This is a genomic window from Bdellovibrio sp. (assembly GCF_036384735.1).
GTDB lineage: Bacteria > Bdellovibrionota > Bdellovibrionia > Bdellovibrionales > Bdellovibrionaceae > Bdellovibrio.
In genome coordinates this window covers 57412-114549 of the sequence record NZ_DASVLT010000048.1, presented here as the reverse complement: position 1 = coordinate 114549, position 57138 = coordinate 57412, and the positions used below count along the sequence as shown (strand labels likewise).

At 44.7% G+C, this 57138-nt stretch carries 56 protein-coding genes and 1 tRNA gene (2 of these 57 cut by a window edge); 27 read left to right on the top strand and 30 right to left on the bottom strand.

The annotated features are described in order from the left end of the window. From VF412_RS14435 to VF412_RS14425, 3 genes are all read left to right on the top strand, one after another. Window positions 1–375 carry the final stretch of an NAD(P)H-hydrate dehydratase gene (locus VF412_RS14435; protein ID WP_331339957.1) on the top strand. The gene continues 474 nt to the left of window position 1, outside the view, so only the last 375 of its 849 coding nucleotides appear in the window; its start codon lies beyond the left edge, outside the window; its stop codon occupies window positions 373–375. Between the two features lie 98 nt (window positions 376–473). Continuing rightward, complete coding sequence (locus VF412_RS14430) at window positions 474–1427, top strand: hypothetical protein (RefSeq protein ID WP_331339956.1); 954 nt, start codon at window positions 474–476, stop codon at window positions 1425–1427. 123 nt (window positions 1428–1550) lie between these two features. Further along, window positions 1551–2333, top strand: a complete 783-nt coding sequence (locus tag VF412_RS14425; protein WP_331339955.1) for a sulfite exporter TauE/SafE family protein — start codon at window positions 1551–1553, stop codon at window positions 2331–2333. A 546-nt stretch (window positions 2334–2879) separates the two neighbouring features. On the opposite strand, the gene VF412_RS14420 is transcribed toward VF412_RS14425, so the two are convergent. Both VF412_RS14420 and trhA read right to left on the bottom strand, forming a co-directional pair. Next, window positions 2880–3476 carry a CoA pyrophosphatase gene (locus tag VF412_RS14420; RefSeq protein WP_331339954.1) on the bottom strand — a complete coding sequence of 199 codons (597 nt, stop codon included), beginning with the start codon at window positions 3474–3476 and terminating at the stop codon, window positions 2880–2882. An 89-nt stretch (window positions 3477–3565) separates the two neighbouring features. After that, on the bottom strand, window positions 3566–4183 hold the full coding sequence (gene trhA, locus VF412_RS14415; RefSeq protein ID WP_349259013.1) for a PAQR family membrane homeostasis protein TrhA: 618 nt from the start codon (window positions 4181–4183) through the stop codon (window positions 3566–3568). A 202-nt stretch (window positions 4184–4385) separates the two neighbouring features. Here trhA and VF412_RS14410 point away from each other — a divergent pair, with 202 nt between their 5' ends. Beyond that, window positions 4386–5603: a TCR/Tet family MFS transporter gene (locus VF412_RS14410; RefSeq protein ID WP_331339952.1), complete on the top strand. Its 1218-nt coding sequence runs from the start codon at window positions 4386–4388 to the stop codon at window positions 5601–5603. On the opposite strand, the gene VF412_RS14405 is transcribed toward VF412_RS14410, so the two are convergent. Further along, entirely contained in the window at window positions 5600–6613 is a 1014-nt protein-coding gene (locus VF412_RS14405; RefSeq protein WP_331339951.1) for a hypothetical protein, read from the bottom strand. The genes VF412_RS14410 and VF412_RS14405 overlap by 4 nt on opposite strands. A 114-nt stretch (window positions 6614–6727) precedes the next feature. On the opposite strand from VF412_RS14405, the gene VF412_RS14400 reads away from it, so the two are divergent. Then, window positions 6728–6985, top strand: coding sequence for a hypothetical protein (locus VF412_RS14400; RefSeq protein WP_331339950.1), 258 nt, complete (start codon window positions 6728–6730; stop codon window positions 6983–6985). A 1-nt stretch (window position 6986) separates the two neighbouring features. On the opposite strand, the gene VF412_RS14395 is transcribed toward VF412_RS14400, so the two are convergent. The 4 genes from VF412_RS14395 to VF412_RS14380 form a co-directional block, all read right to left on the bottom strand. Beyond that, complete coding sequence (locus tag VF412_RS14395) at window positions 6987–7979, bottom strand: alpha/beta hydrolase (protein ID WP_331339949.1); 993 nt, start codon at window positions 7977–7979, stop codon at window positions 6987–6989. Between the two features lie 62 nt (window positions 7980–8041). Then, window positions 8042–9475 carry a GTPase HflX gene (gene hflX, locus VF412_RS14390; protein WP_349259012.1) on the bottom strand — a complete coding sequence of 478 codons (1434 nt, stop codon included), beginning with the start codon at window positions 9473–9475 and terminating at the stop codon, window positions 8042–8044. A 5-nt stretch (window positions 9476–9480) separates the two neighbouring features. Continuing rightward, window positions 9481–10791: a DEAD/DEAH box helicase gene (locus tag VF412_RS14385; protein WP_331339947.1), complete on the bottom strand. Its 1311-nt coding sequence runs from the start codon at window positions 10789–10791 to the stop codon at window positions 9481–9483. Window positions 10792–10892: 101 nt separating this feature from the next. Beyond that, a complete protein-coding gene (locus VF412_RS14380; protein WP_331339946.1) occupies window positions 10893–11441 on the bottom strand; it encodes a TIGR00730 family Rossman fold protein in 549 nt (182 codons plus the stop codon). 139 nt (window positions 11442–11580) lie between these two features. On the opposite strand from VF412_RS14380, the gene VF412_RS14375 reads away from it, so the two are divergent. From VF412_RS14375 to VF412_RS14350, 6 genes are all read left to right on the top strand, one after another. After that, window positions 11581–12102 (top strand): hypothetical protein, encoded by a 522-nt coding sequence (locus VF412_RS14375; protein WP_331339945.1) that lies wholly within the window; start codon window positions 11581–11583, stop codon window positions 12100–12102. A gap of 73 nt (window positions 12103–12175) precedes the next feature. Next, the gene (locus VF412_RS14370) at window positions 12176–13309 is read left to right on the top strand and encodes a CapA family protein (protein WP_331339944.1); all 1134 of its coding nucleotides are present in this window, start codon (window positions 12176–12178) and stop codon (window positions 13307–13309) included. Between the two features lie 159 nt (window positions 13310–13468). Continuing rightward, entirely contained in the window at window positions 13469–14686 is a 1218-nt protein-coding gene (locus VF412_RS14365) for a hypothetical protein (protein WP_331339943.1), read from the top strand. An 8-nt stretch (window positions 14687–14694) separates the two neighbouring features. Then, complete coding sequence (locus VF412_RS14360; RefSeq protein ID WP_331339942.1) at window positions 14695–17271, top strand: hypothetical protein; 2577 nt, start codon at window positions 14695–14697, stop codon at window positions 17269–17271. A gap of 21 nt (window positions 17272–17292) precedes the next feature. After that, a complete protein-coding gene (locus tag VF412_RS14355) occupies window positions 17293–17949 on the top strand; it encodes a methyltransferase (RefSeq protein ID WP_331339941.1) in 657 nt (218 codons plus the stop codon). 112 nt (window positions 17950–18061) lie between these two features. Continuing rightward, the gene (locus VF412_RS14350; protein ID WP_331339940.1) at window positions 18062–18964 is read left to right on the top strand and encodes a cytochrome b562; all 903 of its coding nucleotides are present in this window, start codon (window positions 18062–18064) and stop codon (window positions 18962–18964) included. Window positions 18965–19026: 62 nt separating this feature from the next. On the opposite strand, the gene VF412_RS14345 is transcribed toward VF412_RS14350, so the two are convergent. From VF412_RS14345 to VF412_RS14335, 3 genes are all read right to left on the bottom strand, one after another. Continuing rightward, a complete protein-coding gene (locus VF412_RS14345) occupies window positions 19027–20829 on the bottom strand; it encodes a M3 family oligoendopeptidase (protein ID WP_331339939.1) in 1803 nt (600 codons plus the stop codon). Between the two features lie 55 nt (window positions 20830–20884). Next, window positions 20885–21604, bottom strand: a complete 720-nt coding sequence (locus VF412_RS14340; RefSeq protein ID WP_331339938.1) for a CHAD domain-containing protein — start codon at window positions 21602–21604, stop codon at window positions 20885–20887. Window positions 21605–21665: 61 nt separating this feature from the next. After that, entirely contained in the window at window positions 21666–21950 is a 285-nt protein-coding gene (locus VF412_RS14335; protein ID WP_331339937.1) for a hypothetical protein, read from the bottom strand. Window positions 21951–22154: 204 nt separating this feature from the next. Here VF412_RS14335 and VF412_RS14330 point away from each other — a divergent pair, with 204 nt between their 5' ends. Further along, window positions 22155–23156 carry an LLM class flavin-dependent oxidoreductase gene (locus tag VF412_RS14330; protein WP_331339936.1) on the top strand — a complete coding sequence of 334 codons (1002 nt, stop codon included), beginning with the start codon at window positions 22155–22157 and terminating at the stop codon, window positions 23154–23156. Here the strand turns inward: VF412_RS14330 and VF412_RS14325 are convergent. Further along, on the bottom strand, window positions 23153–23599 hold the full coding sequence (locus tag VF412_RS14325; protein ID WP_331339935.1) for a hypothetical protein: 447 nt from the start codon (window positions 23597–23599) through the stop codon (window positions 23153–23155). The genes VF412_RS14330 and VF412_RS14325 overlap by 4 nt on opposite strands. An 88-nt stretch (window positions 23600–23687) precedes the next feature. Then, entirely contained in the window at window positions 23688–24410 is a 723-nt protein-coding gene (locus tag VF412_RS14320; RefSeq protein WP_331339934.1) for a hypothetical protein, read from the bottom strand. A 154-nt stretch (window positions 24411–24564) separates the two neighbouring features. On the opposite strand from VF412_RS14320, the gene VF412_RS14315 reads away from it, so the two are divergent. The 4 genes from VF412_RS14315 (at window position 24565) to VF412_RS14300 (ending at window position 28786) form a co-directional block, all read left to right on the top strand. Then, entirely contained in the window at window positions 24565–26295 is a 1731-nt protein-coding gene (locus tag VF412_RS14315; RefSeq protein WP_331339933.1) for a DEAD/DEAH box helicase, read from the top strand. Between the two features lie 70 nt (window positions 26296–26365). After that, on the top strand, window positions 26366–26878 hold the full coding sequence (locus VF412_RS14310; protein WP_331339932.1) for a paraquat-inducible protein A: 513 nt from the start codon (window positions 26366–26368) through the stop codon (window positions 26876–26878). Next, complete coding sequence (locus tag VF412_RS14305; protein ID WP_331339931.1) at window positions 26868–27728, top strand: MlaD family protein; 861 nt, start codon at window positions 26868–26870, stop codon at window positions 27726–27728. The genes VF412_RS14310 and VF412_RS14305 overlap by 11 nt, the downstream gene beginning before the upstream one ends. Next, entirely contained in the window at window positions 27725–28786 is a 1062-nt protein-coding gene (locus VF412_RS14300) for a linear amide C-N hydrolase (RefSeq protein ID WP_331339930.1), read from the top strand. The genes VF412_RS14305 and VF412_RS14300 overlap by 4 nt, the downstream gene beginning before the upstream one ends. On the opposite strand, the gene VF412_RS14295 is transcribed toward VF412_RS14300, so the two are convergent. After that, window positions 28783–29592, bottom strand: a complete 810-nt coding sequence (locus VF412_RS14295; protein ID WP_331339929.1) for a TIGR02147 family protein — start codon at window positions 29590–29592, stop codon at window positions 28783–28785. The two genes, VF412_RS14300 and VF412_RS14295, sit on opposite strands and share 4 nt — an antisense overlap. Window positions 29593–29719: 127 nt before the next feature. Between VF412_RS14295 and VF412_RS14290 the strand changes: the two genes are divergently transcribed. Then, the gene (locus VF412_RS14290) at window positions 29720–30760 is read left to right on the top strand and encodes a hypothetical protein (protein ID WP_331339928.1); all 1041 of its coding nucleotides are present in this window, start codon (window positions 29720–29722) and stop codon (window positions 30758–30760) included. A gap of 59 nt (window positions 30761–30819) precedes the next feature. Next, window positions 30820–31479 (top strand): hypothetical protein, encoded by a 660-nt coding sequence (locus VF412_RS14285; protein ID WP_331339927.1) that lies wholly within the window; start codon window positions 30820–30822, stop codon window positions 31477–31479. Window positions 31480–31717: 238 nt separating this feature from the next. On the opposite strand, the gene VF412_RS14280 is transcribed toward VF412_RS14285, so the two are convergent. From VF412_RS14280 to gcvT, 3 genes are all read right to left on the bottom strand, one after another. Beyond that, a tRNA-Leu gene (locus tag VF412_RS14280) sits at window positions 31718–31800 on the bottom strand. 58 nt (window positions 31801–31858) lie between these two features. Further along, window positions 31859–32248 carry a glycine cleavage system protein GcvH gene (gene gcvH, locus VF412_RS14275; protein WP_331339926.1) on the bottom strand — a complete coding sequence of 130 codons (390 nt, stop codon included), beginning with the start codon at window positions 32246–32248 and terminating at the stop codon, window positions 31859–31861. A gap of 10 nt (window positions 32249–32258) precedes the next feature. Then, window positions 32259–33341, bottom strand: coding sequence for a glycine cleavage system aminomethyltransferase GcvT (gene gcvT, locus VF412_RS14270; protein WP_331339925.1), 1083 nt, complete (start codon window positions 33339–33341; stop codon window positions 32259–32261). Window positions 33342–33461: 120 nt separating this feature from the next. On the opposite strand from gcvT, the gene VF412_RS14265 reads away from it, so the two are divergent. From VF412_RS14265 to VF412_RS14245, 5 genes are all read left to right on the top strand, one after another. Continuing rightward, entirely contained in the window at window positions 33462–33974 is a 513-nt protein-coding gene (locus VF412_RS14265; protein WP_331339924.1) for an SAM-dependent methyltransferase, read from the top strand. A gap of 104 nt (window positions 33975–34078) precedes the next feature. Further along, window positions 34079–34561: a DUF4423 domain-containing protein gene (locus VF412_RS14260; protein WP_331339923.1), complete on the top strand. Its 483-nt coding sequence runs from the start codon at window positions 34079–34081 to the stop codon at window positions 34559–34561. A gap of 199 nt (window positions 34562–34760) precedes the next feature. Then, window positions 34761–35672 carry a DUF6662 family protein gene (locus VF412_RS14255; protein WP_331339922.1) on the top strand — a complete coding sequence of 304 codons (912 nt, stop codon included), beginning with the start codon at window positions 34761–34763 and terminating at the stop codon, window positions 35670–35672. 183 nt (window positions 35673–35855) lie between these two features. Beyond that, complete coding sequence (locus VF412_RS14250; RefSeq protein WP_331339921.1) at window positions 35856–38612, top strand: hypothetical protein; 2757 nt, start codon at window positions 35856–35858, stop codon at window positions 38610–38612. Between the two features lie 137 nt (window positions 38613–38749). Further along, window positions 38750–39133: a hypothetical protein gene (locus tag VF412_RS14245; protein ID WP_331339920.1), complete on the top strand. Its 384-nt coding sequence runs from the start codon at window positions 38750–38752 to the stop codon at window positions 39131–39133. Here VF412_RS14245 and VF412_RS14240 read toward each other — a convergent pair. The 8 genes from VF412_RS14240 to VF412_RS14205 form a co-directional block, all read right to left on the bottom strand. Continuing rightward, on the bottom strand, window positions 39120–39884 hold the full coding sequence (locus VF412_RS14240; protein WP_331339919.1) for a hypothetical protein: 765 nt from the start codon (window positions 39882–39884) through the stop codon (window positions 39120–39122). The two genes, VF412_RS14245 and VF412_RS14240, sit on opposite strands and share 14 nt — an antisense overlap. After that, window positions 39871–40527 (bottom strand): hypothetical protein, encoded by a 657-nt coding sequence (locus tag VF412_RS14235; protein WP_331339918.1) that lies wholly within the window; start codon window positions 40525–40527, stop codon window positions 39871–39873. Before VF412_RS14235 ends, VF412_RS14240 begins: the two co-directional genes overlap by 14 nt. Continuing rightward, entirely contained in the window at window positions 40524–41366 is an 843-nt protein-coding gene (locus tag VF412_RS14230; RefSeq protein ID WP_331339917.1) for a hypothetical protein, read from the bottom strand. Before VF412_RS14230 ends, VF412_RS14235 begins: the two co-directional genes overlap by 4 nt. A 2-nt stretch (window positions 41367–41368) precedes the next feature. Then, entirely contained in the window at window positions 41369–41764 is a 396-nt protein-coding gene (locus VF412_RS14225; protein WP_331339916.1) for a hypothetical protein, read from the bottom strand. A 9-nt stretch (window positions 41765–41773) separates the two neighbouring features. Next, window positions 41774–42055, bottom strand: a complete 282-nt coding sequence (locus VF412_RS14220; protein ID WP_331339915.1) for a hypothetical protein — start codon at window positions 42053–42055, stop codon at window positions 41774–41776. Between the two features lie 110 nt (window positions 42056–42165). Next, window positions 42166–42624, bottom strand: coding sequence for a DUF2846 domain-containing protein (locus tag VF412_RS14215; RefSeq protein WP_331339914.1), 459 nt, complete (start codon window positions 42622–42624; stop codon window positions 42166–42168). A 64-nt stretch (window positions 42625–42688) separates the two neighbouring features. After that, on the bottom strand, window positions 42689–43705 hold the full coding sequence (locus VF412_RS14210; RefSeq protein ID WP_331339913.1) for a small ribosomal subunit Rsm22 family protein: 1017 nt from the start codon (window positions 43703–43705) through the stop codon (window positions 42689–42691). Window positions 43706–43728: 23 nt separating this feature from the next. After that, window positions 43729–44718, bottom strand: coding sequence for a glycosyltransferase family 9 protein (locus tag VF412_RS14205; RefSeq protein ID WP_331339912.1), 990 nt, complete (start codon window positions 44716–44718; stop codon window positions 43729–43731). 121 nt (window positions 44719–44839) lie between these two features. Here VF412_RS14205 and VF412_RS14200 point away from each other — a divergent pair, with 121 nt between their 5' ends. Beyond that, the gene (locus VF412_RS14200) at window positions 44840–44968 is read left to right on the top strand and encodes a hypothetical protein (RefSeq protein WP_331339911.1); all 129 of its coding nucleotides are present in this window, start codon (window positions 44840–44842) and stop codon (window positions 44966–44968) included. Window positions 44969–45135: 167 nt separating this feature from the next. On the opposite strand, the gene gcvP is transcribed toward VF412_RS14200, so the two are convergent. The 6 genes from gcvP to VF412_RS14170 form a co-directional block, all read right to left on the bottom strand. Further along, window positions 45136–48006: an aminomethyl-transferring glycine dehydrogenase gene (gcvP, locus tag VF412_RS14195; RefSeq protein ID WP_331339910.1), complete on the bottom strand. Its 2871-nt coding sequence runs from the start codon at window positions 48004–48006 to the stop codon at window positions 45136–45138. A gap of 388 nt (window positions 48007–48394) precedes the next feature. After that, window positions 48395–49063: a hypothetical protein gene (locus VF412_RS14190; protein ID WP_331339909.1), complete on the bottom strand. Its 669-nt coding sequence runs from the start codon at window positions 49061–49063 to the stop codon at window positions 48395–48397. A gap of 100 nt (window positions 49064–49163) precedes the next feature. Next, window positions 49164–49631 carry an actin-binding protein gene (locus tag VF412_RS14185; protein WP_331339908.1) on the bottom strand — a complete coding sequence of 156 codons (468 nt, stop codon included), beginning with the start codon at window positions 49629–49631 and terminating at the stop codon, window positions 49164–49166. A gap of 64 nt (window positions 49632–49695) precedes the next feature. Further along, window positions 49696–50019, bottom strand: coding sequence for a DUF4286 family protein (locus VF412_RS14180; RefSeq protein WP_331339907.1), 324 nt, complete (start codon window positions 50017–50019; stop codon window positions 49696–49698). 10 nt (window positions 50020–50029) lie between these two features. Then, complete coding sequence (locus VF412_RS14175) at window positions 50030–51367, bottom strand: TldD/PmbA family protein (RefSeq protein ID WP_331339906.1); 1338 nt, start codon at window positions 51365–51367, stop codon at window positions 50030–50032. Between the two features lie 2 nt (window positions 51368–51369). Next, the gene (locus VF412_RS14170; RefSeq protein ID WP_331339905.1) at window positions 51370–52803 is read right to left on the bottom strand and encodes a TldD/PmbA family protein; all 1434 of its coding nucleotides are present in this window, start codon (window positions 52801–52803) and stop codon (window positions 51370–51372) included. 217 nt (window positions 52804–53020) lie between these two features. Between VF412_RS14170 and VF412_RS14165 the strand changes: the two genes are divergently transcribed. The 3 genes from VF412_RS14165 to VF412_RS14155 all read left to right on the top strand — a co-directional run. After that, the gene (locus VF412_RS14165; protein ID WP_331339904.1) at window positions 53021–53257 is read left to right on the top strand and encodes a hypothetical protein; all 237 of its coding nucleotides are present in this window, start codon (window positions 53021–53023) and stop codon (window positions 53255–53257) included. Between the two features lie 8 nt (window positions 53258–53265). After that, window positions 53266–54480 carry an EF-P lysine aminoacylase EpmA gene (epmA, locus tag VF412_RS14160; RefSeq protein WP_331339903.1) on the top strand — a complete coding sequence of 405 codons (1215 nt, stop codon included), beginning with the start codon at window positions 53266–53268 and terminating at the stop codon, window positions 54478–54480. 222 nt (window positions 54481–54702) lie between these two features. Continuing rightward, window positions 54703–57138 carry the 5' portion of a tail fiber domain-containing protein gene (locus VF412_RS14155; protein WP_331339902.1) on the top strand. Its footprint extends 2361 nt past the window's final position, so the window shows 2436 of its 4797 coding nt (coding positions 1–2436); it begins with the start codon at window positions 54703–54705; the stop codon falls past the right edge of the window.

Here is a 57138-nt window from a genome sequence, read left to right as displayed (position 1 = left end):
CGCTGTTTAAATATGGATTCTTCGGAAATTGAAAGTGATCGTCACCAGGCCGTTTTGCGTGGGCAAGAGCTTGCGGGGTGTATCGTATTATTGAAGGGTCATGGGACTTTGGTTCGAAACTCAAGGAAGACTTATCGAATTATGTCTGGAAACTCGGCACTGGCGAAGTCCGGAACTGGTGACGTTTTGGCTGGGATGATTACGGCTTTAAGAGCTCAAAATCTGACACCAACTAGAGCGGCTTTATTAGGTGCCTATTTACATGGCGCCTGTGCGAATTTATGGGTAGCTCGCGGAAAAGATGAGCTTTCCATGATGGCTTCTGACGTTATAGAGCTTCTGCCCGAGGTGGTGCACAAGGTTCGTACAATTTAGACAGAAGAGTATTTTTTTCAGCACTGCGGTACTAATGAAAACCTGACTTTCTTTTCCTGGTCTCAGCGGTTAAAAACTTGCGAACTCAGGAGAAATCAATGAAAAAAGGCCTCGTTTTTTGTGCCATTCTAGGTTTGTCTGCCCACGCGGTAGCTCAAACGTCTACAACGACACTTTCAGCTCCTTCTGTTGAGGCCTCTGGGGCAACAACTGGGACGTCAACAACAAGCGTGAACAGTGTCATAGGTAATAAACAATTCGAAGAAGACAAAAACATCACTGATGCGAGTTTAAAAGCGAATGGCGGCTCATTGTCTCGTTATTCTCTGAAATTCAACTTGAGCTTCAGTGGTCCTCCTGTGGGTGATTTGAGCAATAAGATGCAACCAAATCCAGATGGTTCTATCGGGACTTACGAAACTGCTATCGGTGGTTCGATCAGTGCTCGCTACCGTTTAGACTCAATTTCTGCGGTGAACTTGGGTACAGGCGTCAGTGCTTTGACTCCGGTCCAAGGTGTGAAACGCTACGACGTTAAAAATCCATTCGTTAGCTACGATATTTCTCAACGCGTTTTCGATACTCAAATGCGCCATATCTTTGGTGCGACGTTGGTAACAAATCCTGACTGGCGTGCCGCTGGTGAAACTTCCGGTGTGAGCTATGATAACTATCTAGTTCATAATATCGGGACGACTAAATTTGCCGCAGAGTTGGATACGTCTTTTGCATACTACTTCTATGAGCGTGGACCGCAGACAACTAGAGAAAGCAATTCAGGGCTTTACACTTTGGCATTCTACCCACAAATGAAGTACAACTTCACTGACCGCTTCAATGCCTATTCTTCATTGGCGATTGCTTTCATCAACCCACGCGGCATGGATAACAACAGAACAGCTTTGTGGAATCGTACATTGAGTCAACGCATTGGTTGTGGTTACGCATTCACTCGGGACATCTACTTCGCTCCATACCTCAACTTCTATCCGAAGAGTGCTGAGATGGATTCAACGACGATCAACTTCTCTACGACGTTCTCGATTTTATAATCGTTAGAGTTTCTAAAGAAAGAAAAGCTTAAAAAAGCCTGCCAAGCGGTGGGCTTTTTTATTTCCTAATAGAATAAAAATTAGCAATTGTTGCTAGCGAATCTTGGGAGTAGGCTGCTTGTCATGGACGGGCATTTTGTACTTCAATTAGGCGGCGCTTTTTTAGCGGCATTTTTAGCTGGAGCCATCAATTCGGTTGCAGGCGGTGGAACGATGATCTCGTTTCCAATTTTATTAGCCTTGGGCTTACCACCATTGATTGCGAACGCCACAAACACCGTGGGAATCTGGCCGGGCTCGCTTGGAAGCATTTGGGGTTTTCGTCAAGAACTTGCGCGAGTGCCAAAATTCTATCGTTGGCTGATGATTCCCGCCTTGATCGGCGGCGCCGTTGGCGCCGTACTTTTGCGCCATACATCTTCTGAAGCATTTGAACATATTGTTCCATGGCTTTTGATCTTTGCGACGATACTTTTTATTATTCAAGCTCCCGTGCGGGAACGTTTACTTAAAAGCCTCGGCACAGAATCAGGTCGCAGTCGTGCAGCCATTATCGCGGCCGTTGCTTTGCAATTGTTGGTTTCAGTCTATGGTGGATACTTCGGCGCCGGTATGAGCATTCTGATGCTTACGGCATTGGGCATTATGGGATTGACGGATATGCTAGAGATGACCGCGATGACAAGTTTTCTTTCTATCGCCATTAACGGTATCGCCGGAGTGATCTTTGCTTTTTCGGGCTTGGTGTATTGGCCCTACATCGCCGTGATGGCTATTGGCGCTGTCGTCGGTGGTTACGGTGCGGCGGGGGTTGCACGTAAAGTAGGTAAAGTTGCTATCCGTCGTTTGGTTATCTTCGTTGGCATCACATTGTCTATAGTGATGTTTGTTAAAATTTTGCGCTAACAAATTTTAAGAAAGTCTTTGCGATGCGCACTTCTTCAGCATGGTAGGTATCTCGTTTCAAGAAGGGATCTTTGGCGGCCCTTGAGCAATCGCTCTGATAAATAGAATTCTCTGTGAAAATCTATGAACTTAATAGCCTGCTGTCGCAGCTAGAGACGCGAGCGTTTGCATTTCGTTTAAACTTTTTTTGAAAATTTCAAAATTCGCCCTCAACTATCCAAAGGTCCAGCCGATAAGCTTATTACCTATAAGAAGGAGGCCTTGAATGGCTAAAAACGTAGTACGTCACGAATATATCTTCAACAAGGAGATTCGTGAATTGCCTTCTCGAACCGAGACAGGGCCACCGTAAATACGAGCTGCTTTTTTTATTTAAAGCTTAGATAGAAACCAGAGCGAATAGGCGTTCTGGTTTTTCTTTTTGAGACATTGGTTCACACTCCGTCTTCGTCGGGCACTGGTCTACACTCCGACTCCGTCGGAGACTGGCCTACACTCCGACTTCGTCGGAGACTGGCCTACACTCCGACTTCGTCGGAGTAGCTCTTACAGAGCAGCGATGAGTTGATTTTCTTCTAAAATCTTCAGAAGATTTTGTGTCATCATATACGTTAATCCCCACAGTGGAATCTCGCGGTCTAAGAAGATCGCAGGTAAAGCCACATGCACATCACCACGCTTAAATTGATAGGTAGTTTGACGTTGGGGGTTGCGCAATTCATTGAGTGGCATCCAAAAGAACTCGGCCACTTCTCCCGGATCTAATTTTACAGTGAATTCTCGCTCGGTATAAAAGACGAAGGGACGAATATAGAACTCTAAAAGAGAGCCTTGTTTACGTGCCTGAACGTCGTTCAGACGCCCCATATTTTCTTCAGGCAAAAGATCGACGCCGATTTCTTCGAAAGTCTCACGAAGGGCCGCCCCCAGATCACTGAAGTCCGTGTCCTCTTTTTTGCCACCGGGAAATGCAAGATGCCCTGACCAGCGATCATCCTCGTTAGCAGCTCTTTGAATAAAACCCACTTCCAAGTTGTCTATGGGACCGCGAAGGATGATGGACACGCAAGCATACTTATCCAAGGTTTTGGAAAGATCGTGAGGAGTTTGAACATGAAGGGCGCCAAAAATTTCGTTGCTCAAGGGAAACTTCCTTTTTGATTCATCAAGAATAGCACGAGATTTCCGCGGAAGAAAAGGCAGTGCTAGAACACAAAGATCGCTGCATCAATTTAGATAAGATAAAGCACCACGCAGAAATACTGCGCGATACTGCCAGCTAGCACAAATAAATGCCAAATGCCGTGGAAATGTTTTACTTTCTCGTCGAAGATAAAGAATCCAATGCCGCCGGTATAAAGAATGCCTCCAGCAGTTAACCAAATGAGTCCGTGCAGCGGCAAAAGCGCCGTCAAAGGCTTCATCGCGACAACCACCAACCAGCCCATCACCACGTACATGATTAAAGACGGCAAACGCGTTTTGTGTGACAACGTCAGTTCGTAAATAATTCCCAACACAGCCAGTGACCAATTGATGCCGAACAACCACCAACCCCAAGGTCCGCGCAAAGTAATCAACGTAAACGGAGTATACGTTCCCGCAATTAAAAGATAGATCGACATGTGATCAAGTTTTTGCAGAATCTTTTTCGTTTTACCCTGGAACGAGTGATAGAGGGTCGAGATGGTATAAAGCAGAACTAACATTCCGCCATACACGCTGGTGCCGACAATCTTCCAGGCATCTCCTTGGATGGTCGCCATCGTGACCATGACAGAAGCACCGACCACCGATAAAACGGCACCGATCAAGTGACTGATACTGTTGAAGCGTTCTCCGTGGTAAATAAAAACCTCCAGCTCTTGAAATAGGATAGCACAGCTTGTTCTGAAAACAGAGGAAAGCCTTGCATCTTTGCCAAATTGACTTCTTTGCATCGCATTTTGAAAACGGAATGAGAGGAAGATCATTTACTCTATGCGCCACTACCTTTATCTTACTTAAAGTCCCTTAAGAGTATTTCTCAAATTGACCTAGGGTGGAGTAATCATGGCCCAAGCAAGCAAAGCCGCCAGCGTGCGCTTTATTTTTATGACGATTCTATTGGATGCGCTAGGAATCGGTTTATTAATCCCTGTGTTTCCAGAGGTTATTCGCCGCTTTGGTCATGATCCAGAGTTTGTGAATCACTATTTCGGGTATTTCATTTCTGTCTATGCCTTGATGCAGTTTTTAGCGTCACCTGTTCTTGGTGGACTTTCGGATCGCTTTGGGCGACGTCCTGTTTTGCTGGTTTCTCTTTTAGGGGCGGGTCTTGATTACATTTTGATGGCTTTTGCTCCTACATTGGGAATTCTATTTGCGGGCAGAATTGTTTCCGGATTAACGGGAGCAAGTATGACTGTGGCAAGCTCTTATATGGCTGACATCTCTGATGATTCAAATCGTTCCGCAAATTTCGGAATGATTGGTGCTGCTTTTGGTTTGGGTTTTATCGTGGGCCCAGGCCTAGGTGGTTTGTTAGGACATTATGGTCATCAAGCGCCATTCATTGGGGCTGCGATTCTAAATATTTTGAATTTTGCTTTTGGTTATTTCATTTTGCCGGAATCTTTGGATAAGGCTCATCGTCGCCATGTGGTTCTTGGAAAATTAAATCCCTTCCGCTCACTATTTAAAATTTTAAAACCGTCTGCCACAGGTATTTTAGTGTGGGTGTACTTGCTTCTGTATCTTGCGGGTAACTCACATCCGAGTATTTGGACATTGTATACGCAGTACAAATTTAATTGGACATCGTTCGAAGTGGGACTTTCACTTTCGGCGGTCGGCGTGATGATCGCGATTGGGCAGGGCTATCTGACTCGAATCATTATTCCTAAAATTGGCGAGATCACTTCGCTAAATGTGGGGACATGGATCAATGTTGTGGCCTTTTTAGGTTATGCATTCGCGAGCCAGGGTTGGATGATGTATTTGATTCTTCCGCTGTTAGCATTTTCGGGAATTGCAGGGCCGTCGCTTCAGTCACTGATTTCCAAAAATACTCCGCCCTATGAGCAAGGTGAGCTGCAAGGCAGTCTTATCTCGATCGCAAGTTTGACTGCGATCATCGGGCCTTTGCTTTATACTGATTTATTTGCACGCTTTACGGCGCCAAACGGTGCGATTCAGTTCGCAGGAGCACCCTATTTTGCCGCCGCCTTGATTTGTATTCTTTCGACGGGGTTGTTGCTGTGGGCTCGTCACAAAGGCGCCCACTCTTAAGGTTTTTGTAACCACATGAAGGTGCCCATGGCTTGCAGAGCATCTTCGCGATTCACGGTGAAATATCCATTCTGACATTTCAAAGACGGATCAGAAACCTGACAAGTGTAAAGATCCGTCGCACGAATGACGTACTTGCAGGTTTTGCTATTTTGATCAAAATACTGTCCTACCAACATTGAGGCATGATCTGTTTGTTCGCGGGCGGCATAGCGAGGCTGATAAAGAAGTTTCGAGTTATAGCCGATGCCCACAGTTTTTCCCTGGGTCAACAAAGCGCTGATAGAACTCGCAGCGTCCTCTTCAGAAATTTTATTTAAGTCACGACTGATTAATTCAAGTGTCGAGATATCGACTTTCTTTTCACAAGAAAGATCCACGGCAATATCGATCAGAGGACGCTTTTTATCCGAGGCCTGTGCGAAAACCTGCTCTGCAAATCCAGCACGTAAGGAATCGAAAAGTCCATGCAGGCGTGTGCGAAGTTCTTGTGGATTTTGTGAACGAATTTTTTCTAGTTCATAAAAAACGTCATCAAGATAAATATCTTTAACATGAGGCTGATCACGCATTTGATCTAAGATTGAGTAAGTACACATGCCCTGCTTTTGAGAAACAGAAAAAGCTGTCTCGTAAGACTGACCAATGAATGAGAAACGATATAGAAAACTATTATTGCGGTAAATGTAGGCCTTCACTTTACTTTCATAAGAATCCTGACTGCGCTCTGTGAAGTTCGCTAGAGAGACAGCTGAAACCGGGGTGTGCATCTCTGCGCTTACAAGGTCCGAAGTTACGATGGCATAGCACCAGCTTTTTCCGGGCTGATGATAATGCAAAGCTGGCCAAGGGCGCTGGCGCAAATCAGCTGTTGGGCAAGCAGGTTCCTGGGCAAACCCCATCGAGCTCCAAAAGCTTAAAAATAGAAGAATTCGCAGTATCCAGGCCATCATAGAATTGGAAGCAAAGGCAGTGCCCTGGAAAGTTCCTCGAGAAGGGATATATTGCAAAGGGCGATCTTAAATGCGTTTAAATCCTAAACAGTGACATTCCTAGGGGACCAAGGGCCGGTTCATTAACCGAGAGATTTTGGCCCTGTGTCTTTCTAATAAGGGAGGGCAAGGATGCGCTTCTTCAATATTCAGATAACAGGTGTTTTGATTCTTTTAACAAGCTCGATGTCATTCGCGGCAGTGAGCAACTTCAACGGATTGATTCAAGGGGCTTCCATGGACGAGAAGACCTTGCATGAAAAAGTGTTGGAGCAAATTCCACAAAGCGAAGTTGCACAGGCCTACAGCAGCTCTCTGGTGAGATTGCAAAAGGCTGATACAACAAGAACCAGAGACATTTCAGTTCGCTTGGTTACGACGGGCGAATAGCTTAAAGGATCTGCTCTAAATAACGGGGCAGATCTGTCTTTCGATCCGGATGAGGCGCAAGCACGTCACTGTGATTTCCCGGTAAACGAGGGAAGTATGTTTGCAGCTCTTTCAGGACGATATCCGCAGAAAGAGGATTTTCTTTTTGAAGCGAATGGAGACTCACTTCAAAATAGGAATACTGAGACGAAGTACGAAGAGCATCCCAGAAATAAAGCTCATACAAATTTCCAGTTACAGGTTTTCCCTTAGAAATATAATCCGCAATTTTTTGCGGAATCTCCTTCAAAGGTGTTTCCGTATAGTCCCAAGTCTGATTTCCTTCTTCAGCAAAGAACAATGTCATAGAAAATTTCTGAGGCCATGGCACGTGGTAAAGTGACTTAAAGAAATCAGAACAAGTGCGCATATCTGCCACTGCCGCTGGCAAGAACAACTCCACAAAGTTATCTAAATGAGACCCTTTGATTTCACAATTGCGAGAGCTGCCGCCATGCCATGGGGAATCTACGGCGATAACATGAACCTCTGGTAAATATTCTGTTGGATATTTTTGAGAAAGAATATTCAAGGCCTCTCGAGTCACAAGACCGCCCATACTATGAGCTACAATGGTTACACGGGGTGCATGCATTTCAAGAATGGATTCTGCAAGTTCCAATGCGGAACGCTTTAAAGAGCGGTGCATATCATCGTAAGCAAAATAGAAAAGATGATACTCCATGAACTTAGGAACTGCCGGAATCAGATGCGCGAAATTTTTTACAGAGCCTGACATGCCATGAACAAAAATCAAAGGTTCTGCTTCAATTAAAGTTTCATGGGCTTCTGTTTCGACCGGTACAAGGCGGCCTTCATAATGAGGACCTAGAAGTCTTCGCTCGCAGTTGCGATTAAAGTCACCACGTGTTTCGGCGCGAACTGCGGGTGGACTAATGACAAAGCTTAATGTAGAGACCAATGTTGTGAAGGGCAGTTGCAAAGAGTTTTTCATTGGACGCAGTTTCAGGGAACACCTGAATCGCGTCCAGTTACCGAAAATTCATTACTGATTTTTTATTCTTTATCATCCAACGCTTGTTGAATTTTACTGCGAATTCTCGAAAAATCCTCAGAACTTCCACGCGCCGTGATTTTTACGCCTTTTTCATCGTAACTTTCTGACAGCACGCGCAGTCTAGCTCGAACTTCTCCAATAATCCCTTGGATCGAATAAGGCACGATGATGTCTTCATCGACCATATCTTCTTCAAAGAAAGAAATGAGGCGGGCGCGCAGATCTTGAAGATCCTGTGGATTGCGAGTCGAAAGTTGAATAGCGTCAGGAAATTCTTTGCGAAGAGCTGCGCTTTCTTCTGCAGAAAGACGATCGCGCTTATTCAAAATTAAAAAGCTCGGAGTATCCTCGACGCCGACTTCGCCAAGAACCGACTTCGTCACTTCCAATTGCGATCGGAATGATGGGTCTGATGAATCCACAACATACAAAAGCAAGGAGGCATTCAAAGCTTCATCCAAAGTGGATTTAAAAGACGCCACCAGATCATGAGGAAGCTTTTTGATAAAACCGACAGTATCAGAGAGCAAAATTTTAGGACGAGTTTCAGGATGGATAGCGCGAACTGTCGTATCCAAAGTCGCAAACAGCTTATCGGCGACAAGAACTTCGCTGCCGGTCATCGCACGCATAAGCGATGACTTACCGGCATTTGTATACCCTACTAAGGCCACACAGTTTTCTTGCTGACGACGTGATCTACGGGTCAAATGTTCTTGCCCAATAGCACCCAATTCATTTTTAAGTTCTTTGATACGATCACGAATTTTACGACGGTCAAGTTCAATGCTTGTTTCACCGGCACCTTTGCCACCGACTCCACCGCCGCCGCGGTCTTCACCACCACCAGTCTCTCGCAGGCGAGGAGCAACGTATGTGAGGCGTGCGATTTCAACCTGCAAGCGAGCGGCGCGAGTGCGCGCATGACGGCTGAAGATTTCAATGATTACGCCCGTGCGATCTAAAACAGTCGCACCTGTGGCACTTTCAAGATTGCGCAATTGAGAAGGGGAAAGATCACAGTCGAAGATCACAACATCAGCGCGCTCTTTAGGAGCTTCGCTATCAGTCGTTTCTTCTTCGCTGATCTCGTCTTCCTCGATGAATTCTTCATTTTCTTCATCAAGTTCGTCGGAAGTTTTATTAGAATCAAATTTTAAAGCAGCTTTATGCTTTTTCTTAACGACCATGGATGCAACGTCACCGCTGCCACCGGTCCATTGAGAAAGCTCACGCAATTTTCCGTCACCAAGGACCGCCGCTGTTCTGGTCGAAGAGCGACGTTGAGATGTGCGACCCACGACTTCATAACCCAAAGTTGTAACCAGACGAGCCAGTTCATCCAATGAGCTTTTTAACTCGGCATCCGTCACGCGAGGCAATTGAACGCCTACAAGAACGGCTTTCTGAATTTTCGCTTGGGTCGAGTGCATATTCATTACTTACTCGCACCTTTCTTCTCAAACTTCGGAGGAGCTTTGCGCGGATTAAATCTACGGCGTTTTTGAATTTTACCATTGCCACGACCGCCGCCATCACGTTCGCCACGTCCTTCGATAATAGCTTTCGCTTTACCTTTAGACATTACTTGCGCTTTAGCAACCTCTTCAGAATGATACGGCTGATCGGCATTCACAGGAACTTTTTTGCCGATGAGTTTTTCAATTTCGAAGAGGAAGGACTTTTCTTCTGCATCACAGAAAGAAATGGCAATACCCTGCGTTCCAGCACGGGCCGTACGTCCAATTCGGTGAACATAGCTTTCTGTTTCATGAGGTAATTCAAAGTTAATCACGTGAGTCACATTGTCGATGTCGATGCCACGAGCTGCGATATCTGTCGCAACTAGCACGCGAATACGTCCCTCGCGCAAATTCTCTAGGGCACGTTGACGAGCATTTTGAGATTTATTGCCGTGAATAGCTTCCGCTGGGATTTGATTTTTCATCAAAGTTTCCACCACGCGGTTTGCACCATGTTTTGTGCGGGTGAAGACAATCACGCGCTGGAAGGCTTTGTCTTTCAAGAGAGTGCGAAGCAAATCGCGCTTTTTACTGCGATCCACATACATCACTTGCTGTTGAATCATTTCTGCCGTTGATGAAACCGGAGTTACTTCAACGCGAACAGGCTCTGTTAGCAAAGAATCCGCAAGTTTTTTAATATCCTTCGGCATTGTCGCAGAAAAGAAAAGATTTTGACGTTGTTTAGGCAAAAGTTGAACGACCTTACGAATGTCAGGTAGGAAGCCCATATCAAGCATGCGATCGGCTTCGTCCAAAACGAAGATTTCAAGTTTATCCAAACGAACATATTTTTGCTCGATCAAATCAAGTAGGCGACCTGGTGTCGCAATCAAAACGTCAACACCTGCCGTAAGTTCTTTTGTTTGTGGGCCTTGGCTGACTCCGCCAAAGATCACAGAGTATTTCAAACGGATGTGCTTACCGTAAGTTTTGAAGCTGTCGTAAATCTGGATGGCCAATTCACGAGTTGGAGAAAGAATCAAAGCGCGAGGATGTTTTGGTTCCGCTCTGCGATGATTTTTGTAAAGAAGTTGAAGCATTGGCAAAGCGAAGGCCGCTGTTTTACCAGTACCAGTTTGTGCGCAACCTAAAAGATCACGTCCCTCAAGCAAGTGAGGAATCGATTGAAGTTGAATAGGGGTTGGCGTCGTATAGCCTGATTCAGCAACAGCTTTTTGAAGAGGCTCAATCAGAGGAAGATCAGTAAATTTTTGTGAACTCATAAGTCCGAGGAAACTACAGAAAGGCGCCGGGAAGGGCAAGGGATTATGGACCCAATGCCCTAATTACACTGTGAAATTTCAAAATCGACGGTCAAAGCTGTTTAAATGGCTCTGAACAGAGTTTCTAACGCCTCTTGAGGATTTTTCGCAAGCTGAAAATACTGGCCAAACTCGGGCCTAACTAATCCTGACTGAATCGCGTGAGTGATAAAGGCCTGAATATGACCATAGTAACCGTCGACATCAACGACGGCGATAGGCTTTCGGTGATAACCGATTTGTGACCAAGTCATCACTTCGAAAAGCTCTTCTAGGGTGCCAAAACCTCCGGGGAGAGCGATAAAAGCATCGGCCAATGTTGCCATGGCTGCTTTTCTTTCGTGCATGTCGTTGACGATGCGCAAATCCTGAATACCTGTATGACCTTGTTCTTGGTCTAAAAGTTTTTGTGGAATAATGCCGGTGACCTTGCCGCCTTTTTCAAGAACAGCATCGGCAACGACCCCCATGAGGCCCACTCTGCCGCCGCCATAAACAAGCTCGATGTTTTGTTTTGCTAAAAGATGGCCCAACTCTTTTGCTGCCCGAGCGAAGGCAGGGTTGTTGCCCAAGCTTGCTCCACAATAAACGCAGATACGCTTTAAACTCATTGTCACCTCGAAGAAATGTTAAGTGCTATAGGCGCGGAAAGGCTAGGTCTTTCTATGCTTTCCTACAATTCACAACCTTGGATATAGGGCCCTTTGCGCATTCCATGAAAAGATAAAAGGGATATGAAAGGAGTTCGTCATGGCCGCTCAAAATGCCCAAGTACGGAAAAATTTAACGAAGGCTGAATTCAAGTTGTTCAATCAAAGCTCTCCGAAAGAACTTAAAAATATCTCTCGCAGAAGTTTGAATTCGGCCATGTTACAGACCGAAAAATTATTGCGCAAGTATCGTACATCGAAAAATGCAAAGAGCGAAGAAAAGGCTCGTTTACTGGAATTCCGACTGAAAAGCCTTACAAAAGTAAGAGCCCGCTTTGCTAAGAAAATGCAAAGTATGGACAAAGTAAAAGCGAAACCTGCGATCAAAGCAAAGCGCAGTTTAACGCCGCAACCAAAAATGAAAGTGGAGTTGAAGGATACTCCACGTAATAATTTCATCTATAAAGATCAAAAGAAACAGTACTCAAAACATGCTAAAGAGGAAACTCTTGATTTGGCTGCAGGTCGTAGAATGTCGAAGAGAATTGCGGGCTTTGAAAAAGCAAGATCACGTAAAGGGCAAGTTGCCCGGGACCGTGTTACATCAGCGAAAGAACAATAAACTGGCTGAACTGTAACGACACTTAAAAAAATATTTTTGATACAAAAGCTGTCTGTGCTAAGGAGTTCCTCCGATGACGTACCGGCAGCTTTTATTTTTTATTTTTTGCGCTCCCTTATTGGCATTCGCAGATGATTCCCGCGATTTTTCTTTTTCTACGCCCTGCAATCGCGATAACGATATTGTGACATTGTCTTTCGTGGGCGACATCTTGATTCACAAGCCTTTATATCAAGGCGTGGTGTCAGGTTCGAAGCATTTCTCACAGATCTGGAAGAAGACCAATTCGCTTATTCAAAAAGCAGATTTTTCGGTGGCAAATCTGGAAGGACCTTCTGCCATGGGGGTCGATATTCACGGTAAAGATCATGGGGACATCGGTTTTGTTTACGACGATTTTGTCTACTCAGGCACGAACATGGTCTTTAACTATCATCCGCGCATTTTGGCCGACTTGAAAGATTCTGGCTATGACATGTTAACACTTGCGAATAATCACGCCCTGGATCGCGGTTCGCTCGGCATTGATAAGACAATTACTTCCGCTCGAGAAGTGGGTCTTGAAACAATAGGTACAAAAAGATCTGATGAGCAAAATGCAAACTTCTATGACATCGTGAAAATCAAAAACATGCGCATTGCTTTTCTTGGTTGCACAGAAATGATCAATGGAAATCCAGATCGCAAGGGTCAGATTCTTTTATGCTACAAAAGCGAGACTCTGGATATCATCAAAGATCTTTCGCGGCGATCCGACGTGGATGCGGTGATTGTTTACCCTCACTGGGGAATAGAATATCAGCCGTTGCCTGATACCAATCAGACAGCTTACGCAAAACGCTTCATCGATGCGGGTGCGGTGGCCGTCATTGGTTCACATCCTCATGTGCTAGAGCCGTGGGAAAAATACACAACCAAAGACGGAAGAGAAGGTTTGATTGTTTATGCCTTGGGAAATTTCGTTGCGTTCCAAAAAGATATCCCAAGAAAAACTGGAACAGTGGCTTACCTGGGGCTGACTCGCGCGGGAAATCAGAAAGCTAGAATTTTTGGTGTCGCTTATACACCAACCTTCCGCAGTGAAATGGAGCTTTCACCGGTGGGACAAAATTCGTCCAAAGATATTTTGAACTATGCCGCGAGCAACTTCGGAACAAAAAATCGTCTTGAGCCCGAGCAGAGTTTACTAGGGAAAATCTGTCATTAGTGTGTTGTAGCAGTTACTCTAATTTAGAGTTCAAATTCTACTAGAGTACTGATTCAAATTTTTTTGTGAGCAAGAATTCGCGTTCTGGCACGCTTCTCGCTGAGAAAGTCTTCGCACCTTTTGTTGCAAAGACTTATCTAAAATTGGGCGGGGTTTTACGTGAGATTCGGGGGAATTCTTACATCACTATCTATCATGCTGGTTGCATTTTGCGCCCATGGGATGACATCCACTGACACTTTGCCCGCAGGCATCGACAGTCCTTCTTTCCGCTATGGAACAATCAATGGCATCGATGAAAAGTACACCGACAATGGCACATTGATGAAACTTGGTGATTATAAATCCGTGGTCTTTGACGCAGCTCATTTGGTGAATTTTAGTTCTGATGCGAAACGCTTGATCGAGGCATTGGATAGATTCGGTGCTAACAAACTTGGCGACAACTTTAACCTTGGAGTTCTGCGCGTCGATACAGCACCTACTGTGAAATACTTTGCCCCGGTTTATGCTCGAGGTATCACCGATAAATGGACGGTGGGCATTGGGCTCCCGGTCGTGACTTATCAAAATAAGATCTCTCTGGCGCAACAATTCTCGAATATCGAATACTACAAAAGGCAATTCTCTGGTCTTAGTAAAGAGCTTGATGATGCTTTAAACACGAATCTTGCGACAGAAACTCAAAGCACTCTGGTTTCTAAAGGCTATAAGCCTCTGACGAATCACAACGACACTTTCTTGGGAGACATTCAATTAGTCAGTCTGTACCGATTTTATGAAGATGCCGATCAAGCCTTGCTGTATCAAGCTCAGTTCAATCTTCCAACAGGTCCTAAATATGATTGTGATGATTTGGCTGCGATTAATATTTTCGGTCGCACGAATCTGACAAACACGATTGCTTATTCGCGCAGATTTTGGTCACGTTTTACGTTCGTCCCTTACGTGGCCTATCAGTACAATTTAAAAGATCAAATCACAGAGCGTGTTCCGACGGATGAAAACGATACATTGCCTGATGAAAACTCGAAACAGGAATTGAATCGCCAATTGGGAAATACAACAACCGTGGGCGGCAATATGTTTGTTGAACTGACCGACAGCTTTACTTTGGGTGCCGGTTACGAAGTAGCACAAAAAGATGCTGATAGTTTTTCTGGCAGTGGCGGCGGTCGCTATGACCTGCTTTCACAAAATACCAATATGAAATGGCAGCGTGTGCGCGGACAGATCTCATACAGCTCGGTGAAATCATACTTTAGAAAATCGGCGATGATTCCAATGATCTTTTCCTTGGAAGTTTCAGATGTGGTTGCGGGACAAAATGTAGAACGTCAAACGGTTCAGGAATTCAACCTGACGATGTTCTTCTAGGGGGACGGATGAAAAAGACTTTACAAATAATCTTTCCGATTCTGTTTCTCCTTTCGGCCTGTGCTCCAAAAGTACAAGATCGCAAGTTTGCAGAGCCAAAAGAATCGTTTGGCCCCCGTTTTCAAGACACAGATTTAAGCCAGGATTTGAAGCAATCTGATCTTTTTGTTGCCGATCTAAGCTGGAAGGGCACGGTCACAACTTCGACATTCTTCCATCAGGCGCAATACATGATTCGTTTGGCTGATATCACTCACAATCCGTTGCTTTCGCAAAAGGCTTTTTCCTGGGTGCGCAGCTTTTATGCTCAGCCAGCAATGACATCTTCTATGCAGTTTGGACAGAGCCCTTTTGTCATGTTGGCGACAACCCAAACCCAAGGTGAAGTGCAAGGTGCATTAAAAGATATCCACACAGATCTTCAGAATGCTCAGCAAACTGTTAAAGACAAGATCGTAGCAATTTCGAAAGAATTTCCTTTCAATACGTCAGGACAGAATCTTTTGCGGAACCTTGCTCAGGGCGAGGCTTATAATAGCTTTCTTTTAAAGAACCTTCACCGTCTAGGGATGAGTGCGGAAATCGAAGGTGGCGTTCGTGACGAGTTGATCAGGCAAACGGGAAGTATGTTCGCAAGCCTTCATGACCTGGCTCCGCAATTTTATATCACTAAGACTTTCTCGGGTTCTTTAAAATTGATTGATACGGCGCTGACTGATTTGAAAGTACAAATGCCAGTGGAATTGCAAAAAAGTTTTGCTCAAGGGAAAGCTCTGGCTGTTGAACTTGATGGAATGAATGATGCTCAAGGGGCTCTAACGGTCTTGGTGGATATTTGGAAAATCTTAGATCCAAAAGAGCGCCAAGAGGATTTCCAGCCTGCCAGTGAGGCTCTTTATAATTTTCTGTCAAAACAAGACGACGACGCTTTGAATTGCTTGCGTAAACCGGGCTGCAATGGCGGATTATTTAAAGGAATTGCAAAGAAGCTTTTCATTCTTCCGCAACTAGATAAATACGGCGTTGGAAAATTGAAACAGGATTTGAATTCGAAGACATTGGCCTACGTTATCTCTCAGGTCGAAGCCTTTGCGCAAAACTTCATCGTGACACTGCCACAAACATTCGGTGATCAGATTGCTCAAGGTCTTGCACAAAAAGATCAAGAACTTCAAGGTATTCAAAAGGATTATCCGGATTATCTAAAAACTTTATTGGGTGATTGGTCTAAGAAGTCCTTAAGTAAAACTCAGGGGCAAGTGGCGGGATTTGAAGTCTCTTCGATTCAATTGGAAACCTCGAATAAGGCTCCGATTAAGTTGACTCCAGCGGCAAGTCCTTTGGATTTGGATGCGCGCACAGCAGGGGCTTCAATAGGCATTAATGCTTTGTGGATGGACTATCTTGCCAATGACGACACGTTGGGATTGCCTCGTGCTTTGTCGCAAGTCAATAAGCTGATCACTATCGGTGGTTACCGAGATGATCAGAACAATTTGATACCTGCGCTGCTATCACCTGTCGAGCCAGTGAAAAGTCCTTTGGACGTAACGGACTATGCAAATGCAAGCACGCATATTTCGTATCGCATTCCTGATCGTATTCGTCTTTTGGATTCATTCCATGCGGATGATAAGACGGCTTACGATAAGACTTTTTCTGCTGCAGGCTTTGCAGAACAGATCGAGGGCTTAAGCCTGATGCTTCGTCAGACAGCTGACTGGAAACAAAGCGGATTTGATAAGTTGTTGGGCGCTATTCAAGCCCAGGATCTGACAAATGAAATTCAAGCGGATGCTTTGAAGCGTCCTCTTTTCCCGAAAGACAGTTTCTTTGCTTTGAATCTAGGGGATGTCGCTGTTCTTTTGAAAGATATCACAAAGATGGCGACGCCCGTTTTTTTGGTCACTTTGAACAAGAATGTCATTTGGGCTGATCAATATGATTCTAATGGATCTGAAACAGCGATTATGGGTGGCATTGTTGATATTGTTGAAGGAAAGAAATCCAATGTTGTGAACTCTGAAGACGTCGCGAAGTTTTTGATTTCGTTGACGGAATTTTTGAAAGCCACTGAAGGTGCCGAGAATACAAAATCTTCGATCCTGCTAGAAAAAGACAAGACGGGAAGTTCTCCGTTAGATGCTTTAAAAGACGGTCGCGACGATGTGAAGATGTTGGTTGTGGCTTTGGCGAATTTTATTTCGAACCAATTAGCCAGTGATGACAATTCGTTGATTCAGGATAAGTACTATCTGCAAGAGCTGCAAAAATCTAACAACCCAGCCTTCAAAGTCGAGGTTCAGTCTTATGCGATTCGCGCGTTGCTTGCGGCTTACGAAATCACACAAATTGAGGCCTATAAGAATGCGGCCCTAGAGACCTACTATTCTATGAATAAGTCCCTATATGACGGTGCTGAACATTTTTATATCAACGGAGACGGTTCGAAGCTGACAGCTCCGGCGAAGGTTCATACTTTGCTGGCGATTCAAGAGCTTCGCCCTTATTTGCCTTACGAGAGTCAGAAACAGTTGGATAAAATTTCGGCTCCTTGGATTAGTGCTTTACAAAAACTTCTGTGACAGGGTAGGACGTCTGCCAAGATGTCTTCGATCAACCCGTATTATACGATGAATTACTCTCAACCAGAGGAATACCGTTTCTCTCATGATTCGGTTTTCTTGGCCCGCAGAGTTTTTGAACTGACGAATCCTGATTCGGTGGCCTCACTGCGTGGATTGGATTTGTGTTCTGGATGCGGCATTATCGGCATGGATTACTTGTTTCATTGTCGAAAAGAGTTTGCAACAGTTCCGAAGACATTTGATTTTATGGAAGTCCAAGACATCTATCGTGCGCATTTCGCTGAAAATATTCAGCGCTTGGGGCCGGTCACAACGCAATTGAATTTCGTAAATCAGAACTACAATATTTTGCAGAGGCCCGAGTTTTCGCAGAAGTACGATTTGATTCTTTGCAATCCTCCGTATTTTTTTCCTGATAAGGGAACTTTATCGCCTTCGGAATTCAAAAATCGCTGTCGTTTCTTTATTGATTCCGACTTTAAACAGCTTCTTTTAGGTGTCGTCGCAAGTTTGGCCCCGCAAGGTCAGGCCTATCTACTTTTAAGGGATTTGGCAGAACACGGCTGGCATTCGGTGGAAGAGGCTGGATCAATTCTTCAGGGAAAAGCTGGCATTGAGGTTCTGGGCGATATTCGCGGGACTCACTTCGTGCGCCTAAGTCATTTGAATCCTTAGATGATAGTCTAATCAACAGTTGGTTTTCATTTGCATAGAGGCTTCGCCGAACGCATGACTTTGCCAGGGCCTTCCGTTACTTCATAGGCATCAATTTTAGGAGACATTTTCCATGAGAAAATCACAAATTCTAGTAGTCGCTTTGCTGATCCAAGTTTCTGCTCTGTTTTCAGTAGCAGCAAAAGCTTGTCCATTGGGTGCTAAAGAAGATCATTTGACGATCCAGCGTGTGATGATGAATTTCGGTAAGTTCGTAGGTCAAGCGGACCACATTGCTTTGTTGGGTGCGAAATATCCAAACGAAACAGTGACTGATGCTGATATCGCTGACGCGATCAACAAGTTAGCTTTGGCACAAACTTGTGCGCAAGCTGTGATCGATCATCCAGAAGGTGATCTTCTTCCTTCAAAAGTCACTTTCCTTGAAGGTGATGCAAAGAAAGAGTACATCGACGATTTCGTTTATTTCATGATAGAGTTCCGTGACGAATTGGTTGTTTACCAAGACGCTTTCAAAGTTGTGGCTGCTGCAAAAGCGGCTGACAGAAAATGGGATGACCTTTACGCAGAAAGTGAAAAGATCAATAACTTGATCGATCACGCTCACCGAAAGACATCTGAAGACTCATCATCAAAGATGGTTTTACGTTCTAAAAATTTCTCGTTGTCTGTAGGCAACTTGAAACAAAACATGAAGCAGATTGAAAAAAACTTGAAAGCCATCGCAGCTACTTTGAACGATGCTTCTCAAAATCAGAACAGCGCAAGCCTGGCTGAACAAACGACAGAGCTTTTCCAGACAGCTCAAAGCCAGGTTCCAGAGGCAGTCAGTGATTTGCCATCAAGCCAGCAGCAAGCGGCTATGCAGGGCTACCAACAAGAAATTCAAAAAGGTATCGACCTATGCATTCAATTGCAAAATGCGCTGTTGAACAACGACAGCGCGACTGCAATGCAAGTTTTGAAGGCTTTGAGCAACTTGAAAGAAGAAGGCCACGATCAATACAACCCGTAATTGATTGAATCTTTTAAAAGAGAATAAAAAAAGCCGACCTCATCAGGCGGTTTTTTTTATTTTTATTGAACTAGCTTTTCGAAGTTAGCGATTTTCTCTTTTACCACGTCGATGGATTTTTGCCAAAACTGTGGTTTGCGGATGTCTTCACCTAAGTGTTTCATGATCAAGTCCTCTGCTGACATACGACCCGTATCGCGAAGGATGTCGACATAAGTTTTCATGAACTTATCGCCCAGCTCTTTTCTGCGAGCATAAATACTTAAGCTGAAAAGATAACCGAATGTATATGGGAAATTGTAGAAACTCAAACCTGCGATGGCGAAATGCAGTTTATGAGCCCAGAACAAGTCGTCATTTTTAGACAAAGTTGGGCCGTACCATTCGCTCCATGTTTTATCCATCAGCTCGCGAAGTTCTTGAGCATTGACCACGCGGTCTTGGCGCATTTCATAGAAACGCTTTTCAAAAGCAAAGCGCGTTGGAATATTGATCAAAAGGGCCATGGCTCCTTCAATGTCATTCCATGCGAACTCTACTTTTTCTTCGAATGTCTTAGCGTTTTTCACCAAGGCATCATGTAGAACAGTTTCCGCAAAGATGCTGGCAGTTTCAGCCAACGTCATTGGATAATTCAGCTGAGAATAAGGAAGATCCTTCATCACCCAAGAATGAAAGGCATGACCCAATTCGTGGGCCAATGTCGAAACGTCGCTGTTAGAACCCATGTAAGTCATATACACACGAGGCTCAAGGCTTTTTGGGAAGCCCGTGCAGTAAGCGCCCGTTGTTTTGTTGGGAAGAACGCGGCCTTCAATCCAATTGTTCTTCACCATCATATTGACAAAGTCGGACATATCTTTTGAAACTTCACCGAAAGAGTCTGCAATCAGTTTCGCCCCATCAGCGAAGCTTATGGCCGATGAAGAGCCTGCAACCGGACTTGGAGCCAGCAAGTCCCAAGGATCGAGTTGTTTCTTTTTCATCACTTTTGCCATCAAGAGAGGCGCTTTGCGAATATCTTGGATGTTGTTATGACATGCCGTCATCATCGCATCTAAAGTTTCTTTGCTGATACGATTGTCCCACAAAGGTTGATCTAGGAAGTGAACAGGTTTTGTGTGTGAACGCTTCTGGTTCACTTCATGGCGCCAGCCAGCCAACGCATTCAAAATAGCCGCAGCCGTTTCTTGGTGAGTTGTCCAAGCCTCTTGAATTCCATGCCATGCAACTTTGCGATCCAGTTCGTTGCTTGTGCGAGTCAGTGAATGTGCTTTCGCCAAACCCACTTCTTCTGTGCGATCTGGATAGCGCAGGGTCACTTTCATTTTACCGCTTAGATCTGTGTAAAGGTTGCCCCAGGCGTTGTGGCCCGTGATGGAAAGACCTTCTAACAAGGTCTCCTCATTTTCAGAAAGAAGGTTCGCCGCTTGCAGGCGCTGCTGTGACCACGTGAACTCGTAGGCTTTAAGTTCTGGCTTTGTCAAAAGCTCTTTGAAAGTTTTTTCGTCACAGCGTTTTATAAAAATTGAAAGGGGAGTCATCGCTTGACTGAATTTCGATCCCAAGACCTCCAATTCAGAAGCTTTTGATTTTGCAGCGCTGTCTGTGGCGTCCACAGATAAGAGGCAATTCAAGTAAGTATAAAGATTGCCTAGCAAGATCGAAGATTTTTCTGCAATCATGAAGAGCTCTTGAACCTTTGCGATGCTTACCGCATCGGGTTTTTCAAGTTTGCCTTTCAAAGAGATCACGCCACTTTCGATTTGTTTTACCGCAGAGGCTAAAGTTTCCCAGTCAGCAAGATAGGACTTTGATTCAATTGACGGATATTCTGATTCTATATTCCAAGCAGGTGTTTCCATGGGGAAACGCTAACAGTTCCGGAAAACGCATGCAATCAATTGCGTGAGATTTTCATTAGAACTTGTCTAGGATGCGGTAATAACTAGCGCGAGCCTTCCATAAGTGCTGTTTCAGCGCGCGATGGACCTCTTTCTTCGAAGAAAACTTTTTTTCCAGAATTTCAAGATCATGGACGCGTCCTAAGTGTCTTTGCAAATCTTTAAGATCTTGATTGTGCTCGCCAAGAAGTTCCAGTCGATAGATCATTTTTTTTGCGTCGATACGAATTCGATGCAATGCTGATTTATCTTGAGGAAACTCTTCAGGCCATTTTTTGATGGCTAACAAAATTTTTTCGCGGATTCTTCTGATCTCCGGTGGGGGAGGAACGCGCCAATGTTGCGCAATGACTCCTAGATCTTTTTCTAAGTTTTGGCGGAATTTCTTAGTTAAAGTTTTTTGCAACTTGCGATTAATTTTATCGCCTTGGTTGTCAATTTTTTTATCCTTAAACGAATAAATCTTGCTGTCTTTCTTTAATACGTCCAGTTCACGGCTTTTTCCAAGTTTACGACCTAATTTTTTTAATGTCTTTTTGGTTTCTTTTGGATCGAAATCAAGAGTTGCTTTTTGTTTTTCAAGAAGCCAGGTGCCGGCACGCAATTGGCGAGTCATGATGCGCAGTCCATGAACCTTCTTTGCTTTCGGAGATTCGGCGACCTCTTCGGTCAGATCACGCATACTCGAGATCTTTTTCTTTAGTTGATTCTTGTCGGTCATGCGTGAATGAGCCATAAGGACTTTCTAAAAAAAGAGAAACCTGCCGGGGACGGCAGGTTTCCAGTGTATCAGGTTCTCAGTGTCTTCTTCGCGCGATCATTCCCGCTAGGAATCCCACTGCAGTTGCACCCAACACAGTTCTGATTGGATAGGCTTTTACAAATTCCTCTGAGCTGCTAAACGCACTTTGAGCTTTTTGTTGAACAGTCGAATAGGCGCCTTTCAGACTTTCTCTAACATTGGAAATCACGTCACTTTTTGAGCTACTTAACGAAGGACTCGAAAGTGAACTTGAACTAGAGGGACGGAAAGACGTTGAACTTGCGCTGCCATTTGATTTGCTTGGAGTGAAGTCAGCCATAAAGAGCTCCTTTCACGTATGATCATCTGTCTTTATTCTGTACCCGTTGCGCAAGGAGGCGAAGTAAAGTTCGCGCTTTATGCTGTAGCTCATGAAATTTAGGAGGGTGAATAAAAATTCACTCGCATTGACTCGGTCTTCTGTCCCAATTCTTCATTGTTAATAGTGCTAGATACTGTTACATTTAAGACATAAAGAGGTTTTATGAACAAACTCGCAGATACAAAGATCTCTGTTCTTGATCTGGCTCCGGTCGCAGCGGGGAAGTCGATTGCTGATTCTTTCAAAAATTCATTAGAGCTCGCTCGTCACGCCGAAAAACTTGGCTACACTCGTTTCTGGATGGCTGAGCATCACAATCTTGAAGGTATTGCCAGCGCAGCGACCTCTGTCTTACTTGGTTATATAGCGGGCGGCACATCAACGATTCGTGTTGGCTCTGGCGGTATTATGCTTCCTAATCATGCTCCGCTGATTATTGCTGAACAATTCGGAACTTTGGAAACTTTGTATCCGGGAAGAATTGATTTGGGATTAGGACGTGCACCGGGAAGTGATGGTTTAACAATGCGTGCTCTTCGTCGCGAAATGACGGGACGTGAGGCTGATATGTCGGATCTTGTACAAGAGCTGATGTATTATTTAGCTCCTCCACAACCAGGACAAAAAGTCCGTGCAGTGCCAGGCGCAGGATTGAATATTCCCATCTGGTTGTTGGGTTCCAGTCTTTATAGTGCACAACTTGCAGCCGTAATGGGACTTCCGTATGCCTTTGCTGGGCATTTTGCTCCCGAGATGATGCAACAAGCGATCGATATTTATCGCGTAGGCTTTAAACCTTCTGAACATTTGCGTGAGTCGAAAGTGATGGTTGGTGTTCAAGTTCTAGCAGCAGAAACGGATCAGCGTGCTGAACAACTTGCGACATCTTTGTATCAACGCTTCCTCGGCATCATCCGCAATCAACGAGTCAATTTGCAACCTCCCGTGGACAACATGGATGCGATTTGGAATCCGATGGAAAAAGAAATCGTCTTGAGCAAATTAAGCAAGTCCATCATTGGCGGACCCGAAAAAGTAAAAGCCGGAATGCAGAAGCTTGTTGAAGAAACTGGAGCGGATGAATTGATGATCGTATCAGATGCCTACGACCATCAAGAGCGTTTGAAATCTTTCGAAATCATTGCGAACGTTAAGAACCGCTAATTGCTGTCTTCGGTGTTGGCCAGAATCATATGCCAAACATTTCCCACAAGGTCGCCCATATCATCTCCTCTTTGTCTATCATAGGCGTAGGTATAAACGGGGCGGCCTTTGTAAGTAAGTTGGATTCGATTGCTGTTTCTAGAAATTTTTCCTAACGGCGCTTGCACGCGAGCTGCTTCATCGTTGTTGATAATATAGGGTGCCCAGATTTCCGCGCAAGCGGCTTCACAAGTAGGGGCTGATTGATTCAAATCTTTGTCAAAGACATATAGTGTTCGGCCGAAAGTGTCAGCGACGATGGAAACGCCCTCACTGTTTTCTGTTTCTGTAGTTAAAGGAATCGGCGCTGGCGGATCTGGCGGAGTCGCATCGTCAGCCAAAGCCAGCAATGGCATCGATGACAGTAAGATAGAGACAGCCAAAGTTTGTTGCATCAATCCCATGGAAACTCCTTTTTGAAGTATCCTGAAATTAGTTTTTCTGAAGGTCTAAAAAAATGTGCACGTTTTGTGACTAATCAGCTTGGTAAAATTAGAACGGAACAGCAATGCCGAATTCATTTAACACAACATTCCCCATAACCTTTAAATCCACACGAAAATCGTGTCCACGATAGATGGATGTAGTGAAATGTAGAAATGGCATTGGGATGATATCTACGGGTTGTCCGTTGACGGAGCCCATAAATTTCCAAGAGTAGCTATCAAGAGTGGTACAGGAATACAATCCACCACGAGGTCCCGGTTGATAGTCACAAGACATAGGAGTCTGTCTGGCGTAGACTCCTATCGAGAGGCCCCAACTTGTGTCATCTGTGATTTCATACATTTTCCCAACTTGAAATGTTCCAGCCAGATTGTCATAACAATCTTTAATTCCCGCGGCGATAGCGAAAAATCCAGAATTGCCCAAATACTGAAGCCCGATACCAGGAGTGATCACGGCGTCGCCGTTACCATCAATTTTTCGTGGCATATCTGCGGATGCACCTTGATCTGGTTGAATACCATGAACAACGAAGGAAGGAATAATCAGACTCCAACGTTGGCTTTCGAAAGCTTCGTGTGTCTTCAATTTCTTCTTGCGATTTTTAATCGTCGATACGAGTGGAGCTTGGTAGGAAGAGTCATAATAACTCGAAGCATAGGCGGAGGTAGTATTCGTATATAAAACGTCGTCTGACTGATAAGCGTTTGCAACCAAACTCAACGAACAAACCGCGATCAAACATCCTATTTTTCCCGAGAAATCCATCCTGGCCTCCCATTAGAGAGACGTATGTCAGGGAAACGGCGGTTCAAACATGGATTAAAAATGGAGCGGGTTTGAAAAGATTTCGAGACATTGGATGTCAGCTCGAATATAGACGCACTTTAAAATGGTCATCAGGTGTGCTAGCTTGTCGCACATGTACAAATTGCGACCTTACCAACAAGAAGCCGTCCAGGCGACGCTTCAACATTTTCGCCAAGAGAAAACCCCCGCTGTGGTGGTTTTGCCCACTGGCGCAGGTAAGAGCCTTGTCATCGCGGAACTTGCACGCTTAGCAAAGGGCCGTGTGTTGGTTCTTGCCCACGTCAAAGAGTTGGTTGAGCAAAATCACGCAAAGTATGTTTCCCTGGGATTGGAAGCCGGTATCTTTTCTGCGGGCTTAAATCGTAAAGAGGCTTCGCAGAAAACCATTTTCGCAAGTATTCAGTCTTTTGCTCGTGCGCCAGACGAGTTCTTCGAAAACTTTTCTTTGCTCGTGATCGACGAGTGTCATCGTGTTTCTGTGGATGGTGAAACTCAGTATTTTCAAGTGATCTCGAAGTTGAAAAAATTGAATCCAGAGATTTGTATTCTGGGTTTGACGGCGACTCCATATCGATTGGGCTTGGGTTGGATTTATAACTACAATACTCCTAAAAAGACTTTGCAGACTTCGGAAGAGCGTTTCTTTAAAAAGTGCATCTTTGAGTTATCCATTCGCTATATGATTAAGAACGAGTTCCTGACGACTCCAATTAAAATCGATTCGCCCGTGGCTTGTTATGATTTTTCTAGCTTAAAGCTGAACGGAACAAGTTATGTGACTGCACAAGTAGAAGCTTTACTGAAAGATCAGAAGCGCATTACTCCGTTGATTATTAAAAATATCATCGATATGTCAACGGAACGTCAAGGTGTCATGATCTTCACAAGTTCGGTCAATCACGCGATCGAGATCATGAAGTGTTTGCCACCTTTTGTGTCAGCCTTGGTCGTTGGTGATACAGATACGGATGATCGTGACGAGATCATCGAAGCTTTTAAAGAACAGAAACTAAAATATCTAGTGAACGTCTCCGTTTTAACGACAGGATTTGATGCACCTCACGTAGATGTGATTGCGATTTTACGCCCGACGGAATCGGTCAGCTTGTATCAGCAGATCATTGGTCGTGGCTTGCGCTTAAGTCCTGGTAAGAAAGACTGCCTGATCTTGGATTATACGGGACAAGGGCATGATTTGTTCTCGCCAGAAATCGATGATGACAAACCAAGCCAGCAATCGGTGCAGGTCGAAGTCGTCTGTCCTTCTTGTGGTATCACAAATAACTTTTGGGGCTTGAAAGACGGCGAAGGGGATTTGATTGAACACTTCGGCAGAAAATGCAAAGGGGCCTTCGAAGATCCTATCACCCATGAAGTTGAAGAATGTGGATTCCGCTTCCGTTTCAAGCGCTGTGAAAAGTGCGGCGAAGAAAATGATATCGCGGCTCGTATCTGCGCTTCTTGCGAAAATATTTTGGTGGATAACGATAAAAAGTTAAAAGAAGCCATGGCTTTAAAAGATGCCCACGTCATGCGCGTTGAAACCATGACCTTTATCGATGGTGTTGATAAGAAAGGCACTCCTCGCCTTGAAGTGAAGTACCACGATGTGGAAGCCAATGCTTTAAGTGAATATTTCTATTTGAACTCTGCGGAAGACTGTCACGCTTTCTATTTCAATTTCATTCGCATGCACAATCGTATGCCCGAAAAGAAATTCTTTGTTAAAGGTATCGCAGACGTCCTAGGTAAGATCGATAGATTCAGGAAACCAATGTTCGTTATTGCAAGAAAACAGAAATACTTCTGGGCCATCCGCGAGAAAATTTTCGACGACCAATAAAGATCCGTTGTTTATTGGCAAAAGCCCGGTTGAGCGCAGTCGTGACTAAGTCCGCCTGATATATTGGGGTATGGTCGAAAAGAAAAAGCTGCAACACCCACAAGCTCAGGCCTTGACTCTGTCGTTTTCTGTGACAGCTTTAATTTTCTATATTCCCGCCAACGTATATCCTTTCATGACCATCGAGATGTATGGAATGAGGAACACCTCGACCGTTTGGGGTGGCATCGTGACTTTGGCGGACAAAGGTTCATGGGCTATTGCTGCCGTCGTTTTTCTTGCCAGCATCGTAATTCCCTTTGTGAAACTTGCGATTCTTTTTTATCTGACACTGACGGATTCAGATCAGAATAATTCCGATTTAAAATTAAAACTATACCGGTTCGTCGAAGCAATTGGTCGCTGGTCGATGCTTGATATTTTCTTACTTGCTGTTGTTGTCGCTGTTTTCAAATTTGGTCATATGGCCCGTGTACAGCCAGGCATTGGCTCGTTGATGTTTTTATTTGTCGTGATTTTTACGATGCTAGCCTCTGCCTATTATGATCCTAGCTTTTTAGAGGAAAACGAGAATGGAAAGTAATCAACAAGGCTTGGGAAATATAAAATCCAATTGGTATGTGTGGCTATTTCCATTCATAGCTTTGTGTATTTGCGGATTCTTACTATTTCATTATTTGATGCATCGGGGACCTCGAATTAAAATATCCTTCGAAGATGGCGCGAACATTCAACCCGAAAAGACAGAAATTCGCTTTCGCGGAGTTCCTATCGGAATGGTCCGCGACGTTGAAATCTCCAAAGATAAAAAAGAGGTCATCGCCGTGGTGGATTTGCAGAAAGATGCAAAAGGTCTCGCGGTTGAAGGTACGAAGTTTTGGATTGTAACACCACGAGTGTCTTTGCAAGGAGTCTCGGGACTAGAGACCATCATCGGTGGGCCCTACATCGCGTTGACTCCCGGAAAGAATGAAGGAAAGCCAGAGAAGGAATTTAAAGGAAGACTTGGGCCGAATGAAGCTGATGAATCCCAAGAAGACACAGTTTCATATTTTTTGGAAACGCCAACGTCAGAGTCCATTAACATTGGTGATGCTGTGACTTTTCGAGGTTTAAAAATCGGAACCGTCACGAAGATCGCGTTGAATAAAACAGGCCAGCTTGTGCAAATTCAAATTAATATCCAGAATCACTACGTGCGATTGATTCGCACGAATACAGTATTCTGGAGAAAAACCGCACTGCAAGCTCACTTAAGCATTTTTAAATCTGAAATTAAGATGAGCTCGCTTGAATCCATGTTGAAGGGCGGTGTTGAACTTTTCACACCTACAGACGCAGGTGAAATAGCGAAAGCTCAGACAAAGTTTGCTTTACAAAATGGTCCACCAAAAGATTCTGATAAATGGAATCCAAATCTGGAGAACAAATGAAAACACTGGTGATATTCTTAAGTTTTGTCATAGCGTTACCGGCTTATCCTTGCACCCGAATTCTATCAACGACCCAGAATAAAGAAGTTATCGTTGGCAGAAACATGGACTGGCCCGAGGACACACAATCAAACTTTTGGGTTTTCCCTCGAGGAATGGCTCGCGAAGGTTTGGCAGGAAACAATCCTGCAAAGTGGACTTCAAAATACGGAAGCATGATTTTGTCAGTTTATGATGTTGGAACTGCGGATGGAATTAATGAAAAAGGTCTTACAGCCAATTTGCTGTATCTTTCTGAAAGTGATTTTGGGGCTCGCAATGACAAGATTCCAGGAGTTTCTGTTAGTTTGTGGGCGCAGTACTTCTTGGATAATTTTGCGACAGTGGATGAAGCAGTGACTTCGTTGAGGAATTCTCCGATTCAAGTTTTGAACGCCAGCGTTCATACTGTGGTGGGTCCTAAAGAAGGAACTGTGCATCTGGCGATTTCGGATAAAACAGGTGATACGGCGGTGATTGAATATATCGCAGGCCAACCACAGATTTATCACAGCAGAAATTATAAAGTGATGACGAATTCTCCACCGTTCGATGAACAATTGAAAGGCTTAAAACAATACAAAGGATTCGGTGGTGATAAAGAGCTTCCAGGAACAACAGCGGCAGCAGATCGTTTCGTGCGCGCAGCTTTTTATGAAGAACGTCTGCCAAAGACGTCTGACTATCGCGAAGCCATTGCGGGAGTTTTAAGTGTGCTCCGCAATGTCTCGCAACCTTTCGGCGAGTCGGATCCAATCAGACCGTATATCTCGACAACAAGGTGGCGAGTGGTTGCGGATTTGACTAAAGGGACTTACTTCTATGAAAACACGATGAGCCCTAATATTGTGTGGGTGCAAACTGCGAAGTTAAATTTCAAACCGGGTAGCGGAGTCAGAAAGATTGGCCTTGTGAAGAACTACGATCTGATCGGCGATATCACAGGCCAGTTCAAACCCGCAATGCCATTTAAGTTCTTAAAACCAAATATGACCGCGGGATTGAAGGCTCAGAATTAGATTTGAAACAAATCGACGCAAAGGCAGGCAACGTCCTCTTCGGGGGATGGCTTGATAATATCTGCACATTCTTCGAGTGCGCGGATGAGCTTTTCGCGAATTTTTGGAAGGTCTTCTTTCGCAACCGAAAACGCTAGTGAGTAATGAAGATCTTCCTTCAAGTTATTATCTAAATTCTGAATTGTCTTCATTCGCCAATTGCTATGATGCTTGGAAATTAACGGTGAGTCGTTTTCGAGGTGAAGAAATGGATTTGTTGTATTGTATGTATTCAAAGATTTTGTCGCAAGTCCTTTGCTGCAAAGAAAATTAAGGATCTCTAATACCCGTGACGACGGAATTTGAAATCTCTCGGTCAATTTTTCCACAGTCCTCAACTTGGGAACAGTTAAGGCGATATGAATTGCAGCGTATTGCCAACTGCTATAGTAAGTCGCTTGGTCCTCACGAGTAAGAGTCTCTTTAATCTTCAATCGTTCTTTTAAAAGATTGTTCTGAGTGCGGTGTTCGCGGATTAAGCGATCAAAGAACTGACGAAGTTCTGCTGTGCCTGCTCTGTTTTGTTGAAGAATTAGGAGTAAAAATTCGGTTTCCTCTTTGCTCAAAGAGAAGTGTCGAGCGGCGGCTTCTATTTGTTCAAGACTGAAATGGCTATCACCGGACAAAACATGGGTAATATAAGCAACTTGGCAGTTAATCGCATCTGCTAGTGCTTTTCTTTGTCCACGTCCCCCATTAGGAAATGTCTCCATCAAATCGATTAAAAAGCTTTTATAGCCTGAGTAGGCGTAGATTGATTTCTTCATAATTTAGTAATTCTAAAATAGATAGTTGATTTTTTAGAAAGTATCAATAGAAACTTTTGCACGTTCGCTGGTATCGTGAATCCAATTCGATGAACCTATAATAAGAATATTTATATTCGAGGATGATATGAAACAGTTTGTACAACGGACGCTTCTTGCTGCGACTCTGTTTGTTTCCATGACAAGTTCTGCAGCTATTTTACACGATGGTGGTATGAGTGGCGGAGGCGGGGACACAACCGTTGCCAATCCAGCGGGACCGAACCGAATCACTGAAATACTTTTTTCATCTCGCCAGAGTCTTTACCTCTATTTTAATAAACTGAGCGCTTATCCCTATGACATGGATCCAAAGATCGATGCCATCAAAAATAAGATGCAAGATGTAATCTTATCCTATCGAATTTATGCATCGATTGACGGTTGCCAAGATAAATTCGGTAATGATGTAGATGGCAGCATGTATTCGCCGAAGGAAAAATCTATCTGCATCAGCCTTAAAAATTTAGGGGCGAAGCTTGCTGTGGATAATGCGGCTTCTCAAACCATCGCTTTGGTTGCTCATGAGTATTCGCATTTATTGGGATATGATGAAGAGGACGCCGTTTTTGTGCAGAACTGGGTTTTGCAAAGTTATTCTGGTATCGCCAATTATCGCGCTGACGAATTGCTAAAACAAATGGAACAACAGTTATATAGTATCAATAGTTTCGTTGTGAATATGGCTGAAGAAAAGAATCAGAATTGGAACGTTGCTTGTTATTTATCGAATCAATTGGATGAGTCATTCGGACAAGTTCTAGATCGTAGTGAAACTGGGATTCTTTCATTCTTTAACTCACAATCGGTCAAAGCATTTAATAGTTTCGCAGCAAAAGTAATCGCTCTGAAAGAGGGAACTTGTCGCTTCAGTGATTTTTATCCAGCGAAAGATTCATACAAAGTCGACTATCCAAAGTACTTCAACGGTCAATCGCAGATTACTGATGAAGAGTTTGCGAAGGCAGATCCTCTTGTCTCAGGTCCTTTTTTAGGAACTGTGATGATTAAGAAGATTGATAGTTTGACCGATGCCTTAGCCGAAGCCAAAGATATATCTAAATATATTAACCAAGCTATTCTTGATGTGCAAACTGCACAAAATCTGGCTCAGTTGCCGATTCAATAAATTTTCGAAACAAGGGTCATCGTTCTGATGACCCTTAAAAATTAGAAAAAAGGAATTTTATGAAACCATTAAGAGGTCTTCTTGGTCTTGCTATAGCTTTGTCTTCAGTTCAGGTTTGTGCTCAATCCGCAAATGTTTCCGATGTGGCCGCGGGATCTTCTTTATCGGGAGGCAGCTATGGAAATCGCCAAAGCAAAAATCTTACAATGCAAATTCAGCCTGTAGGGATCGGTGCCATCGGAACAAATGAGTCGGAATTCATTCTAGGATTTCATTTGGATGGCAATAACATTCTACAAATTGAAGCGGGCATTGGTAGATCCGACTTCGCGCTTAATAAATGGGATGGGCAATCTGAAGATAAAGAGCTTTTAAAAGGACAGTCCGTCGGTTTTCACTACAAGCACTTTTTAGGGAACTCCTTATATGTTAAGGCCGGCGCTGATTATCGCGAAATAAAATATCAAGGTGAAGTCACATCGCCTGATTTCGCAAACATCGAGGGAACTTCTGGGGTTGCCAGTGTTCTTATCGGAAGCCAATGGCAGTGGACTACGTTAACAATCGGCTGTGATTGGATTGGTGGCGGCATTCCATTTGCGCAATATTATTCATCGACTTACGGAAACTCGTCGTCGGCGATCGCAGATGCTAAAAAGAAATATCTGGAGACTGCTTTTCTGGAGGGAATGAGAATCTATGTCGGTGCTAGTTTCTAGTTCGGTGACTTGAATCGACCTTCGAGGTCGATTCGAGTCATGGGTGTCCCGCGAGGGAGTGCGACTGCGGGCCGTAGTGGCCCTTGCGCCTTCGGCGTGATCGCTTTGCGATCATCGAAAAAATGCCGTCATGGCATTTTTTGGAACCCCCAAAGTTCATGAGTTAAAGTCCAAGTGAAGTACTAAGGTACAAATAAAAAAAGCGACCACTTTGGGTCGCTTTTTTTATTTGTAGATTTGGTGCCCCGCGAGGGACTTGAACCCCCACGCTTGCGCACTAGATCCTAAGTCTAGCGTGTCTGCCAATTTCACCAGCGGGGCAACACCGTTTTAGCGGAAACAAAGATTTAGCGAACTGTTGTCGCTAAATCAACGAAAATTATTTCTCTGCGATCAATTTTTTGTAATCTGGGGCGCGCATAAGGTTTGCGAGCTCTTTTTCAGTATCCATTTCGATACGGATCAACCAACCCTCGTTCACTGGGTCGTCGTTCAATACAGATGGATCGTCACTCAAAGCTGCATTGATTTCGATTACAGTGCCAGAAACAGGTGCGTAAAGGTCGCTGACGGCTTTAACTGATTCGATAACGCCGAAAGTTTGGCCTTGAGTGATTTTTTGACCCTCTTCTGGAAGTTCCACGTAAACAACTTCGCCCAAAGAGTCTTGTGCGAATTCAGTGATACCTACAGTTACGATGTTCTCATCAACTTGAGCCCACTCGTGTTCTTTTGTGTAGTAATAATCTTCAGGAATATGGAATGGCATGTGTGGCTCCTTATTTCGAAATAAATGGCGTCTTAACAACAACCGCTTTCACTTTACGACCGCGGATATCCAGAAGGAATTCAGTGCCTTCCTTCGCATAAGCAACATCGATATAAGCGATGCCGATAGGTTCATCCAAAGTCGGAGAGTGTGTACCACTAGTTACCTTGCCGATTTCTTTGTTGTCAAAAGAAAATAGGCTGTATCCCTGACGAGGAATACCCTTCTCAAGCATCTTAAATCCCACAAGATTTTGCTTAAGACCGGCTTCTTTTTTGCCCACAATTTGGGCTTTATTCATGAAGTCCTTTTTCGCAGGTTTCACAACCCAGCCAAGGCCGGCTTCGTATGGATTCGTCGTGTCATCAATTTCGTGACCGTACAAAGAGTATTTCATTTCTGTGCGCAATGTATCACGGGCACCCAAACCGATAGGTTTGACTCCCAAATCTTGGCCTTTTTCCAACAATGTATTCCACAACTCGACAGTGCCCGCAGCGTCTACGAAAACTTCGCAGCCTTTTTCGCCTGTGTAGCCCGTTGTAGCCACCATGATTTTATGATTATGGAAAGTTCCGGCCTTCAAAGTGAATGGTTTCATTTCGCTGACTTTGAAACCGAAAACGCGATCGCAAAGATCTAAAGCTTTAGGTCCTTGAATGGCGATCTGTCCCCAAAGATCAGACTCGTCTGTGATATCGGCGCCCTTATTGTGCTTCGTCATCCAAGCAAAGTCTTTGTCTTTGTTAGAGGCATTCACGCACACAAGGTAATCAGAATTTTTAGACAAGCAATAAACGATAATATCATCGACCAAGCCACCTTGATCATTCGGAAGCAAAGAGTACTGAGCCTCGCCATCATTCAATTTAGAAACGTCGTTTGTCGTTAGCCATTCGAGAGTTTCAAGAGCTTTCGGGCCTTTCACGCGAACCTCACCCATGTGAGAGACGTCAAAAAGTCCTACGTTGCTGCGAACGTTGTCATGCTCTTCACGAAGTCCTGTGTACTGGATCGGCATAAACCAACCAGCAAAATCAACCATGCGAGCGCCCAATTTTTCATGTGTAGATGCGAGAGGTGTCTTTTTCATGGCTGCATAATGACCGTTCCTATAAGATTTCGTCAATGGGACTTTCCTTCGGGCTTGCGCGCAAAATCAGGCCCATGCTACTTTCCCGGCCTATACCCGGCTCCGCCGGAGTAGGAGACCATGCCGAAATTATCGCCACGAATGCTCACAATTTGCGACCACTTGATTCCCGGAGAACCGGTTTGGGACTTCTGTTGCGATCATGGTTACATGGGTTTGCGTGCCTATCATTTGGGGCAATTTCCCGAGATTCATTTCGTCGATCAAGTTCCGCACATCATCGAAAAATTAGAATCGCGTTTCTATAGCAAACATCAGAAACCTGAGCTGCCACAAAAAGTTTTTTTCTGGGCCGCGAGTGGAGAAAACATAACCGTTTCTTTACAGGGAACTGCGATTATCGCTGGCGTTGGTGCGCACACAATTCTACAAATCCTTCGAGGACTTTTCGATCGGGACGGCGGCCTTCAAGCCTCACGTTTGATAATGGGTCCACACAATGACGAAGAGTTTTTAGAGGAGACTTTGTCCTCGTGGGAAGAGTTTTGCTTGAAATTTAAGCCGACGGTTCGTACACAAGTCGTAGAAGGAAGTCGAATTCGTAAGCTATTGATTTTCGATAAAATTCTGTAATGTTCGCGGTTTTTTTGACGCGCCCCGAATGGCATTATTAAATGTCTGTAAGGCTGTTAACAAGACATTGATTATTCGGAGCCCATTTCATAATCCTTGTCCCCATGCAGGACGTAAAAATTAATTCAGACTTTAGACAATTCCTTGAAGATGAACTCGCTCGTCGTAGCCAGAACTACCCACGCTATTCATTGCGTGCGTTCGCTCGACACCTTGAAGTGGACTCGTCATTTTTGTCCAAAATTCTAAATGGCAAAAGGACAGTGACTTTAAGAACTATCCGCATGTTCGGTGAGCGCCTGAACTTGCCTCACGACGACCTTCACAAATTTGCGGAAGTAAGCCGCGAAAAGAAAATGAAGCGTAAACTTGAGCGTTTGCTAGAAAAAATGCCAAGTGAAGAGCGTGAGCAATCAACGATCTCCATCACTGTTGATGAAGCTCGTCTGGCTGAAGCGAAAGAGAAGATTAAACACTTCCGCAAAGAGCTTGCGCAATTCCTTGATGCTGGTGGCCCAAACCAAGGCAAAACATATCAAATCTCTGTTTCAATGTTCCCTGTCGCGGGCTTCGGAACTAGGGATTAAACCTTTAACAATCAAATTCGACTTTAAAAAAACCGGATGAACTAGACAGCATCCGGTTTTTTTATGCCCGAGACTCTTCTTTTTTCTCAGTTAATTCTCATCGAGGCCATTTCAATCGTCGGCGATTGTCCATGGATCAGTTGTTAAGCTATTTGAATGTCTCTTTAACAATTGTTTTTTTAGTAATGGATAAACGAAAATGAAAAAGAACGTGATAATTGCATTGTTGGGTCTTGCATTCGCAGGAGCCTTGTCTTTAGCGCCTGAAGCGCAAGCCGGTGAAGGTCTTTTCAGCCGTGCTTATACAACTGAAACAACTCCAGAAGGTCATTTTGAAATCGAGCAACTTGTTCGTGGCCGCTATGAAAGAAGCTTCGGTACATACAACGCTTACGACTTCAAAACAGAGTTAGAGTACGGCGTGACCGACAATTTCCAAGCGTCTATTTATTTGAATGCGGGAACTATGGATGCTCATGGAGCTCCCGATGACGATGATCCAAAGGGTTCGCAACCTGGTGGCTTCACTCGAGTGAACAGCTATTTCCAAGGGATTTCTTTCGAATTTATTTATCGTGTGTTGAGCCCGATTAAAGATGGTTTCGGTTTGGCATTCTATATTGAACCAGAATTCGATTTCCAAGATATTCACAATGGTCTTCGTTATGATCGTACAATGGCGACTGAATATCGTGTGCTCTTTCAAAAGAACTTCATGGATGATCAGTTGATCCTGGTTTACAACTTGGTATTCGAAAATGAATTCATCCGTTTTCAAGGTGAAGAGCAATGGGCTGGTGAGTTCGATTGGAACAACGAGATCGGTTTGACTTATCGTTTTGCGCCAGGGTTTTTCGCAGGTTTGGAAGCTCGTAACCACAACGAGTTTGGTGACTTCGTAAATCATGAGCACTCTGTTTATTGGGCAGGTCCGGCCTTCCACTATGCGAGCCAAAGCTGGTGGGGGACATTGGGCGTGTTGATGCAAGTTTACGGAGACCCCCACGGAGTTGATGAAAACGGTGTAGATATCAGCGGGCACAATGGCAATTTGTTCTTACGCTCTCATGAAAAGTGGGAAGTGACCGCTAAAGTTGGTTTCCCTTTCTAGAATAAAATTTGTTAAGACCGGCTCGCAGGGCCGGTCTTTGTCCAAAGTTTGATAAAAAGATCCACGTTCATCCATGAACAATTATTAAAACCCCTGCATTTATTTCTAAAAAAACATAATGGCTTAAAGATCAGCGAATCCTTCTCTATAAACCTCGAACTATACAAAACGAGGTTGAGAAAAATGAATGTAAAGGTGCTTTTGTCCCTTTTGATAGTTACAGCTGTCGCTCACGCGGAAGATCAGACGCAAACGGCGCAACAAACTCCGCAGACTTTGGAAGAAGCGGCTAAAAATTATAAACCAACTTATAAAACGAACTTCAGCACCGACATGATGGCGTTCATGAAGAACTCGCCGATCTATAATGGCTTGGGCTTCGTTTATGTAAATCCAAATGGCGTGTCTCCGCAAATCACTCAGTCTGTCATTTACAATACGACAACAGTAAATGTGCCGGTAACAACAACTACGACCGTAACTGTTCCTTACACGTATACAGTTCCTGTTACGACAACTTGGACGACGACTTCAGTTGTGCAAACTCAAGTGGTGACTCCGTATACAATCACCTCGACGACAAGTTCTTTCGATATCGGCAATCAATCCTGGGCGGTCAGTGATGTTAATCACGCTTTGACTGTTGGAGATGCTACAAGCAAAATTCTCGGGAATATTACACCAAACTATTTGAATGGCGAGAAGCAGACATTTTTAGGAAGTCAAACCGATGGCTATTGGGTTGTCCATGGTACCCCGACAAGTGTAACAGACGTTAAAAATGCGTTGGCTTCAAACGGATCTAAAATCCCATGGCAAGCAGACTCTATTGATTTGACGGGTTGGACTACCACGGGTGCTCACAATGTGACGACGACCACGGCGGTGACGAACCCCGCTAATTATGTAGATGGAAATGGTGTCCTTTATCGTGACCGTACAATCACGGTGACAACATACTCTGCAGTGGAAGATCGTTATAAAGAGACAGTTTATTACTGGGACGATACAAACCATAACGGCATTGTTGATGACGGTGATAAAGTTCAAAAGTGGGAAGTTCATGCGACTGGCAACGCAAATTCAGTCACAACAACGGAAACTGGCGAGACAGTTACGACAAAAGATACAACTGTAACGGAAACTCATTCTGAAACTCACAACGAAACTCGTGAAGGCACTAAAGAAGAGACGAGAACTGAAACTCACGATGAGCAAAAACAAGAAACGACTTCTCAAGTCGTGCAAAACAAAAAGAACGTTTGGAAGTTCAGCTTTTCTCCGATTCTTTCTTTAGACATTCAATGGCCGACAAAGGTGACGGCTTTGGATTCTCAGTTCAAAACGAAAGTGGCAACGCCTTCCAACTTCGATAAAAAAATCCAGCTTGCGTCTAGCAACGGAGGTTTCTTGGTCGAGAAGAAGGTGGCGGTCACTGGTGCTGTGGGTGGTGCAGTTGTTGCGGCTTATTCAGCTTGGACTCCGGGCACAGCTTTGACTTTGGGCATGGCCCCGATTGCAGGAACTGAAAAAGTTTATCGCACGATCGTAAAAACCGGTCTTGAAGCGGAGAATGTTGTTGTTCCCGCGACTCCAAGTGCTATGGCAGATCTTAAGAAGATGAAGGTTGGCGACTCTTTGAGCTTTGCTCAGATGGGCGGCGTGATGTTCTCTGCGGGGGTAGCCTATGTCGTTGTGAATGTAGGCGTGAACTTGATCGCGGTAGGGCAATGGAAGACAGAGATCCAAAAAATTTCTGACACTCGTTATTACGTGAACCGTTCTGCGGTAAAAATGAACAACTTTGGTGCTGCTGTAGGAACGACTTTGACTTTGGCTTACACTGCTTCTCAATTTAAATCTTCTGATTCACAGTTTTCTTGGTTGTTCGATACTGCGGATGCGCAGGCAGCGAAGGCGATGGATGACTTTGTTTTCAAGGGTATCGCTTTAGGCGCGCAAAAAATGTCTGATTCTAAAGGTCAAACGACGGTTCTTGCGGTTACTAAGCAGGACACCGTGGCTCGCGGTGCTTTACGCACGATCAGCTTGGGTATTCCTTATGTGACTGCAAGTTGGGGTAAGGGTCGTATTAACTCTCACCAAGTGACTCAATACTTCCCGGATAATACTTTGGGTGATGCGAATTATGCGGTTTATATGAAAGCCCGCGATGGTCGCATGTTCAACTGGATTGAAAATGCCACAGTGGCTTTCACGGCATCTCGTTATAATGTTCGCGATGCGAAAACCAAGACCCTTCAGGATTCTGGTTACTATGGCCAGTTTGTTTTCTCTTACACAGATACACACACACGTGATTTTGAGCTTCAAGGTGCAGTAAACCAACTTGTTGCTGTGACAGGTCTTAAGAATGAACTTTATGTCGAGATTCCCAAAACTGGAAATCTTGGCTATTCGTCAGTCGCTTTCCAATTGACGTTCGATAAGTCTGCCACAGATTTCTTGATGGCTTTGGCACAAGACCGCGCGGCCTCTGCAAAACTGGAGCGTGATGCGCAGTCCTTTGTAACTGCCTATGTGCGTGCAAATGGTTTCGACCGCCAAATGGATACTTACCAAGACCCAATCAAAATGTGCGGTATCATGTATGACTTCCACGCGGATGCTTGTATCAATCAAGCGCAAAACGCGACTTTGAAGGCGACTGGCGAAGTGATCGTGAACCTTCGTGATATGAAGGCGGCATTGGATCGCAATGATCGTGAGGCGTTTGCTCAAGCTTATGCTGATTTGGGACGTGCGATGACGACAAGTCCGTTCACTTTCCAAGCCGTTTTGTCTGCATCAGTCGGCGGAACTGCAGGTAAAGGTGTTATGGCGACTTACAATGTTTCCGGCACCCGTTTGAAAAACTATGCCTTGAATCCTACATGGGATGCGGGACTCGTGAATGAGATCTTCCCATTGAAAAAGTAATTAAAACTTTCAATGAATGAATTTAAAAAAGGCTGGGTGAGGAACCCGGCCTTTTTTATTTGTAAGGCAGATTTCAGAATAATCACTGGAATGTTGCCGCAGGTCTTTGAATACTTGTCTTTTCTGTCGGAGGAATTATGACAAGGACTCTTTTATTTGCGATTGTGGGATTGGCATCTTTGGCGGCTCGTGCTGATTTAAAATTTTGTGACTTCGAAGATAAGTTGGTGCAAGTGCATTTTGAAAAATCCGGAGACAGTGTTTCCGGATACGTACGTGAAGCCAATTTGCGAAATGCTGAAAAAGTGGGTGATCCTGCACAGCCACAATATGTGGCGAAAACTCAAGAAGGTCTTTCTTTTGAAATTCAGAACATAACCTTAGAAAAAGTATTAGAACAAAAGAAGATTGGTATTGATGTCGTAGAGTCTGCCTTATTCCGATTGTCCGCCTTCGACGGAGAAGAAGATATGGTCTGGTCCTATGCCGCTGGATATATTGGAAAGCTTAAGTGCCAGTAGGTTTGTGTTTATGAACTTTTAAAGAGGCGATAGATTTTTGCATCACCTCTTTAGAAGGAATGGCGATTTCGACGTAATTATATTCGATTCCGGTATAGACTTTTGCTATGTCGGATTCGTTCACAGTCAATTCGATATAATATCCCTTCGACCATTTCTTTGCGGATTCTTCATCGGTGGTGAAGAACATCGAATCACGTTTGTTTGTAAAAATCTGATTTAGAACTTCTGTTTGCCCTGATTTCAGACTGCGAAGTTGTGCAACTTGATCCGCATTAATTCCCCGATAAAGGGTCACCTTATGATCAATCATATTCGGACTTAGCAAAACATTTTCAGCGTGACCGAACTTTTTTGTGTAGGTCCTCTTCACGGGGTCCCATTGAAACCAAGGTTGCTGGTCGATCAAACTTACTGTTGATGGCGGATTCATGACTCCAAGTCGAGTCATACGGAAATAGCCCTCGGCAAAGATATTTCCATGGAATAGCACGACACCTTCATCAGTTTCAGTAGGGTGATCGTAACTTTCCGCGATTTTTTCATTAAACTCTACTTCTTCGAAGTGTGGTTTCATAGAAGGTCTTAAAAAATAAGATCTTTCATTGCCAACGGTGGAAAGAATGGCGTTACGAACAGCCGACATGTCAGGTTGTGTGTCGAAAAGTTCCGAGCACATATAGGCGGCTCTTGCCGAAGGCAAGAAAAGCAAGCTGGTAATAAATCCTAGAAGGAGTTTATTTAACTTCATCGAACTTAATCACTTTCTTGAAGACATAATGATCAAACTGCGCGGGATCACCGCCAGAGTAAAGTTCAACTTGAGTATTGGTGATTCTGATGCGATCCACACCGAATTTGGTTAAATCCCCAAATCCGTTCATAAGAAGGCGCTGAAGCTTTTCGGCAATGGCAATAGGTGCGCCGATAATCACAAACGGTGTGCGATGCAATAGCTTATTAAAAATATTTCTAATGCTCAATAAAGGCAGCGGTTGCGGGGTCATAGGTCTAATATGGCCATTGCGTAAAAAATAGATCACAGCTTCGGTTTTAGTTTCGTCTTGAGATTCGAAATGAGCGCATAAATACACTGAATCCTCTTTTTTATTCAACTCCACTTCGAACAGAGGCAAAGGAAGAATTTGGAATGCACCGGATTTGTCGGGACGAGCGAAGATTTCGTAATCGCCATCAAGGATTGTGTCGTCATCTTCACTTGAGAGGGTGCCAGAGGTGTTCCCTTGAACTACAGCAGAGTTCTGCTCATTACCGTCGATGTCTCGCCATTGAATCTTTTGAGCCACTTGTTCGATGGAAGAGACTGGGATAAGGCATGCTCCATGACTTAAAATAGGTGTAAAGAAAAGAAGAGCTAGAAGAGTGAGTTTCATGGCAACTCCTCTGCGGCTGGGACAGGCACATCAACACCTGCGCCAGAAGTTCTTACTTTTGCTTGTAGGAAAAACGGTCTTTTCAGCAACATCACATTTATGTTCGTACGTAAATGGACAGTGGCTTCTTGGCTATTTCCATCGTCAGAAGGCCGATGAGTTAAAACCATATCGCCGCTGAAAATAACTTTTCCCTGATCAATGCCGGATGTTTTCAAAGAAAGACTGACTTCGCTTAATTGGCTAAGATAATTTTTTGCCCAGCTTCCGCCTTTTTCGGCAAGAACGGCAAGGGCTTCTGGATCTTCAGGAAGAATGATTTTTAAATCGCCAAGGATGAACTCGTTGTAGCGAATTTTATTTGGATCCATTTTCCAAACGTGGTCGCGAACCCAGTACAACGGTCTTTCAAGGCGCATTTCGATAATTTGCTTAATGAGATGTGACCAGCCGCCAAGTGGTGGACGCCATTGGATCTCGACAGGATGCAGACGGCCTTGATGATCTTTGATCCACGCGTAGATAGTGCCGGCACTTTTGTCTGACTTCATTGAAATCAAGAAGTCTTTTACTAAACAAGGACCGACACCACGGTAAGAAAAATCTTTTGTGGGTTGGTATTGTCTGAAAGTGCACATTGAAGAATTAATTCCTTGTTCTTGCAAGGTCTGATCGATATCGACAACTAGCTTTTTTACGATCCAATATCTAAATGCGTCTAGACCGCCTACGCTCAGCTGCGTAGGCGCAGCGACAGCTTCTTCAGAGCCGCTGGCAAAGCTTTGGCCGACGGAGCCCAAAGCGATAGATATGATCATCAAAAGCATTGTCATTTTCATAATTAATGATTCGCGTATTTAAATTGGATTTTATATCCTTGATCGCTCATCGTTCCGCTGAATTGGCAATCCACAGGCACAAGTTTGTTTTGACCTGTTGTTAGGTCCAAAAGGATTTTGTCTGACTCGCAAGATCCTGAGATATCTTGAATGTTCGGATCTTTGGCATTTGCCTTTTTAGTGGCTTTCAACGAGTGCAAGCGGATCGTCATCAATGCCATCTTCATTTGATTTGTTACTTTCAAAGTCAGCGGGCGAGGAATCCATTTCTTAGCTTTTTTATCGTATGAAGAGAAGAAGCGAGCATCAATGCTAACGGATGCAGGAAGCATCTTTACGTCTACAGCCAACTTTAAATCTTTGGCATCAGCGGATAGCTTTGGAGTGATTTTCTCCATAGAACTATTTTAATCTGAACTGTTTGAATTGACGAGATTTACTTGCCAATCACTGCCGAAATCGATCATGCCGTTCAGGCGAACGCTGTCTGTTTTTACAGTTTCTTTGGCTTGGGAATCGATTGTGATGCCGTCGATATTTAAGTCCACAGCGGATTGTTCTACGGAATTAAGAACTTGTTCTAGAAGTTGTGTCATGATCGACGGTTCTTGTTGCGTTACGGTTGGATTCGCATCCGCCGCCATCGCAGTCGACGAAAGTAGCATAAAGCCTAGAATGAGTTTCTTCATAGAGTCCTCCAGAAGGGAAATAGAGCAATTCCCGCACCTTACCGAGGACCGTGTAAAATTGAGATGGTCTGTCTAAAGATTAGACAGAGGCGCCAAAAGGAAAACTTTAGCTACCTCATTGCATGATGATTGGGCTGCTGATGAGCTATCAGAGTACATTCATTCACGCCTTCTTGTCCGGTGGATTCAGTGACAACGTGAAGCTTTGTGCGAGCATACAGAATGCCCATTTTGACTTCTTGCCACACATAATAATTTCTTCCTGTCTCGACGTGAAGTTGAATGACATCGTCATTTTCTGCCTTACTGGTGATGGTATGATCCCCGGCAGGAACGTCAACCCATAGGAAGTTTTTCGAACGAGTCGCGCCCAAAAGCTCATTATCAAGAAGAACATCCATCGTAACAGCGGCACCCATGAACTCGTTACGATAAATGTAAACGTATGCACCGTTGGGATTTTTTGGAAATTGTTTTGCCTGGATATTGATCTCTGAGTCAGCTAGCGGAATAGATGCACAACCTACAAGAAATGGAAAAGCGAGGGCAATCGCCAGCAGAAATTTCACAAAAACTCCTTTTAGTTTATGATGGAGTTCTTATAAATCTGAAGTCAACAGGCTGCCTTCTTTTTTAAAATAACTCGACTTCTGTTTGTACACGAAGCTCGTTCGAGACTTTTTGAATGTCGTTGGGGATTTTTACCAGAACTCCTCGAGGAATTTCTTGGCTGTTCTTATTCTTATGTAGCCACGCGAGGAATTCGCGATCGGGACCGCGGCAAATCATCTGGCGATCTTTGCCTTTTTCTTTTAACGTATCACCTACGACACGAGCTGCTTCGATCTTTTCTGGCGCAGTTTTACGCATCAAAAGATAGCTTGTCGTCAAAGTCCGATTTTTCATTGGAAGGTGTTCTTCCATTCTTTGAAACCACTCAGGAGCATCGAAATGAATACGATCGTGACACCAGTCGTTCTTTGATTGGGTCAGCAAGGGGCAGGGGCCTTCGTGTGTGCAAGGCGCCCACGCGTGGTAACCTTTTTCTAGCAAACGCTGACGAAGAGCCATCAGCTTACGTCCATCTTGTTGTGTAGATGGTTCTACGATCATCACAGCTTCACATTCCGCAGCCCACTCTGGCAAATCATTGAGTTCCGTCAAAGAGTACGAAAACAAAGCCAGCGTCTTTTTAGGATTTTTCAAACGACCTGCGCTGAAAGTACGAATCCATTCTTGGGCCTTGAAGTCTTTAAAATGTGTTTCGATGATTTTTTGCGGCTCAGAAGCAACTTCAATCAATGTGTATTGAAGGTTCTGAGTTTCTGACAAAGCCAATGAGGCCGTTGCAAGGCCAGCGCCGAAATCGATGACATTTTCTAATTCGGCAAAGAAGTTTCTTTTCGCGCCTTCTTGAGTCACCGCGCGCAGGCGAGCTGCGTTCAGTGGCAAGTAATAGCTAAGATAAGCAATCTGCGCGAAAGACTGATGCCATGGTGTTTGGCCATCAGGATTTTGAATAAAGAAATCAGAAAGCATCAGAACATTTTTCGCCAAGGCCTTTGAGTCTTGCAAAGTCAGCTTATGGCTAGCCAAAGCCGCAGCAATAGAGTCTTCAAAATTTTTAGGAATCGAAAAATGTCTGTTCATAATGAAGCTTCCCGCTGCGAGGGTTAGTTTGACGAAGTTGAAATAGAACCGAGTGCTTTAAGCAAATCCTCTACCGAGATCTCGTTCATAGCACTGTCATACGGAGGATTTTCATTATTTGATACAAAGATCTGCACATTTTCACCACGAGCGGCCCATCTGCGAGGATGTTGCACACGAATAGGTGAGTAAAGTCCTAAAACCTTCGCACCAAGGCTTGCCGCCATGTGAGCTACACCCGTGCTCGGCACAATTACGGCCTTAGCATTTTTAAGAACCGTGAAAAGCTCGGGAGCTTTCAAAAGATTTTGCAGTGATAAAACTTTCGGATGATCTTTGAACGCGGCTTTGATGTCTTTTAAGAACGGCTCATCCGCGGGGGTGCCAGTCAGAATAACTTGAGTTGTCTCAGCCACTTTACGAATCAAAGCGATATAGTTTTCAGTCGGCCAATTCAGCGCTGATCCCGCCATGCCTGGATGAACCACTACATAGTGTTGTGGAACTAAATTGAACTTACGAAGAAGTTCTGGATTTTCTGGCGCTTGCAACTTTAAAACCGGCGTCGCGGGACGGGCAGAAGTATCGCCCATCGCATAGCGAAGAAGATCAAAGTTATAATCCGCTTCGTGCTGAATCGCTTTGCTGCGACGCTGGCGAAGACCTTTGTTCAAAAACAAGAAGCTATGCCATTGCGACTGAACACCGGCACGAACGGGGGTGCCCGCGATCCACAACGCATAATTCACCCACCATGGGGCTTGAAAACTGACAGCCACATCAGGTTTGAATTCGCGTAAGTATTGAACTAGGGCTTTGAGGGATGTTTTCCAGTCCTCTTTAGAAAGCTCGATGTAGGTGCGCTGAGGTACGGCGTTATCAGGCACGAAGGCCAGGCCTTTAGCGATGACCCAGCGAACTTCGCAGTTCTTCAATAGATCGGCCTGGTCCACGGGCATCGTGGAAATCAGATCGCCAATCTTATCTAAACGAATCAAAAGAACTTTCTTCATGTCAGACACTATAAAGGACGACGCGGAAAAAATGCAGCCCGAAAAATGCAAAAAGCGAGATCGGGTTTCCCCATCTCGCTTTTATCGAACTTGAACCTTCTACTAACGATAGGAGGTCCGTATGTCGAATGATAACCAGCTTCACCGCTGGAATACTGTTCGTCATATTTTAAAGTTTCTAAAGAGATTTTTGGGACTAGTTTTGCTGGTCTTAGAGATTTTAAGGAAGCTTCAAGAGCTTTTAAGTTAATTCCTTCGGTTGCTCCAACGTGTACAACCGGACCGACGAAGGGCCGTTTAATCTAAAGGTCACAAGTTTAGGGAAAGGCAAAGGGGGAAGCCCACTCACCGAGCTATTTCGATTTCATCGGAGTTCAGGACTCTCTACTTCAGCTTCGCTGAAGTAGAGACCAGCGCCTACTTGTATTCTTCGATAGAAGGGCAAGAGCAGATCAAGTTTCTGTCGCCATAAGCGTTATCCACGCGCCCAACGACAGGCCAGAATTTGTTCGTGCGAAGCCATTCTACAGGGTAAACCGCTTCTTCGCGAGAGTATGGATGATTCCACTCGGGTTTCATCAACATCTGCGCTGTGTGCGGAGAGTTTTTCAATGCATTGTTTTCCTTGTCCATTTTGCCAGTCTCAACCGCATGAATTTCACTGCGGATCGCTAGCATAGAATCAATAAAACGATCCAACTCTTGTTTTGGTTCAGATTCAGTTGGCTCGATCATCAATGTGCCTGCCACCGGGAAGCTCATTGTTGGAGCATGGAAGCCATAGTCGATCAAACGTTTCGCAACATCAGTCACGTCAATGCCAGAAGTTTTCTTGATATCACGAACGTCGATAATACATTCGTGAGCTACATAACCGCTCTTACCTTTGTAAAGAACAGGGTATGCTTTTTCCAACTTCTTTGCGATGTAATTCGCAGACAAGATGCTCACTAAAGTTGCTTTACGCAAACCTTGTGCGCCCATCATTGTGATGTAAGCCCAAGAGATCGGCAAAATACTAGCACTTCCCCAAGGGGCAGATGTGGTAGCAGAAATGCCATTCGCAGGACCCGCTTCTTTCACCAAAGAATGCTTAGGCAAGAATTCTTTCAAGTGAGCACCAACACCGATTGGACCCACGCCAGGACCGCCACCACCGTGAGGGATCGCGAACGTTTTGTGAAGGTTCATATGAGAAACGTCGGCACCGAATGTTCCTGGACGGCACATGCCAACTAAGGCATTCATGTTTGCTCCGTCCATGTACACTTGACCGCCGTTTGCGTGAACGATGTCACAGATCTCTTTGATGCCCTCTTCATACACGCCGTGTGTGGAAGGATAAGTAATCATCAAACAAGCCAAGTTGTCTTTGTGCTGTTCAGCCTTTGCTTTTAAGTCTGTGATTTCAACATTACCCAAGTTATCGCAGTTAACGACCACAACTTGCATGCCCGCCAAAGCCGCAGACGCAGGATTTGTTCCATGTGCAGAGGAAGGAATCAAGCAGATATTTCTGTGACCTTGGCCACGAGATTGGTGGTACTTGCGAATTACGAGAAGACCAGCGTATTCACCTTGAGATCCCGCATTTGGTTGCAAGCTCACAGCCGCAAAACCCGTGATATCGCAAAGTTTTTGTTCAAGGTCTTTAATCATTTCGATCAAACCAGACGCTTGAGCCACAGGAGCAAACGGATGAAGCTTGCTGATTTCTGGCCATGAAACAGGAACAAGCTCTGTCGTTGCATTCAATTTCATTGTGCAAGAACCCAGTGGAATCATTGAGTGAGTCAATGTGATGTCTTTGTTTTGCAAATGATGGATGTAACGAAGAAGTTCAGTCTCTGAGTGATGAGAGTTGAATACAGAGTTCGTCATGAACGCAGACTTACGAGTCAACGCTGCTGGGAGGTCTGTTTTCAAAGTATCATCAATGGCTTCAACTGAAACGCTGGCTTTGTTGCCGCCATTGAATGCCATCCAGATAGTTTCGATATCTTGAGCGGTCACAGTTTCGTTCAAAGAAATTCCAAGTTTATTATTACCAAGGATACGGAAGTTCATTTGAAGTTTTTCAGCTTCTGCAACGATCGCAGTCGCTTTATCTGTCGTAACAACAATTGTATCGAAGAAAGTATTTTTAGAAACGTTGTAACCAAGTTTCGTCAAACCATCAGCCATGATCGCAGTCATGCGATTCACTCTTTGAGCGATGCGCTTTAGACCTTGTGGGCCGTGGTAAACAGCATACATAGAAGCCATGTTCGCCAAAAGAACTTGGGCCGTGCAAATATTAGAAGTCGCTTTTTCACGACGGATGTGTTGTTCACGAGTTTGCAAAGCCAAGCGCAATGCTTGCTTACCTTGAGAGTCAACGCTCACGCCGACAAGACGACCTGGCATCATGCGCTTGTAAGCGTCTTTCGTTGCCAAGAAACCGGCATGAGGACCACCGAAGCCCAATGGCACGCCGAAACGTTGCGAGTTACCCACGACGATATCTGCACCCCACTCACCAGGAGGAGTCAAAAGAGTCATCGCCAACAAATCTGCAGAGGCAGTTACTAGAGCTCCGTGATCGTGGAACTTCTTCGCGGTCGCAGAGTAATCTTCAACAGAACCTTCCGTATCAGGATATTGGAAGAATGCACCGAATACTGGTTTAGAGAAATCATAAGTCGCAGGATCTGCGATGATCATCTCAAAACCCAAAGGTTCCGCGCGCGTACCAAGAACTTCGATCACGTGAGGATGCATTTTCGGAGACACAACAAAAGCCTCTGCTTTATTTTTGCAAAGTGCATGGGCCATGAACATCGCTTCCGCAGCAGCAGTTCCTTCATCAAGCAATGAAGAATTCGAGATCTCCATGCCAGTCAGGTCTGCAACCATTGTCTGGAAGTTTAATAAAGCTTCCAAGCGACCTTGCGCGATCTCTGCCTGGTAGGGAGTGTAGGCTGTGTACCAAACTGGATTTTCAAAAATGTTTCTTTGAATGATCGTCGGAGTGATTGTGTCGTGGTAACCCATGCCGATGTATGATTTGAAAACTTTGTTTTTCGAAACCATTGAACGAAGCTTGTTCAAAAGACCGTATTCAGAAATACCTGGGCCCACATCAGCGAAGGTGTGCTGAGTGCGGATTTGAGAAGGAATAATTTTATCTGCCATCTCTTCTAAAGACGAGAAGTTCAGAACTTTAAGCATCGCTTGGATATCGTTGTCGTTCGGACCGATATGGCGAGGAATAAATTCGTTAATAGGGGATAGATCTGATAATTTCATTTGCACCTCAATGACGCTTGGAAGACTAGCACAGCGCCCTCTGGTATTAAAGCTTTGCAAGGCAGAGCAGAGAGGCTAATGCGAGGCAATATTGTCTGATTTTAGAGGAAAATGGGGTTTAATGCTCGAATTTTCTTACACTAGTCCTTGTGAGCATAGTCGCGACGTCCTCGCAACTTCTAAAAAGCAGAGGGTTTCCCTTAGTTTGCGACACGGCCATCCGGGCCTCGCCGCGCTTTGGTACCGCGTCGTGCGGGCGCGGAGGTCGCAAACTAAGGGAAACCCTCTGCTTTTTAGAAGGCGCGATTTGTAGGATTCTACTTCCAGGGTTGGTTTAAGTTTTGAGGTGCTTTCAATGGCCGGGTATTGCTGTTGGTGGGATTGGAGCTTAATTCGTAAATTCTTTTTCGCACTCTTGGAGGACGATTTTTTTCGGTGTTGTTCCTTGGTGGCAGGACTGGGCTAGGCCCTTCAAAACATCTAATTTGCGTGAATCATTTTTGAAGGCGGCTATGTTGGTTTTTAGCTGTGCGGCTTCTTGGAAAAGCAGGCGTTCTAAGTGGAAAGTCAGACGCCATTGGTTTTTTTGCGCAACGGATTCTTCATTCAAAGCTTCGGTTAGAAAAGTGCGCACGGAATTCGGGAACACTTTCGAAATGAAAGTCATCTCTTCAAGTTTGATGCGGAATTGAGGATCTTGCAGAGCCTGGTATTTTTGTGTGTTATAGAAATTGCGCAAGTAATTCGTACGCTCGTTCAAGAAGCGCTCTTGGTCCAAAGAGCTGCCGTTACAAAGAGTCGCACACAAAGGTGGCGTCTTCTTTTGCTTTTCAATATCCTTCGCGATGTCTTGGTATTGTTGAATCTCGACGATATAGTTCTGACCGATGCGAGTCAGTTCCTTCAAGTTGTGATCAACGTCAGGGGTGTTTTGCGGAATCTTCGTCAGAGTTTGCACGGCATAATAAGAAGCAGCGGTGACTGACACAAATAGAGTAAACACTCCCGCCAAGAGTAATGTTCCGATGATTTTTAGAAGAATTTTGACGAATTTCATGAAGGTTCTCAGTGTAGTCGTAGCTATGAAAAAAGAAAACCCGCATCTGACAAAGATACGGGTTCCTATTTACAATCTATCATTTAGACCAGACGTAAAATTAAGCTTTTCTAGCAGCTTTCTTTGTCGTCTTGCGAACAGTTTTTTTAGCAACTTTTTTCGTTGTTTTTGCGCCAGCTGTTTTCGCAGTGGCTTTCTTAGTTGTTTTTCTTGTCGCTTGTTTTTTGAACAAAGATTTTTCCAGCTGAGCTTTTTTCGCGATGGCTTTTTTCTTAGCGACAACGATGTTTTTCTCAAGATCATCCGCAGATTTTTTGATCTTGTTCAGAGTCAAATTAACTTCTTTTTCAAGTTTCTCTTCTGAAGCGCTAAGAACTTTCACGATCTCTTGGTATTTCTGCCAAGCAAGTTCCAATTTCTCTTCTTTTTGAGCGTCGAATTTACCCTTGAGGTCAGATTCTCTTTTTTTGATTTCGTCGCTTAGTCTTTGAAAGCTTTCAAGAAGGCTTTGAACGTTTTTGTTATTGGAAAGGTTGCCCAACATTTTTTGGAAAGCTGCAGATGCCACAGAGGTCTCCTTTGTTGACTTCAAGGTATACACCTTCGAGAGGGGAATTTGAAGTCCCCACTCACTATTTTGACGTAAAATTAATAGTCTCTAACCAAACTTCACGATTCGCAGAGAATTTGCCAGGGAACTTTTCAAGACCCTTTTCGCGCAACTTCATCGCATACTCTGTCATGTAAAGCTTGATATGTTCTTCATCTTTAACTTTATAGATGATCTTAAGGTCTTTGCTTGAAGCGACCATCGCGCCACCTTTGCGAAGGCATAGTGCCGCCTCTAAAAAGCCAGGAACCTTAAGGAATTCAGGGATGTGTTCAGTTTTAAGCCATTCAACGTACTCGTCGTAAGCTTCGTGTTGAACGGTCATGTGAACCATGTAAGTGATCATTTAGCAGTCCTTATAGAGTGAATTTGAAGTCCTTGATTAGCATGCCCGGCACTTTTTTGCCACCGAAAGAGCGGCTTTCATACGTCGACGTCGAAGGCTCGATTTCCTGGAAGTCTGTGACGGCCAAAAGGTTTCCCCCAAGACAGTCGTACAGGCTTTCGTCAAAACGCAAGTCAGCAATCGGCGCCACGATTTCGCCGTTCTCGACCCAGAAACAGGCATAACGGGTCATCCCCGTAATACGTCCGTTCATGCGGTCTGACCAATTGAGATAATGCAAATTCGATAAATAGAGTCCCGTACCTAGTTCTTTCAAAATCTCTTCTTTTCTCAATGTGCCCGGCATAATTTCAAGGGCGCGAGGTCCCTCGTAAAGATCTGCATTGTTGCCGGTCACACCGTACTCCTTTGCGGAACGAGTCGAGATCATGAAATTTTTAAGTTCACCTTTTGTGATGATCTCTAGCTTTTCGGCAGCCAGCTCCCCCAAAGAGTTAAAAGGCTGTGACAATCCCATCGCAAAGTTTTCACGCATCGAGAATAAAGGCGAAAGGGATTTCTCTTTATCCGCAAGCTTTGTCATTGCACTCGCACCTTGCTTATAACCTGCGTAGCTCAAAGCACCCCAATAGAACATCGAAGCCAGTTCCGCCACTGCACCCGGGGCAAGATAAGTTTTATAAGCTCCTGGGGTCAGCGTCTTCTTAGGACGATCCATCAAGGCCAACTGATTCTTGCTTTGTGCAAGGTTTGCCGAGAATTCATCTTGATTCCATTCGGTCCCTGCGTAAACACCTTTCACAGCCTTCTCGCCCATGTACAGAGAGTAGTCCATAAAGAAGGATTCATTCGCAAACCAGTGACTTTGTCCTTTTGAGTTTTTATTCGCAGAAATCAAAGGACCAGCGCAATAAAGACCTGCCATGTCGCTGCCGTTGGCAGGCTCGGTGATCATTTTGAAAACGTCGATGTCTGAAAGCAAATGGCCTTTTACAGTCTTATCACTTGTACCGTTATTCTGCATTGGAACTTGATAAGGATCTTCAGGGAGCAAATCACACTCTTTGCGAGCAACAGCTAACCATTGATCCGCACGTTTCTTATCTTCAGCGACTTGACCTGTGATAGAAAAACTTAAATTCGCAGAGCGATTGTTTTTTTGAAGGTGCAAGCTTAAAGAACGTTGTTCAACTGCCGTGCTTTGGCGAACTTTGTTGTTATTGAAACGAACAAATGTTGTGTCTTCAGCATGTAAATTGATATTGGCTTCTTCGCCTGATTGCAGTTGCGCCAAGATGTAGTCAGCCACTTCGTTAAATGCTTTTTTTGTAGATTCTGTGAATGACATGATTAAGCTCCGAAAACTTCGATGTTAGAGAATAAGCAATACGGAGTCGTGTGACCCACGCGAATCACTTGATTCGGCTCACCCTTGCCGCAGAACGGAGAACCATAGGTCTCGCGATTCTGGCTGACAGCTTTCAAATTGTTCCAGAACTTCACAGTCGTGCCGCGATAGTTTGGATTTTTCAAAGTTTTGGTCAATTTGCCGTTTTCAATCAATTTCGCGTACTCGCAACCGAATTGGAATTTGTTGCGGTAGTCATCAATGGACCAAGATTTATTCGCGAACATGAAAACCCCACGCTCGGTGGAGGCGATCATGTCTTCCAATTTTGCATTGCCGCTTTCAAGGTTGATATTTGCCATACGATCAATCGGCGCGCGATTCCAAGATGAAGAACGGAAGTTCGCAACTCCCGGCAGATTCAAACGAGATTGTGATTCAAGACCACCCAAGCCGCGCACAAGCATGCCGTCTTTGATTAGGAATTCTTTTGTCGCAGGATTTCCCGAGTCATCGAATGCATAAGATGCCAATGCATCTGGAATTGTTGGATCGAATGTCACGTTCATGAGTGAGGAGCCATATTGCAAACGACCGAAGTCGTGAGGTTTCACGAAGCTCCAACCAGCGTAGTTTCTTTCGTCACCCAAGATGCGATCGTATTCGAGTGGATGGCCGATAGATTCATGCACTTGCAATGTCATTTGATCTGGCGCAAGCAACAAATCCATTGTTTCGTCGGGACAGTTGTCAGCCGTCAAAAGCTCAACAGCCTCCTCGCCGATGCGTTTTGATCTGTCCAAGATGGATTGACGATCAAAAACTTCGGCGCCGACTTGAAGGCAGCGCGCAAGGCCACCGTTATCAGAACGAGTTTGTGTTTCATGGCCGGCACCAGCTGTCGCAGAAAAGTCCGTGCTGACGATAGAGAATCTTTGCTGAACGTCAGAGCCGCTCGTGCTGACAGAATAGAATTCTGTTTCAACGATCATCGCTGTGGCTGAGCGGCTGACGATTTTGTCAGAGACCTTCATGGCTCTTGTGGCATCGATGAAGATGTCAGAAATCTCTTTGGCAGAAATGGAATCCATCTCGCGGATCACCGGGGAGTTGTAGTGACCTTTCGCTGCGGGGCGCTGCAGAATAGAGAAGTCATGAACTTTGTAGGCTGAAGCTTGCTTTGCCATGTTCACAGCTTTTTCAAACGCACGTTTTACACCTGATTCAGAGATGTCACTTGTGCCGGCGTAACCGAATTGACCATTCACCAAAACCTCGACCATCAAACCGTGGTCGAATCCGATATGATTGCGATCCGGTTTTTCATCGCGCACGGTGCGCCACGTAGTTTTTTCTGTGACGTGACGTAATTGGGCCCAATCTACGGAAGAACCCAGGGAGGACAATATTTTATGAAGGTTCAAGTCGGCGCTCATGTTCAGCCTTTCTTCAGTTAAATTCGATATTTCCAATATCGGATCAGAGAGGAAATTACAACTTTGAACGCCAGAATATGCGAAGTTCCATTTGGTAATACCTAAGTTAGAACAGGAGCAGAATGACTTCATCCCCATTGGCAAGCTCGTTGCTTTATTAGATTCGTGAATTGTCTCTGGTGCCACAATGAACCATCACCAGGACTTAGGGGGAAAAATGAGAATCGCACTAGCAGCTTTAGCAACTTTCGTTATGGTCCTTCTTACTCAAACAAGCCTGGCTCACGCCGCAGATTCTTCAGGTGTTTGCTCGCTAACAAGTGAAGGCATCTACAACGGAGCATGGGTGAAGCACCGTATCGTAGCTGGAGATCAAGTTCTTTTCGGCGCGAACGACATGGCTCCGATCTTTTCGCAGCTTGATTCCTTGCGCAATCAAGGTCTTTGCCGCTAAATGATGGAGTGAATCGTAAAGACTATCTCGCAGCAATTTGGAAACCTTATCCAGCCATGCCATCCGAAGTGGTGGCATCTGGCAGAATCTACGATTTAGAACGTGAAGAGGGTGGTCTTAAGCTGACTCTTCAACGTGACCAAAAAAATATCACTGTTCAATTTGATCAAGCTCCGCATTATTCAGAATTTCTAGATTTTGGCGACATTGTTGCCGTGACTCAATCTCGAGAAATTATTTTGCTAGCTCCGCAAGTGGCACCTTTACCCAAGCGTTCTTTTAAAAAATCTATTTTAGAAAATTGGAATCAGTACTTGTCAGAAGTTCGCGGCTACTTTGTGAGCCAAGGATTTTTGGAATTGAAAACGCCGTCGTTAGTGGTTTGCCCTGGGACAGAGCCAGCACTGGATGTTTTTTCTACCCAATTAAAGGTTGGTTCACGCAAAGAAAAACTTTTTCTGCCCACGAGTCCCGAGCTTCACTTGAAAAAAACGTTAGCTTTAGGCGCTGATAAGATTTTCGAGTTTGCCCCTTGTTATCGTAATGGTGAAATCACTGAAAGACATCAACCCGAATTCATGATGCTTGAGTGGTATCGGGCCTATGACAATCTTGTGACCATTAAGAAAGATGTCGTTGATATGGTTCATCACGTGGCAAGGGCTTTGGGCGTGGCTGCTCCGAAAAAAGTTTCAAGCTATTCCATTGCAGAACTTTTCAAAATGTATTGCGGTGGCTTCATTCTGACTCCTCAAACTTCGAAAGAAGAACTGAAAGCCCTGGGGGAAAAACTGGGCGTTGATGTGCGCAGTGCTGAAACTATCGATGACTATTTCTTTTTGATTTTCATGGAAAAAGTAGAGTCGCAATTGCCTGCGGATGAGTTGATCTTTGTTGAAAAGTATCCTCCTTATCAAGCGGCCTTGGCGCGTTTGACATCAGATGGCTGGGGAGATCGCTTCGAGGCTTACTGGAAAGGCTATGAACTTGCCAACGCCTTTCACGAATTGAATGACCCCACGATTCAACGCCTTCGTTCTCGCGAAGATTTAGAAAAAAAATCTGCGATGGGTAAAGAAGAGATTCGATTAGATGAAGAGTTCTTCGCCGCATTGGACGCGGGTCTACCGCCATCGGGTGGAATCGCGTTGGGTCTTGAAAGACTTTTCATGTGCTTATACGACATTGAAAAGATCGCGGATCTTAAATTGTTTCCGTATTAATTATTTTTCTTGAATTTGCAGCTCGACGACATCGTCTTTCGCGTCATTAATTTTCAATGCGACTGAATGTTGCGGCAGCTATGGTGTGTTTGCTCTCGAGAAGGTCTAGGGCTCTTCGTCGAGAAATTGAAACTGAGAATGCATTATTTTAAAGCCCGTTTTTTCTCATTTTGAGGCTGTTAAGATTTAAAGAAATATCGTTTGGATGCCGATGAATACCTCATGCTTGCACTTGTACGTCTCGGAATTTTTCTAGTGCTTCTAGTGCTGAACGGTATTTTCGCCGTTGCTGCTCCAAGTTCATTGACGTATCAGGGGCGCATCTTAAAATCGGATGGTACGCCGCTCGAATATTCCAATGTCAGTTTTCAATTCGAAATCACAAGTCCCGATGGTCTTTGCGTTGTCTATCGTGAACAAACCAATGGCATCAACATGGTCAATTCTGGCGGAGTCTTCGATGTGCCAATCGGATTGGGAACTCAAAGTTTCCCGGGCAATGGAACCTTCACTTTGCTGGATGCTTTCAATAATACCGGATCGCTGAACTGCGACGGCTCATCGACTTATTCGCCCCAGTTTGATGATGTTCGCCGTTTGCGTGTAAAGTTTTTCGATGGGACCGGTTGGCAAACTATTTCGCCGGACTCGACGGTGCGCTCGGTGCCTTATGCAGGTTTTTCGTATTCTGCTGCGAAGTTGGGAACGAACTCGGCGTCTGATTTTGTTTTGAAAATAGGTCTTCCAACTTGTACATCGGGAACGTTCTTAAGTTGGGATGGTTCCAATATGACGTGCGCGGGAGTTGCCGGAGCCAGCGGTGGAACTGTGACCAATGTGACCTCTGCGAATTCTTATCTGACGATCGTGAATAGTACTTCTACTCCGCAATTGACCTTGAATGTTGGTACGACGGCAAACACAGTTGCCGCAGGCAATGACCCGCGTTTACTCAATGCAATCCAAACGGGCTCTGCTGCCAGCGGTGATTTGAGTGGAACTTATCCAGGACCAACTGTTGTAGCTTTGCAAGGGGTCGGCATCAGCACCGCTGTTCCAACTTCGGGACAATTCTTGAAATTCGATGGTACGAACTGGACACCGGCAACGTTACCTGCAGGAAATGTCGGTACGATCACGGCGCTCACTGGTGATGTTTCTGCAAGTGGCTCCGGATCTGTTGCTGCCACAGTCAATTCGGTAGGTGGTTCGGCGGCTGCCAATATTCATTCTGCGGAACTTCTTGCGAATGCGGCTACAAATGCCAACACAGCTTCTACCGTTGTAAAACGTGATGCCTCTGGAAATTTTTCTGCAGGGATTGTCACAGCAAGTTTAGCTGGTGCCGCTTCATTAAATGTGTTGAAAGCTGGCGATTCAATGTCAGGTAATCTGATTTTTGGTGCAAACGTCGGGAATATTTATACCTCGGGAAGTGGATCTAACACGGCGACTATTGAGGGTCCTTCTGGTGCTGTGGCAACAAGTTATGTGCTTCGCCTGCCGACCGCACAAGGTGCAGCCAATCAGGTGATGATGAATGATGGTTCTGGAAATCTTTCCTGGACGAATTTATCCGCCGGAAGCCTGACTGGAACCGGCACGGCAGGTTATCTGCCCTACTATACTGCGGCCAGCACATTAGCGAACTCTTCTATTTACTATAATGGAACGAACGTGGGAATCGGCACCACTTCACCTGTCAGCGCACTGCAAATCGGGAATGCAAAAGCAACCACGGATTATGGTGTCTCTTTATTGATCTCGGGAAACGCGGGAACTCCCAATAGTGCTGGATCAGCTCGCGTGATCTGGGAGGACCGCAATAACTCTACCAGTTCTGCGGCCATGATGTTCGGGGGCAACACTCTTGCCATAGGCTCAATTTCGCAGTCGGGTGGAGCATGGAATAATGCTTCTATCATGACTGTCAATACTTCCAACTATACAACCACATTCGGCGGAAACGTCACTCACATAGCAACTACGGGTGACGTGTACACAGCGGACACGGGGGGTGGAACTGTCACCCTTCAGGGGCCTAGCTCTGCTATAGCAGCTAATTATGTTTTAAGACTTCCAACAGCTCAAGGAACTGCAAACCAAGTTCTAGCGAATGATGGTTCTGGCAATCTGTCTTGGACAACTCCGTCAACGACGGCGACATCATATTCTGGTGTTTTACCCGTGGCTAACGGTGGTACAAATTCATCAACGGCTTTGAATAATAACCGCATGATGGTTTCAAATGGTGGCGCGATTGTCGAGTCTTCGGCTCTTACAAACGGCCAGCTATTGATCGGCTCAACCGGTGCTGCTCCTGTGGTAGCAAATTTAACTGCGGGATCAGGCATCAGTATTACAAATGGAGCCGGCAGCATTTCCATTGCTGCAACAGGATTGCAATCAAGTACTTTAAGTGACGGAAAGATTTTAGTCGGCAACTCTTCCAATGTGGCAACGGCACAAACTCCAAGTGGTGATCTCACTATGGCAGATACAGGTGCCTTTACTGTTGCTAAGATTCAGGGGACGAGTGTGAGTGCGACGGCTCCTTCTTCCACTGGTCAAGTGCTACGTTGGAATGGGACAAGTTGGGCTCCAAATTTTGTGAGCATGTTTGACTTAAGGTCGACAGTCACCGGAACGCAGGCCTTC

What these genes read in the sequence shown, in the direction of transcription:
- VF412_RS14430 (WP_331339956.1), top strand. Translation starts at nt 474, where the DNA reads ATGAAAAAAGGCCTCGTTTTTTGTGCCATTCTAGGTTTGTCTGCCCAC.
- VF412_RS14425 (WP_331339955.1), top strand. Translation starts at nt 1,551, where the DNA reads ATGGACGGGCATTTTGTACTTCAATTAGGCGGCGCTTTTTTAGCGGCA.
- VF412_RS14410 (WP_331339952.1), top strand. Translation starts at nt 4,386, where the DNA reads ATGGCCCAAGCAAGCAAAGCCGCCAGCGTGCGCTTTATTTTTATGACG.
- VF412_RS14400 (WP_331339950.1), top strand. Translation starts at nt 6,728, where the DNA reads ATGCGCTTCTTCAATATTCAGATAACAGGTGTTTTGATTCTTTTAACA.
- VF412_RS14395 (WP_331339949.1), bottom strand. Translation starts at nt 7,979, where the DNA reads ATGAAAAACTCTTTGCAACTGCCCTTCACAACATTGGTCTCTACATTA.
- hflX (WP_349259012.1), bottom strand. Translation starts at nt 9,475, where the DNA reads ATGCACTCGACCCAAGCGAAAATTCAGAAAGCCGTTCTTGTAGGCGTT.
- VF412_RS14385 (WP_331339947.1), bottom strand. Translation starts at nt 10,791, where the DNA reads ATGAGTTCACAAAAATTTACTGATCTTCCTCTGATTGAGCCTCTTCAA.
- VF412_RS14380 (WP_331339946.1), bottom strand. Translation starts at nt 11,441, where the DNA reads ATGAGTTTAAAGCGTATCTGCGTTTATTGTGGAGCAAGCTTGGGCAAC.
- VF412_RS14375 (WP_331339945.1), top strand. Translation starts at nt 11,581, where the DNA reads ATGGCCGCTCAAAATGCCCAAGTACGGAAAAATTTAACGAAGGCTGAA.
- VF412_RS14370 (WP_331339944.1), top strand. Translation starts at nt 12,176, where the DNA reads ATGACGTACCGGCAGCTTTTATTTTTTATTTTTTGCGCTCCCTTATTG.
- VF412_RS14360 (WP_331339942.1), top strand. Translation starts at nt 14,695, where the DNA reads ATGAAAAAGACTTTACAAATAATCTTTCCGATTCTGTTTCTCCTTTCG.
- VF412_RS14355 (WP_331339941.1), top strand. Translation starts at nt 17,293, where the DNA reads ATGTCTTCGATCAACCCGTATTATACGATGAATTACTCTCAACCAGAG.
- VF412_RS14350 (WP_331339940.1), top strand. Translation starts at nt 18,062, where the DNA reads ATGAGAAAATCACAAATTCTAGTAGTCGCTTTGCTGATCCAAGTTTCT.
- VF412_RS14345 (WP_331339939.1), bottom strand. Translation starts at nt 20,829, where the DNA reads ATGGAAACACCTGCTTGGAATATAGAATCAGAATATCCGTCAATTGAA.
- VF412_RS14340 (WP_331339938.1), bottom strand. Translation starts at nt 21,604, where the DNA reads ATGGCTCATTCACGCATGACCGACAAGAATCAACTAAAGAAAAAGATC.
- VF412_RS14335 (WP_331339937.1), bottom strand. Translation starts at nt 21,950, where the DNA reads ATGGCTGACTTCACTCCAAGCAAATCAAATGGCAGCGCAAGTTCAACG.
- VF412_RS14330 (WP_331339936.1), top strand. Translation starts at nt 22,155, where the DNA reads ATGAACAAACTCGCAGATACAAAGATCTCTGTTCTTGATCTGGCTCCG.
- VF412_RS14325 (WP_331339935.1), bottom strand. Translation starts at nt 23,599, where the DNA reads ATGGGATTGATGCAACAAACTTTGGCTGTCTCTATCTTACTGTCATCG.
- VF412_RS14320 (WP_331339934.1), bottom strand. Translation starts at nt 24,410, where the DNA reads ATGGATTTCTCGGGAAAAATAGGATGTTTGATCGCGGTTTGTTCGTTG.
- VF412_RS14315 (WP_331339933.1), top strand. Translation starts at nt 24,565, where the DNA reads ATGTACAAATTGCGACCTTACCAACAAGAAGCCGTCCAGGCGACGCTT.
- VF412_RS14310 (WP_331339932.1), top strand. Translation starts at nt 26,366, where the DNA reads ATGGTCGAAAAGAAAAAGCTGCAACACCCACAAGCTCAGGCCTTGACT.
- VF412_RS14305 (WP_331339931.1), top strand. Translation starts at nt 26,868, where the DNA reads ATGGAAAGTAATCAACAAGGCTTGGGAAATATAAAATCCAATTGGTAT.
- VF412_RS14300 (WP_331339930.1), top strand. Translation starts at nt 27,725, where the DNA reads ATGAAAACACTGGTGATATTCTTAAGTTTTGTCATAGCGTTACCGGCT.
- VF412_RS14295 (WP_331339929.1), bottom strand. Translation starts at nt 29,592, where the DNA reads ATGAAGAAATCAATCTACGCCTACTCAGGCTATAAAAGCTTTTTAATC.
- VF412_RS14290 (WP_331339928.1), top strand. Translation starts at nt 29,720, where the DNA reads ATGAAACAGTTTGTACAACGGACGCTTCTTGCTGCGACTCTGTTTGTT.
- VF412_RS14285 (WP_331339927.1), top strand. Translation starts at nt 30,820, where the DNA reads ATGAAACCATTAAGAGGTCTTCTTGGTCTTGCTATAGCTTTGTCTTCA.
- gcvH (WP_331339926.1), bottom strand. Translation starts at nt 32,248, where the DNA reads ATGCCATTCCATATTCCTGAAGATTATTACTACACAAAAGAACACGAG.
- gcvT (WP_331339925.1), bottom strand. Translation starts at nt 33,341, where the DNA reads ATGAAAAAGACACCTCTCGCATCTACACATGAAAAATTGGGCGCTCGC.
- VF412_RS14265 (WP_331339924.1), top strand. Translation starts at nt 33,462, where the DNA reads ATGCCGAAATTATCGCCACGAATGCTCACAATTTGCGACCACTTGATT.
- VF412_RS14260 (WP_331339923.1), top strand. Translation starts at nt 34,079, where the DNA reads ATGCAGGACGTAAAAATTAATTCAGACTTTAGACAATTCCTTGAAGAT.
- VF412_RS14255 (WP_331339922.1), top strand. Translation starts at nt 34,761, where the DNA reads ATGAAAAAGAACGTGATAATTGCATTGTTGGGTCTTGCATTCGCAGGA.
- VF412_RS14250 (WP_331339921.1), top strand. Translation starts at nt 35,856, where the DNA reads ATGAATGTAAAGGTGCTTTTGTCCCTTTTGATAGTTACAGCTGTCGCT.
- VF412_RS14245 (WP_331339920.1), top strand. Translation starts at nt 38,750, where the DNA reads ATGACAAGGACTCTTTTATTTGCGATTGTGGGATTGGCATCTTTGGCG.
- VF412_RS14240 (WP_331339919.1), bottom strand. Translation starts at nt 39,884, where the DNA reads ATGAAGTTAAATAAACTCCTTCTAGGATTTATTACCAGCTTGCTTTTC.
- VF412_RS14235 (WP_331339918.1), bottom strand. Translation starts at nt 40,527, where the DNA reads ATGAAACTCACTCTTCTAGCTCTTCTTTTCTTTACACCTATTTTAAGT.
- VF412_RS14230 (WP_331339917.1), bottom strand. Translation starts at nt 41,366, where the DNA reads ATGAAAATGACAATGCTTTTGATGATCATATCTATCGCTTTGGGCTCC.
- VF412_RS14225 (WP_331339916.1), bottom strand. Translation starts at nt 41,764, where the DNA reads ATGGAGAAAATCACTCCAAAGCTATCCGCTGATGCCAAAGATTTAAAG.
- VF412_RS14220 (WP_331339915.1), bottom strand. Translation starts at nt 42,055, where the DNA reads ATGAAGAAACTCATTCTAGGCTTTATGCTACTTTCGTCGACTGCGATG.
- VF412_RS14210 (WP_331339913.1), bottom strand. Translation starts at nt 43,705, where the DNA reads ATGAACAGACATTTTTCGATTCCTAAAAATTTTGAAGACTCTATTGCT.
- VF412_RS14205 (WP_331339912.1), bottom strand. Translation starts at nt 44,718, where the DNA reads ATGAAGAAAGTTCTTTTGATTCGTTTAGATAAGATTGGCGATCTGATT.
- VF412_RS14200 (WP_331339911.1), top strand. Translation starts at nt 44,840, where the DNA reads ATGTCGAATGATAACCAGCTTCACCGCTGGAATACTGTTCGTCATATT.
- gcvP (WP_331339910.1), bottom strand. Translation starts at nt 48,006, where the DNA reads ATGAAATTATCAGATCTATCCCCTATTAACGAATTTATTCCTCGCCAT.
- VF412_RS14190 (WP_331339909.1), bottom strand. Translation starts at nt 49,063, where the DNA reads ATGAAATTCGTCAAAATTCTTCTAAAAATCATCGGAACATTACTCTTG.
- VF412_RS14180 (WP_331339907.1), bottom strand. Translation starts at nt 50,019, where the DNA reads ATGATCACTTACATGGTTCACATGACCGTTCAACACGAAGCTTACGAC.
- VF412_RS14175 (WP_331339906.1), bottom strand. Translation starts at nt 51,367, where the DNA reads ATGTCATTCACAGAATCTACAAAAAAAGCATTTAACGAAGTGGCTGAC.
- VF412_RS14170 (WP_331339905.1), bottom strand. Translation starts at nt 52,803, where the DNA reads ATGAGCGCCGACTTGAACCTTCATAAAATATTGTCCTCCCTGGGTTCT.
- VF412_RS14165 (WP_331339904.1), top strand. Translation starts at nt 53,021, where the DNA reads ATGAGAATCGCACTAGCAGCTTTAGCAACTTTCGTTATGGTCCTTCTT.